55 protein-coding genes (2 of these 55 only partly in view) are annotated in these 55,932 nt (G+C 70.3%); 23 read left to right on the top strand and 32 right to left on the bottom strand.

The window, feature by feature from the left end:
* Positions 1-1,459 carry the end of an NACHT domain-containing protein gene (locus AB0O76_RS22060; protein WP_365493744.1) on the top strand. 1,613 nt of this gene lie to the left of the window's left edge, so only the last 1,459 of its 3,072 coding nucleotides appear in the window; its start codon lies beyond the left edge, outside the window; it ends in the stop codon at positions 1,457-1,459.
* On the opposite strand, the gene AB0O76_RS22055 is transcribed toward AB0O76_RS22060, so the two are convergent.
* On the bottom strand, positions 1,449-1,844 hold the full coding sequence (locus AB0O76_RS22055; protein ID WP_365493741.1) for an ATP-binding protein: 396 nt from the start codon (positions 1,842-1,844) through the stop codon (positions 1,449-1,451). The two genes, AB0O76_RS22060 and AB0O76_RS22055, sit on opposite strands and share 11 nt — an antisense overlap.
* Before the next feature lie 239 nt (positions 1,845-2,083).
* Here AB0O76_RS22055 and AB0O76_RS22050 point away from each other — a divergent pair, with 239 nt between their 5' ends.
* The 5 genes from AB0O76_RS22050 to AB0O76_RS22030 all read left to right on the top strand — a co-directional run bounded on the left by AB0O76_RS22050 (position 2,084) and on the right by AB0O76_RS22030 (position 7,975).
* On the top strand, positions 2,084-2,971 hold the full coding sequence (locus AB0O76_RS22050; protein WP_365493738.1) for a helix-turn-helix transcriptional regulator: 888 nt from the start codon (positions 2,084-2,086) through the stop codon (positions 2,969-2,971).
* 10 nt (positions 2,972-2,981) lie between these two features.
* A complete protein-coding gene (locus AB0O76_RS22045) occupies positions 2,982-3,191 on the top strand; it encodes a DUF397 domain-containing protein (protein ID WP_365493735.1) in 210 nt (69 codons plus the stop codon).
* Between the two features lie 953 nt (positions 3,192-4,144).
* Entirely contained in the window at positions 4,145-4,792 is a 648-nt protein-coding gene (locus tag AB0O76_RS22040; RefSeq protein ID WP_365493733.1) for a DUF1016 N-terminal domain-containing protein, read from the top strand.
* 159 nt (positions 4,793-4,951) lie between these two features.
* Positions 4,952-5,299 carry a DoxX family protein gene (locus tag AB0O76_RS22035; protein WP_365493730.1) on the top strand — a complete coding sequence of 116 codons (348 nt, stop codon included), beginning with the start codon at positions 4,952-4,954 and terminating at the stop codon, positions 5,297-5,299.
* A 111-nt stretch (positions 5,300-5,410) separates the two neighbouring features.
* On the top strand, positions 5,411-7,975 hold the full coding sequence (locus tag AB0O76_RS22030; RefSeq protein WP_365493727.1) for an NACHT domain-containing protein: 2,565 nt from the start codon (positions 5,411-5,413) through the stop codon (positions 7,973-7,975).
* A 127-nt stretch (positions 7,976-8,102) separates the two neighbouring features.
* Here the strand turns inward: AB0O76_RS22030 and AB0O76_RS22025 are convergent, their stop codons facing one another.
* Entirely contained in the window at positions 8,103-10,631 is a 2,529-nt protein-coding gene (locus AB0O76_RS22025) for an ATP-dependent Clp protease ATP-binding subunit (RefSeq protein WP_365493724.1), read from the bottom strand.
* 440 nt (positions 10,632-11,071) lie between these two features.
* Here AB0O76_RS22025 and AB0O76_RS22020 point away from each other — a divergent pair, with 440 nt between their 5' ends.
* Complete coding sequence (locus AB0O76_RS22020; RefSeq protein ID WP_365493721.1) at positions 11,072-11,665, top strand: SCO3374 family protein; 594 nt, start codon at positions 11,072-11,074, stop codon at positions 11,663-11,665.
* Here the strand turns inward: AB0O76_RS22020 and AB0O76_RS22015 are convergent.
* The 11 genes from AB0O76_RS22015 to AB0O76_RS21965 form a co-directional block, all read right to left on the bottom strand.
* Positions 11,644-11,982, bottom strand: a complete 339-nt coding sequence (locus tag AB0O76_RS22015; protein ID WP_365493717.1) for an Lsr2 family protein — start codon at positions 11,980-11,982, stop codon at positions 11,644-11,646. The two genes, AB0O76_RS22020 and AB0O76_RS22015, sit on opposite strands and share 22 nt — an antisense overlap.
* A 224-nt stretch (positions 11,983-12,206) precedes the next feature.
* Entirely contained in the window at positions 12,207-12,740 is a 534-nt protein-coding gene (locus tag AB0O76_RS22010) for an amino-acid N-acetyltransferase (protein WP_365493714.1), read from the bottom strand.
* Between the two features lie 9 nt (positions 12,741-12,749).
* The gene (locus tag AB0O76_RS22005; RefSeq protein WP_365493711.1) at positions 12,750-13,169 is read right to left on the bottom strand and encodes a BlaI/MecI/CopY family transcriptional regulator; all 420 of its coding nucleotides are present in this window, start codon (positions 13,167-13,169) and stop codon (positions 12,750-12,752) included.
* Between the two features lie 154 nt (positions 13,170-13,323).
* Positions 13,324-13,494 carry a hypothetical protein gene (locus AB0O76_RS22000; protein ID WP_365493708.1) on the bottom strand — a complete coding sequence of 57 codons (171 nt, stop codon included), beginning with the start codon at positions 13,492-13,494 and terminating at the stop codon, positions 13,324-13,326.
* Between the two features lie 13 nt (positions 13,495-13,507).
* Positions 13,508-14,173 (bottom strand): hypothetical protein, encoded by a 666-nt coding sequence (locus tag AB0O76_RS21995; RefSeq protein WP_365493857.1) that lies wholly within the window; start codon positions 14,171-14,173, stop codon positions 13,508-13,510.
* Positions 14,174-14,331: 158 nt separating this feature from the next.
* Positions 14,332-14,688: a hypothetical protein gene (locus tag AB0O76_RS21990; protein WP_365493706.1), complete on the bottom strand. Its 357-nt coding sequence runs from the start codon at positions 14,686-14,688 to the stop codon at positions 14,332-14,334.
* 102 nt (positions 14,689-14,790) lie between these two features.
* Positions 14,791-15,597 (bottom strand): type III pantothenate kinase, encoded by an 807-nt coding sequence (locus AB0O76_RS21985; RefSeq protein ID WP_365493703.1) that lies wholly within the window; start codon positions 15,595-15,597, stop codon positions 14,791-14,793.
* A 7-nt stretch (positions 15,598-15,604) separates the two neighbouring features.
* Positions 15,605-16,594: a carboxylating nicotinate-nucleotide diphosphorylase gene (nadC, locus tag AB0O76_RS21980; RefSeq protein WP_365493700.1), complete on the bottom strand. Its 990-nt coding sequence runs from the start codon at positions 16,592-16,594 to the stop codon at positions 15,605-15,607.
* Positions 16,591-18,303, bottom strand: coding sequence for an L-aspartate oxidase (locus AB0O76_RS21975; protein ID WP_365493697.1), 1,713 nt, complete (start codon positions 18,301-18,303; stop codon positions 16,591-16,593). Before AB0O76_RS21975 ends, nadC begins: the two co-directional genes overlap by 4 nt.
* Positions 18,300-19,301, bottom strand: coding sequence for a pantoate--beta-alanine ligase (panC, locus tag AB0O76_RS21970; RefSeq protein WP_365493694.1), 1,002 nt, complete (start codon positions 19,299-19,301; stop codon positions 18,300-18,302). Before panC ends, AB0O76_RS21975 begins: the two co-directional genes overlap by 4 nt.
* Positions 19,298-20,236 (bottom strand): DUF2520 domain-containing protein, encoded by a 939-nt coding sequence (locus tag AB0O76_RS21965; protein WP_365493691.1) that lies wholly within the window; start codon positions 20,234-20,236, stop codon positions 19,298-19,300. The genes panC and AB0O76_RS21965 overlap by 4 nt, the downstream gene beginning before the upstream one ends.
* Before the next feature lie 147 nt (positions 20,237-20,383).
* Between AB0O76_RS21965 and AB0O76_RS21960 the strand changes: the two genes are divergently transcribed.
* Positions 20,384-21,622: a beta-eliminating lyase-related protein gene (locus AB0O76_RS21960; RefSeq protein ID WP_365493689.1), complete on the top strand. Its 1,239-nt coding sequence runs from the start codon at positions 20,384-20,386 to the stop codon at positions 21,620-21,622.
* Here the strand turns inward: AB0O76_RS21960 and AB0O76_RS21955 are convergent.
* Positions 21,579-21,839 (bottom strand): hypothetical protein, encoded by a 261-nt coding sequence (locus tag AB0O76_RS21955; RefSeq protein ID WP_365493687.1) that lies wholly within the window; start codon positions 21,837-21,839, stop codon positions 21,579-21,581. The two genes, AB0O76_RS21960 and AB0O76_RS21955, sit on opposite strands and share 44 nt — an antisense overlap.
* 238 nt (positions 21,840-22,077) lie before the next feature.
* Between AB0O76_RS21955 and AB0O76_RS21950 the strand changes: the two genes are divergently transcribed.
* Positions 22,078-23,184, top strand: coding sequence for a DUF5937 family protein (locus AB0O76_RS21950; protein WP_365493684.1), 1,107 nt, complete (start codon positions 22,078-22,080; stop codon positions 23,182-23,184).
* Positions 23,185-23,213: 29 nt separating this feature from the next.
* Here the strand turns inward: AB0O76_RS21950 and AB0O76_RS21945 are convergent, their stop codons facing one another.
* Positions 23,214-23,888 carry a response regulator transcription factor gene (locus AB0O76_RS21945; RefSeq protein ID WP_365493681.1) on the bottom strand — a complete coding sequence of 225 codons (675 nt, stop codon included), beginning with the start codon at positions 23,886-23,888 and terminating at the stop codon, positions 23,214-23,216.
* Positions 23,889-23,969: 81 nt separating this feature from the next.
* Complete coding sequence (locus AB0O76_RS21940; protein WP_365493678.1) at positions 23,970-25,172, bottom strand: sensor histidine kinase; 1,203 nt, start codon at positions 25,170-25,172, stop codon at positions 23,970-23,972.
* Between the two features lie 105 nt (positions 25,173-25,277).
* Between AB0O76_RS21940 and AB0O76_RS21935 the strand changes: the two genes are divergently transcribed.
* Entirely contained in the window at positions 25,278-26,312 is a 1,035-nt protein-coding gene (locus AB0O76_RS21935) for an SAM-dependent methyltransferase (protein WP_365493675.1), read from the top strand.
* Here the strand turns inward: AB0O76_RS21935 and AB0O76_RS21930 are convergent.
* On the bottom strand, positions 26,277-27,428 hold the full coding sequence (locus tag AB0O76_RS21930; protein WP_365493672.1) for an NADH-quinone oxidoreductase subunit D: 1,152 nt from the start codon (positions 27,426-27,428) through the stop codon (positions 26,277-26,279). The genes AB0O76_RS21935 and AB0O76_RS21930 overlap by 36 nt on opposite strands.
* Positions 27,429-27,491: 63 nt before the next feature.
* Between AB0O76_RS21930 and AB0O76_RS21925 the strand changes: the two genes are divergently transcribed.
* Together AB0O76_RS21925 and AB0O76_RS21920 are read left to right on the top strand one after the other, a co-directional pair.
* Positions 27,492-28,001 carry a PH domain-containing protein gene (locus AB0O76_RS21925; protein ID WP_365493669.1) on the top strand — a complete coding sequence of 170 codons (510 nt, stop codon included), beginning with the start codon at positions 27,492-27,494 and terminating at the stop codon, positions 27,999-28,001.
* The gene (locus AB0O76_RS21920; RefSeq protein ID WP_365493666.1) at positions 27,998-29,341 is read left to right on the top strand and encodes a PH domain-containing protein; all 1,344 of its coding nucleotides are present in this window, start codon (positions 27,998-28,000) and stop codon (positions 29,339-29,341) included. The genes AB0O76_RS21925 and AB0O76_RS21920 overlap by 4 nt, the downstream gene beginning before the upstream one ends.
* Positions 29,342-29,457: 116 nt before the next feature.
* Here AB0O76_RS21920 and AB0O76_RS21915 read toward each other — a convergent pair whose 3' ends face one another.
* From AB0O76_RS21915 to AB0O76_RS21900, 4 genes are all read right to left on the bottom strand, one after another.
* A complete protein-coding gene (locus AB0O76_RS21915; RefSeq protein WP_365493663.1) occupies positions 29,458-30,447 on the bottom strand; it encodes a hypothetical protein in 990 nt (329 codons plus the stop codon).
* 144 nt (positions 30,448-30,591) lie between these two features.
* Positions 30,592-31,566: an ABC transporter substrate-binding protein gene (locus tag AB0O76_RS21910; protein ID WP_365493660.1), complete on the bottom strand. Its 975-nt coding sequence runs from the start codon at positions 31,564-31,566 to the stop codon at positions 30,592-30,594.
* 55 nt (positions 31,567-31,621) lie between these two features.
* Entirely contained in the window at positions 31,622-32,302 is a 681-nt protein-coding gene (locus tag AB0O76_RS21905; protein ID WP_365493657.1) for an ABC transporter permease, read from the bottom strand.
* Positions 32,299-33,027, bottom strand: coding sequence for an ABC transporter permease (locus AB0O76_RS21900; protein ID WP_360774359.1), 729 nt, complete (start codon positions 33,025-33,027; stop codon positions 32,299-32,301). Before AB0O76_RS21900 ends, AB0O76_RS21905 begins: the two co-directional genes overlap by 4 nt.
* 142 nt (positions 33,028-33,169) lie before the next feature.
* Here AB0O76_RS21900 and AB0O76_RS21895 point away from each other — a divergent pair, with 142 nt between their 5' ends.
* Positions 33,170-34,327 (top strand): betaine/proline/choline family ABC transporter ATP-binding protein, encoded by a 1,158-nt coding sequence (locus AB0O76_RS21895; protein ID WP_365493654.1) that lies wholly within the window; start codon positions 33,170-33,172, stop codon positions 34,325-34,327.
* An 18-nt stretch (positions 34,328-34,345) separates the two neighbouring features.
* Here AB0O76_RS21895 and AB0O76_RS21890 read toward each other — a convergent pair whose 3' ends face one another.
* Positions 34,346-35,467 carry an alpha/beta hydrolase-fold protein gene (locus AB0O76_RS21890; protein WP_365493651.1) on the bottom strand — a complete coding sequence of 374 codons (1,122 nt, stop codon included), beginning with the start codon at positions 35,465-35,467 and terminating at the stop codon, positions 34,346-34,348.
* 230 nt (positions 35,468-35,697) lie between these two features.
* On the opposite strand from AB0O76_RS21890, the gene AB0O76_RS21885 reads away from it, so the two are divergent.
* From AB0O76_RS21885 to AB0O76_RS21860, 6 genes are all read left to right on the top strand, one after another.
* Complete coding sequence (locus tag AB0O76_RS21885; RefSeq protein WP_365493854.1) at positions 35,698-37,503, top strand: phosphatidylglycerol lysyltransferase domain-containing protein; 1,806 nt, start codon at positions 35,698-35,700, stop codon at positions 37,501-37,503.
* A 30-nt stretch (positions 37,504-37,533) separates the two neighbouring features.
* Positions 37,534-38,406 (top strand): dihydropteroate synthase, encoded by an 873-nt coding sequence (gene folP / locus AB0O76_RS21880; protein WP_365493648.1) that lies wholly within the window; start codon positions 37,534-37,536, stop codon positions 38,404-38,406.
* On the top strand, positions 38,403-38,912 hold the full coding sequence (locus AB0O76_RS21875; RefSeq protein ID WP_365493645.1) for a nuclear transport factor 2 family protein: 510 nt from the start codon (positions 38,403-38,405) through the stop codon (positions 38,910-38,912). Before folP ends, AB0O76_RS21875 begins: the two co-directional genes overlap by 4 nt.
* Before the next feature lie 133 nt (positions 38,913-39,045).
* Positions 39,046-39,405, top strand: a complete 360-nt coding sequence (folB, locus tag AB0O76_RS21870; RefSeq protein WP_365493642.1) for a dihydroneopterin aldolase — start codon at positions 39,046-39,048, stop codon at positions 39,403-39,405.
* On the top strand, positions 39,402-40,013 hold the full coding sequence (gene folK, locus AB0O76_RS21865) for a 2-amino-4-hydroxy-6-hydroxymethyldihydropteridine diphosphokinase (protein ID WP_365493639.1): 612 nt from the start codon (positions 39,402-39,404) through the stop codon (positions 40,011-40,013). Before folB ends, folK begins: the two co-directional genes overlap by 4 nt.
* An 84-nt stretch (positions 40,014-40,097) precedes the next feature.
* The gene (locus AB0O76_RS21860; protein WP_365493636.1) at positions 40,098-40,592 is read left to right on the top strand and encodes a DUF3180 domain-containing protein; all 495 of its coding nucleotides are present in this window, start codon (positions 40,098-40,100) and stop codon (positions 40,590-40,592) included.
* Between the two features lie 31 nt (positions 40,593-40,623).
* Here AB0O76_RS21860 and folE read toward each other — a convergent pair whose 3' ends face one another.
* From folE to dacB, 6 genes are all read right to left on the bottom strand, one after another.
* The gene (gene folE / locus AB0O76_RS21855) at positions 40,624-41,229 is read right to left on the bottom strand and encodes a GTP cyclohydrolase I FolE (protein WP_365493633.1); all 606 of its coding nucleotides are present in this window, start codon (positions 41,227-41,229) and stop codon (positions 40,624-40,626) included.
* A 120-nt stretch (positions 41,230-41,349) separates the two neighbouring features.
* Positions 41,350-43,374, bottom strand: coding sequence for an ATP-dependent zinc metalloprotease FtsH (ftsH, locus tag AB0O76_RS21850; RefSeq protein ID WP_365493630.1), 2,025 nt, complete (start codon positions 43,372-43,374; stop codon positions 41,350-41,352).
* Positions 43,375-43,533: 159 nt separating this feature from the next.
* Entirely contained in the window at positions 43,534-44,094 is a 561-nt protein-coding gene (gene hpt, locus AB0O76_RS21845; RefSeq protein WP_135330538.1) for a hypoxanthine phosphoribosyltransferase, read from the bottom strand.
* 51 nt (positions 44,095-44,145) lie between these two features.
* Entirely contained in the window at positions 44,146-45,270 is a 1,125-nt protein-coding gene (gene tilS / locus AB0O76_RS21840; RefSeq protein WP_365493626.1) for a tRNA lysidine(34) synthetase TilS, read from the bottom strand.
* A 224-nt stretch (positions 45,271-45,494) separates the two neighbouring features.
* A complete protein-coding gene (locus AB0O76_RS21835; RefSeq protein WP_365493623.1) occupies positions 45,495-46,616 on the bottom strand; it encodes a zinc-dependent metalloprotease in 1,122 nt (373 codons plus the stop codon).
* Positions 46,617-46,726: 110 nt separating this feature from the next.
* Positions 46,727-48,277, bottom strand: a complete 1,551-nt coding sequence (gene dacB, locus AB0O76_RS21830; RefSeq protein ID WP_365493620.1) for a D-alanyl-D-alanine carboxypeptidase/D-alanyl-D-alanine-endopeptidase — start codon at positions 48,275-48,277, stop codon at positions 46,727-46,729.
* 85 nt (positions 48,278-48,362) lie between these two features.
* On the opposite strand from dacB, the gene AB0O76_RS21825 reads away from it, so the two are divergent.
* Together AB0O76_RS21825 and AB0O76_RS21820 are read left to right on the top strand one after the other, a co-directional pair.
* The gene (locus tag AB0O76_RS21825; RefSeq protein ID WP_135330561.1) at positions 48,363-48,851 is read left to right on the top strand and encodes an inorganic diphosphatase; all 489 of its coding nucleotides are present in this window, start codon (positions 48,363-48,365) and stop codon (positions 48,849-48,851) included.
* Between the two features lie 132 nt (positions 48,852-48,983).
* Positions 48,984-50,660, top strand: a complete 1,677-nt coding sequence (locus tag AB0O76_RS21820; RefSeq protein WP_365493618.1) for a threonine/serine exporter family protein — start codon at positions 48,984-48,986, stop codon at positions 50,658-50,660.
* Between the two features lie 32 nt (positions 50,661-50,692).
* On the opposite strand, the gene AB0O76_RS21815 is transcribed toward AB0O76_RS21820, so the two are convergent.
* Positions 50,693-51,388 carry a VTT domain-containing protein gene (locus tag AB0O76_RS21815; RefSeq protein WP_365493615.1) on the bottom strand — a complete coding sequence of 232 codons (696 nt, stop codon included), beginning with the start codon at positions 51,386-51,388 and terminating at the stop codon, positions 50,693-50,695.
* Positions 51,389-51,524: 136 nt separating this feature from the next.
* On the opposite strand from AB0O76_RS21815, the gene AB0O76_RS21810 reads away from it, so the two are divergent.
* The gene (locus AB0O76_RS21810; RefSeq protein ID WP_365493613.1) at positions 51,525-51,893 is read left to right on the top strand and encodes a YbjQ family protein; all 369 of its coding nucleotides are present in this window, start codon (positions 51,525-51,527) and stop codon (positions 51,891-51,893) included.
* Positions 51,894-51,921: 28 nt separating this feature from the next.
* On the opposite strand, the gene AB0O76_RS21805 is transcribed toward AB0O76_RS21810, so the two are convergent.
* Positions 51,922-52,677: a MerR family transcriptional regulator gene (locus AB0O76_RS21805; RefSeq protein WP_365493611.1), complete on the bottom strand. Its 756-nt coding sequence runs from the start codon at positions 52,675-52,677 to the stop codon at positions 51,922-51,924.
* Between the two features lie 153 nt (positions 52,678-52,830).
* On the opposite strand from AB0O76_RS21805, the gene AB0O76_RS21800 reads away from it, so the two are divergent.
* A complete protein-coding gene (locus AB0O76_RS21800) occupies positions 52,831-54,252 on the top strand; it encodes a glutamate decarboxylase (RefSeq protein WP_365493608.1) in 1,422 nt (473 codons plus the stop codon).
* 42 nt (positions 54,253-54,294) lie between these two features.
* On the opposite strand, the gene AB0O76_RS21795 is transcribed toward AB0O76_RS21800, so the two are convergent.
* Together AB0O76_RS21795 and AB0O76_RS21790 are read right to left on the bottom strand one after the other, a co-directional pair.
* Positions 54,295-55,122 carry an ABC transporter permease gene (locus tag AB0O76_RS21795; RefSeq protein ID WP_365493851.1) on the bottom strand — a complete coding sequence of 276 codons (828 nt, stop codon included), beginning with the start codon at positions 55,120-55,122 and terminating at the stop codon, positions 54,295-54,297.
* A gap of 8 nt (positions 55,123-55,130) precedes the next feature.
* Positions 55,131-55,932, bottom strand: partial view of an ATP-binding cassette domain-containing protein gene (locus AB0O76_RS21790; protein ID WP_365493605.1) — the 3' portion only. 152 nt of this gene lie beyond the right edge of the window; only the last 802 of its 954 coding nucleotides appear in the window; the start codon falls outside the window, past its right edge; it ends in the stop codon at positions 55,131-55,133.

Below are 55,932 nucleotides of genomic sequence, written 5' to 3'. Positions count from 1 at the left end.
GGACCGTTCACGAGCGGAGTCGATCATCGCCGACGCACTGCCGTCGGTCCCCGAGGTGGCCGCGCTGGGCGACGCGGAGACGGTGTACGCCCATTTCCTCCACCGCAGCGGCCTCCTCCGCGAGCCGGGCCCCGGCACGGTCGACTTCATCCACCGCACGTTCCAGGACTTCCTGGGTGCGCGGGCGGCGGTGGACGAGGGTGACTTCGGGGTTTTGGTGGGGCACGCGGCGGACGACCAGTGGGAAGACGTCATCCGCATGGCGGTCGCGCAGGCACGGCCGCGTGAACGGACGGAAATCTTCCGGGACTTGATCGGTCGTGGGGACGCGGACCCGGACGACCGGGCCCGGAAGCGGGTTCATCTCCTGGCGGCGGCCTGCCTGGAGCATGCCGCGGAGCTCGCTCCCGAGGTGCGCGGGGAGGTGGAAGGACGTATGACGGCGCTCATCCCGCCGCGCGGCAACCGGGAGGCCCGCGAGCTGGGCTCGGTCGGGGCCGTGGTGCTCGACCTGCTGCCGGGCCCGGAGGGCCTGAGCGACGAGGAGGCAAAGCGCGTGGCGATCACCGCGACGCACATCCGCTCGGACGCAGCGATCCCCTTCCTCGCCCGTTTCGCACGGCACCCCTCCATGGCCGTACGCAGCCAGCTCATGTGGGGGTGGAGCCGCTTCGAATGCCGCCCCTACGCGGAGCAGGTCATCAGCCAACTCAACGACGGTGCGACGCACTTCACGCTCCGCAGCGACGAGCAGGTCGCGGAGCTGGAACGGCTTGGGCTGCGCCCGAAGCACCTGGACATCCGCGGGGAGGTCTCGCCCGAGGCCACATCCCGCCTGCTCCTGGCCACTGCTCCTGCCTACCTGGTCCTGGGGGTCCCCCCTGCTCGCATCTCCGACGAGGCGCTCGGTGCGCTGGACGGCCTGGAGGAGCTGCGCCTCTGGGAGATCGCCGAGCCCTACACCCTCTCCGACCTCCCCTCCGAGATGCCTCTGCGCACCCTCGGGGTCCTTGATCGCGACCTACACCTCAGGGATGTGCACCTCATGGAGAGATGGGCAGAGCTGGAATGGGTGATGATCACCACCAAGCGTGACGCGAGCACCGCGGCGGACATCTGGGAACCCCTCCCCCACCTCCCACGCCTCACCAGACTGACCCTGCCGTCCGACAGCCTCCTCGACGCACCACCCGAGCTGACCCTCCCCAAGGTCACCGAGCTGATGCTGAATGTCCGGGGCGACTGGGATTCAGCGGCAGCCCGCCTCGCAAACCTCTTCCCAGGCATCACGCACCTACAGCTGCCAATACTCCCCGACCAGGAACCGATCGACGTCACCGCGCTGCCGAGGCTGCTCCCCGCCTTGACCCACCTGAGGGCATCTGTCCCGCTGGCAACGGGACTTGACGCCATCCCGGCACACATTGAGGTGGACGCATACACCCCCGTCACCGATTGAGCTGAAACCACACCCCTTTCCCGCCCCCGGTCGGCGTCACCCCGCACACGTCCGACAGCGCGGTCACGAGAAACAACCCCCGCCCACCGGTGTCTTCAGCGGGAGCCCGCCGAGGCGCGGGTAGCTGTTCGCTCCCGTCGTATACGGCGATGCGTACGTGGGTGGCGGCGACGGCAGCCCTCAGATGCACGTCACCTTTGGTGTGCTGATGGACATTGGTCACGAGCTCCGAGGTACAGAGCGCGGCAGATTCGGCCAGATCCCCGAGCCCGAGGGTCTCCAGCGCGTTGCGCACGAAGTCCCGGCAGATCTTGGGTGAGGTGGCACTGGCTGGGGTGAACAGGGTGTAGGTCTGCGGAAGTTGAGAACTCTCGGGTACGCCCATCAAACGCCTCCCAGGCGTCGGGTCCGCTGTGACGGTCACTCACGCGCAAGGGCCCGCCCGCAGTGGCGGTCAGGCATGGCTGCGCTGCGTCGACAGCGAGGCTTCCGACATCTCTGCGTGAGCGTCGCCGTACTCAAGGTAGCGATTTAGTGCTCAGATCAGCAACCTGATCGCGGAAGTTGCTGGACCCTACTCGACCGGTAGCGGCAAACTGTGGCCCAACCATCAGGAAGGCCCGCATGGCGCTGCGCACCCACATCACGGAACGACAGAGGCGACTGGGGTCCGAACTCCGCAAACTTCGTGAAGCCGCGGGGATGTCGGTCAATGCGGCCAGCGCCCGGATCGGCATGGGCGCCGCGCACCTCAGCCATGTCGAGGCGGCCCGAACGGCGATCTCACCCGACCGCCTTACCGCACTCCTGTACGCATACGACGTCAGATCTGAGCCCTACGCCGCAACGCTCGCCGCCATGTCGGAGAGCGACGGCAAGGGATGGTGGACCGAGTACCGCAAGGACCTCCCCCAACACAACCTGGACCTGGCCGAGTTGGAATCCAGGGCGACGGGCATTCAAAGCTACGAGACCCTGCTCATCCCTGGCCTTCTCCAGACCGAGGCCTATATGCGAGCCCTCTTCTACAGCTCACGACCAGGCGCCTCGCCTGCGGAGATCGAGACGCTCGTCGGCTACCGCCGCGCACGCCAGCAGGTCGTCGCCGACGACTCCCGCACGACCGTCCACGCCGTCATCCATGAGGCCGCCCTACGCATCACCGTAGGCAGCGCGGGCATCATGCGGGAGCAGCTCATCCACCTCGTCCGCGCAGCCCAGCGCACCGGGACCACCATCCAGATCCTGCCCTTCGACGCGGGCGCCCGCGCCTGGTTCGGCACGCCGCTGCTGATCCTCGGCTCAGTCGCACCGGGATTGGAGACGGTCATGCTGGAACACCCGGCCGAGCCTCTCCTGCTCGGTGACGACGAATCCATCGCGCGCTACAAGAGCACCTTCGACTCGCTCAGCAGAAACTCGCTTCCGGCAGTGACAGCCGACGGCCTGCCGGGCAGCCACGAACGACGCGACTCCTGGGGACTCATCCACCACATCCTCTATACGTACTAGGGAGCGCCGCATGAACAGTCACCCTGAACCCGCCGAACTCACCGAACTCACCTGGCAGAAGTCCACGTTCAGCGACGGGGCGGGCGCCAATTGCGTCTACGTCGCCACCACGCCCACGGGGACAATCCACCTCCGCGAAAGCGACACCCCGGAGACCACCCTCACCACGACCCCCAAGGCCCTGTCCGCCCTCATACGCACCCTCACGACAGCCACCTGAGGGCGGGGCTTTGCCGGGCCTGTGGCTTTGATTGGCGCCGGGGCCGCCCGCTGTTACGAGGTTGGCGGTTCCGGGCCGGGAGTCAAGGGCGCTCCCTTCGGTCGCGTCGGCTGCGCCGATTCCGCTCCGCTCCACCCTTGACACCCACCCCTCCACCGCAGGTGAACGCCGATCGGGCGGCCCAGGAAGCGGGCCTCTCGGGGACTCCCGGTGGGTCGTGCGGTTTTACGGCCGGGTACGGACTGGTTCGTTTCAGGCGCCGCCGGCTGGGAGGGGCGGGAGGGTGCGCGGCCGGTCCGGGGATGGGTGCCGGTCTCGTCAAGCGTCCGGCGACCGGATCTTCCGGGGTGACCGTCACGCATCACAGGCTGGGAGGGGGGGTGGGGGACCTACTTTGGAAAAGTAGTGTTCTGACACAAGGGGGGCGCGCGACCCTACGAAACGCAACTTTGCCGAAGTAGGTCCCCCACACCCCTCTCTCTCCATCTCCCCCTCTCTCCTGGCGGGGCTGGGAGATCCGGTCGGCAGACGCTTGACGAAGCCGGGACCCAATCCCGAGCCGATCGCGCACCCTCCCGCCCCTTCAGCCGGCGGCGCCTGAAACGAACCAGTCCGCACCCGGCAGTGAAGCGGGATGACCCATCCCCGCTGTCCCGAGAGCCCCCTTTCGTGGCCGCCCGGTCAATTCGCTTCTCGCGGTGGAGGGTTGGGTGTCAAGGGTGGAGCGAAGCGGAATCGGCGCAGCCGACGCGCAGCGCAGCGGAGCGCCCTTTACACCCGGCCCGGAACCGCCAACCTCGGGACAACCGGGCGGCCCCGGCGCCAATCAACCACCGGGACACCAAAACCCCGCCCGGGCCAGCGCCTGCGAACCCTCGTCGCCCCACCACACGTTCGGATGACGTGACACCAACTCCCCGCCTGTAAAGGCCCCGTACGCAAGTCTCGGCCCCATGACCAAGAACACCGAGGCTAAGAACACCGAGGCCAAGGCCACCATCCCCGCCCAGCAGAACGCCCTGCCGTCCTGGTACGGAGGCCTCCTGAGTGACATCAAGGAGACTGTCGCGGGCGCCCGCCTCCGCGCCCAGCGCGCCGTAAACACCGAACTCGTCCAGATGCACTGGCAGATCGGCAAGCTGATCCTCGCCCGCCAGGAACAGGAAGGCTGGGGGACCAAGGTCGTGTCCCGGCTCGCGGCGGATCTGAAGACGACTTTCCCGAACCGGCGCGGCTTCTCCCGAAGCAACCTGATGTACATGCACAAGATGGCTCGCACCTGGCCGGAGCCAATTGTCCAACAGCCTGTTGGACGATTGCCCTGGGGCCACATCACCGTCCTGATGAGCAAGCTCGACACCCGCCCCGAGCTGGACTTCTACACCACCGAAGCCGTCCGCAACGGCTGGTCCCGCGCCCTCCTGGACCGCTTCATCCACCAGCGGCTGCACCTCACGCAGCGCGCCGCCGCCAACAACTTCGCGGCCACCGTCCCCGACGGCTCCGACGGCTCCGACGCTCTGGAACGCGAACTGATCCCCACCGAACAGGACTTGTCCCGTGTCGTCCAGGAAGCCATCGACGGCATCGACGGCATGTGAGCCCAACCAGCGGTGGTTCTTTCTCTCCCCGCCGGTCACATTCCCCTCGCCCCCTCCGTCATAGCGGTGAAGCACCCGAGCACCACCTGAGCAGCACCACCTGAGCAGCACCACCCGCCGGCGCACCCCGCCCGGCCACCGCCCGACAAGGAGCCCCCAATGTCCACCGCCCACGTCATCGTCACGATCCTCGCCGCCCTCATGACCGGCTTCTCCGCCACCTCCGTCTTTCTCCGGTCCAAGTGGGTCGTGGAGCCCATGGCCGACTACGGCGTCCCCATGACGTGGCTGCCCTGGCTCGGTGCGGCCAAGGCCGCGGGGACCCTGGGACTGCTGGTCGGGCTCTTCGTGCCCGTCATCGGCTTCGCCGCCGGCATCGGACTGGTTCTGTACTTCGGCGGCGCCGTCATCACCGTCGTCCGCGCCCGCTGGTACACCCACATCCCCTTCCCCCTGGTGTACGTGGCACCAGTGATCGGCGCCCTCGCGCTGGGGCTCGCCGCCTGAGCGACAAGCCCACCCCCAAGCCCAGATCCCTCCCACCACCCCGACAACCACGCGGAGTTCACCTAACCTTGACGCTCCAAGACAACCCACCCGCAGGGACCCCCAATGTCCATGGAGCCCGTTGTCCGCATTCCCACGACGCTCGCCGCTCCGCTCGTTCAACGGCTCATCCGCACCACACCTCAACAGCAGCCCACCGCCCCCGAGTTGATCGCCGCCCTCGCCACCTGGCGAGGGCCCGACGCGCCGGCGACCCCGGACGACGTCCACCGCACGGCCGCCGAGTTCGTCCAGCTCGCCGCCGAGGCACACACCGCGCCCGGCGGTGAACTCACCGGCATCGCCGATGTGTTGGCCAGGACCCTGCTGGCCGTCGGCGAGCTCGACCTCACCGACGTCGACGCCGTGCGGCTCGGCCCGCAGGACTACGCCCGGCGGCTCCGGGGGGCCGTGCAGGGCGCGGACCGGGCCCTGACCCCCGACGCCGCCTGGTTTCACGACGAGCTGCTCGTCGCCGTCTGCCTGCATCTGCTCCATCACCTCGTACGCCGCTCCCCGCACATCCAGCAGCAGATGCCCGGCCGCTCCAGCCGCATACGCCAACTCGTCGACCTGAACGACGCGGAAGCCGCCGCCCGGCAGCCCGAACGCTCCCAGGAGGACCGGGACTTCGAGGCCCTGTACGCCGAGGAAGTCGTACGGCAACACGGCTGGCTCACCATCGTCGGCGTGGACCTCGCCAACGCGCCGGACCGCTGGCCCCTGGAGGACACCTACCTCAGCCTGGAGGCCGAGGAGAGCAGCGGCAGCGGAGTGCCGGGCGAGCCGCGGACCGTGCTGCTCGCCGACCGGGCCCTGGAGGGGCACGAGCGTGTGCTGCTGCGCGGTGACGCCGGGTCCGGCAAGACGACCCTCGTGCAGTGGCTCGCGGTGGCCGCGGCCCGCGAGGGCACCCGGGTGCCGTTCGTGCTTCCCGTACGCCGCTTCGCCCGCGAAGGCTTCCCCGCCCCGGACGACTTCCTGCACGCCATCCGCCACCCGCTGGCCGACCGCGCCCCGGAGGGCTGGGTCGTGCGTACGCTCCTCGCCGGTCGCGCCATGCTCCTGGTCGACGGCATCGACGAGGCCCCGGAGGAGACCCGCGGCGAACTGCGCGGCCAGCTCCGCCGTCTCCTGCGCATCTTCTCCGGCAACGGGTGCCTCGTCACCTCGCGTCCCTCCGCCGTCGAGGACGGATGGCTGGCCCAGGAGCGCCTCGCCGAGGAAGGCTTCCGGGAGCTGTCGCTCGCGCCCATGTCACGCGACCAGGTCACCCGGTTCATCCACGACTGGCACGCGGCCGCGCTGAGCGACGAGGCGTGCAAGGAGCAGCGGGACCGCGACGAGCTGAGGGAGTACGAGCAGCGGCTTCTGCACTCCGTACGCATTTACCGCGAACTGCGGCAGCTCGCCACCAACCCCCTGATGTGCGGCCTTATCTGCGCCCTCAACCGCGACCGCTCGGGCTCGCTCCCCAATGGCCGCAAGGAGCTGTACGACGCGGCCCTGGAGATGCTGCTCCAGCGCCGAGATCCCGAGCGGGATGTTCTGTACGCCGATGATGTGCGGCTCCAGCAGGGGCCACGTGAGCTGCTCCTGCGCAAGCTCGCCCACGCCATGGTGGAGGAAGGCGTCTCGGAGCTGCCGCGCCAACGTGTGGTCGGCATCCTGGACGCGGCCCTGCCCGCCATCCCCTCCGCCCGCGTGGCGGGCGACGGCGAAAAGATCTTCCGGCATCTGCTGCACCGCACGGGGCTGCTCCGCGAACAGGCGGGCCTCTCCGTGGACTTCATCCACCGCACCTTCCAGGACTATCTGGCCGCCAAGGAGATCGTGGCCCGCGGGCAGTTCCGTACGCTCGTGGAGCACGCGCACCGCTCCGAGTGGGAGGAGGTCATCCGTATGTCCGCCGCTCACGCACGGCCCGAGGAGTGCGCCGACTTCCTGGAGCGGCTCCTGGCCGCCGCCCCCAACCTCCGCCGCCCGCACGTGAATCACCGGCGTCTGATGGCCGCGGCCTGCCTCGAGCACGTCACCGAGCTCGACCCCGCGGTGCAGCAACTCGTCCACGACCGCACCAAGAACCTCGTACGCCCCACGAACGAACTGGCCGCCCGCAGCCTCGGCTGGGTCGGCCCCATCGTCCTGGAGCAGCTGCCGGACCCCGCGCAGGTGCCGAGCGACCAGCAGGCGCTGCTGCTCGCCATCACAGCGACCCGCGTCCAGGACGACGCCGCCATCGACTACCTCGCCCGCCTGCGCCACCGCTCGGCGCTCTCCATCCGCGCGGAGCTTGTCCGCCCCTGGCGGCACTTCGACACGGAGCGGTACGCGCGCGAGATCATCGCCCATCTGGATCCGGTCGGCCTGTACTTCCCCGTCTCCGACACCGCCGAGCTCGCGGCGCTGCGGCATCTTGGCGGGCGGCCCTGGATCCAGGTGGTCGGCGTCATGCGCACCGAGGAACTCCTGGACGGCCTCGAGCACGAACAGCTCACCCATCTGTGGATCACCGCGGAGCTGGCCGACCCGGACATGTCCTGGCTGTCCCGCTTCCCGAACCTGAGCGTGCTGCGGGTCAACCCCCGGCTGCCGCGGGTACGGAACGTACCGGAGGGCGTGACGATCACGTCGTAAGGGGCGCGGGGAACTGCGCGAGCAACCACAAAGCACCCGCAGCCGGATCAAACCCAGAAAGGGGCTGCCCCGGACCGTTTCTCACGATCCGGGGCAGCCCCTGCACTGCTCAAGGCGGGCCGGAGGCCTACGCCTCCTTGCTCAGGTTAGGCCCGGCGCCGCCACCCGCGGCGGACTCGATCGGCGGAACATCCGGCAGCGCCGTCTTCTCCTCGCCGCGGAAGGTGAACTTGGCGGTCTCGCCCTCGCCCTCCGTGTCGACGACCACGATGTGGCCGGGGCGCAGCTCGCCGAAGAGGATCTTCTCCGACAGGATGTCCTCGATCTCGCGCTGGATCGTCCGGCGCAGCGGCCGGGCGCCCAGGACCGGGTCGTAACCCTTCTTCGCGAGGAGCGACTTGGCGGTCGAGCTGAGCTCGATGCCCATGTCGCGGTCCTTCAGGCGCTCGTCCACCTTGGCGATCATGAGGTCGACGATCTGGATGATGTCTTCCTCGGTGAGCTGGTGGAAGACCACCGTGTCGTCGACACGGTTCAGGAACTCCGGGCGGAAGTGCTGCTTCAGCTCGTCGTTGACCTTGGTCTTCATGCGCTCGTAGTTCGTCTTGACGTCACCCGCCGCGGCGAATCCCAGGTTGAAGCCCTTGGAGATGTCACGCGTGCCGAGGTTGGTCGTCATGATGATGACCGTGTTCTTGAAGTCCACGACCCGGCCCTGGGAGTCGGTCAGGCGACCGTCTTCCAGGATCTGCAGGAGCGAGTTGAAGATATCCGGGTGGGCCTTCTCGACCTCGTCGAAGAGGACGACCGAGAACGGCTTGCGGCGGACCTTCTCCGTCAGCTGACCGCCCTCTTCGTAACCGACATATCCGGGCGGCGAACCGAAGAGACGCGAGACCGTGTGCTTCTCGCTGAACTCCGACATGTCGAGCGAGATCAGGGCGTCCTCGTCACCGAAGAGGAATTCGGCGAGCGTCTTGGAAAGCTCCGTCTTACCGACACCGGACGGGCCGGCGAAGATGAACGAACCACCGGGGCGCTTCGGGTCCTTCAGACCGGCGCGCGTGCGCCGAATCGCCTGCGAAAGCGCCTTGATGGCGTCCTTCTGACCGATGACCCGCTTGTGGAGCTCGTCCTCCATGCGGAGCAGCCGCGAGGACTCCTCCTCGGTGAGCTTGAAGACCGGAATGCCCGTCGCCGTGGCGAGGACCTCGGCGATGAGCTCGCCGTCGACCTCGGCGACGACGTCCATGTCGCCGGCCTTCCATTCCTTCTCGCGCTTGGCCTTCGCCGCGAGCAGCTGCTTCTCCTTGTCGCGGAGAGAGGCCGCCTTCTCGAAGTCCTGGGAGTCGATGGCCGACTCCTTGTCGCGGCGGACGCCCGCGATCTTCTCGTCGAACTCGCGGAGGTCCGGCGGCGCGGTCATCCGGCGGATGCGCATCCGGGAGCCGGCCTCGTCGATCAGGTCGATGGCCTTGTCCGGCAGGAAGCGGTCCGAGATGTACCGGTCGGCCAGGGTGGCGGCCTGGACCAGCGCCTCGTCCGTGATGGAGACCCTGTGGTGGGCCTCGTAACGGTCGCGCAGACCCTTGAGAATCTCGATGGTGTGCGGCAGGGACGGCTCCGCGACCTGGATGGGCTGGAAGCGGCGCTCGAGGGCCGCGTCCTTCTCCAGGTGCTTGCGGTACTCGTCCAGCGTCGTGGCACCGATGGTCTGCAGCTCGCCTCGGGCCAGCATGGGCTTGAGGATCGAGGCGGCGTCGATCGCGCCCTCGGCGGCGCCCGCACCCACCAGGGTGTGGAGCTCGTCGATGAACAGGATGATGTCGCCGCGGGTGCGGATCTCCTTGAGGACCTTCTTCAGGCGCTCCTCGAAGTCACCGCGGTAGCGCGAACCGGCGACCAGCGCGCCGAGGTCCAGGGTGTAGAGGTGCTTGTCCTTGAGGGTCTCGGGCACCTCGCCCTTGACGATGGCCTGCGCCAGGCCCTCGACGACGGCGGTCTTGCCGACGCCGGGCTCGCCGATGAGCACGGGGTTGTTCTTCGTACGGCGGGACAGCACCTGCATGACCCGCTCGATCTCCTTCTCGCGCCCGATGACCGGGTCGAGCTTGGACTCACGAGCGGCCTGGGTGAGATTCCGGCCGAACTGGTCGAGCACCAGGGACGTGGAGGGCGTGCCCTCGGCAGGACCGCCCGCGGTGGCGGTCTCCTTGCCCTGGTATCCGGAGAGCAGCTGGATGACCTGCTGCCGCACCCGGTTGAGATCGGCACCCAGCTTGACCAGGACCTGGGCGGCGACGCCCTCGCCCTCGCGGATCAGGCCGAGCAGGATGTGCTCCGTGCCGATGTAGTTGTGGCCCAGCTGAAGGGCCTCGCGGAGCGAAAGCTCCAGGACCTTCTTGGCACGAGGGGTGAAGGGGATGTGCCCGGACGGGGCCTGCTGGCCCTGACCGATGATCTCCTCCACCTGCTGGCGGACCGCCTCGAGCGAAATCCCGAGGCTCTCCAGGGCCTTAGCGGCGACACCCTCGCCCTCGTGGATCAAGCCCAGGAGGATGTGCTCGGTGCCGATGTAGTTGTGGTTGAGCATCCGGGCTTCTTCCTGAGCCAGGACGACAACCCGCCGCGCGCGGTCGGTGAACCTCTCGAACATCGTTAATCGCTCCTCAGAGCGGTCAGAAAGATTGGGGACGATCCCCTCCCTGTCCTTCCGCAGCTTAGTCCCGCAAGCGGGGACCGCTCATTCCAACTGCCGACACCCGGCCGAGAACAAGAGGTGCCTCCTGACCCCGAACGCCGACAACTGCTCCAACCCGATGGTGCGAGACGATGTTCCCGCAGGCCAGGCACTTACCCTCGCCACGGCTACGCCGATGGCGAACGTGAGACGGCCTTGCGCGCGTGTCGCCCCTCCCCACTAGGGATGTCTTACCCGTAACGACTGACACTCCATGCGGCGCACCCCGGTTCCCTCCGCTACGGGCGAACACCCTTGCGCCGCCGAACACGCTTTTACGCCCCCAATCCGGACACTCTGCGCGTTCGTCCGGGCACCCTGCGTAACCCGTCGGCCCTTCGGGCGGTTGCTCAGACATGGCCCTCACCGTTCCCCAGCCCCGCCTGCCGTACGAGCAGAGCGATCCGGTGCGTCAGTGGTACGAGAACGAGCTCGGCTGGGCGACCGAGGATCCGCGTCCCGGGCTGCCGGTACGGCTGCTCACGGGGCTGCGCTTCGATGTGCTCGAACTTCCCGCGGAGGCCGGCTTCGCCGCGCTGCGGCATCTCGGGCCGAAGGCTCCGGTGGCATTGCGCGGGGAATCGATGCGGCTCTTCGTGGCCGCGGGGAGCGCCGAGGAACTGCCGGGGCTCCTGGAGTGGCTGGAGTGGGGTGACATCCCGCTGGAGCTCACAGCCGTCGGGGCGGGTGGGCGGACCGATGCGCCCACGCCCCCGGGGTGGTCCGGCTCGCGGGGGGCGGCCGTCTGGCTGCGCCCCCCAGAGCCCGGGTGCGAGGTGGAGCCGACGCTGCCGGCACTGCCGTCCCTGTACTGCGTGGGGGGTGGCACCGTGCCCCACAGCGACCCCGCCGTGGGCTCCGGTCTCGTACGACTTGTGGACACGGCGGCAACGCAGTGCCACCGGGTCCGTCTGCGACGGGGCCGTCGTCAGCCGTTGGCCTTCTCGTAGGCCTCGCGGATGGACGCGGGGACACGGCCGCGGTCGTTGACCTCGAAACCGTTCTCCTTCGCCCAGGCGCGAATGGCCGCGGTGTCCTGACTGCCGCTCGCTGCTGCGGCACGGGCCTTGGAGCGCCCGGCCGAACCACGGCCACCGGTACGACGACCGCCCTTGAGGTAAGGCTCAAGAAGACCGCGGAGCTTGTCCGCGTTCGACGTGGTGAGGTCAATCTCGTACGACTTGCCGTCCAACGCGAACGTGACCGTCTCGTCCGCCTCGCCACCGTCGAGGTCATCGACAAGAAGGACCTGAACCTTCTGTGCCACCGGATTTCCTTTCATCGATAACTTCAGGGCCGGACCGTGCGGCGTGAGCCGCTGAATCGCCGCCCCCTGTTATATGCAGTACTGCAGTACATCGGAAAGCAAACCGCTTTTGCTGGAAAAACACAAACCCCCGGGAGAGACCGGGGACCCCGAGAACCCAGGAAACATGCGCGTTTCGGACATAGGGAACCGGGGCAGCAGGCGTTCGGAATACGCAGCGACGATCACAGATGCAGAAGCATCCGGCTGTTGCCCAAGGTGTTCGGTTTCACTCGTTCGAGGCCGAGGAACTCGGCGACGCCCTCGTCATTGGAACGCAGCAGCTCGCTGTAGACATCTCCGTCGACCGGCGTCTCACCGATCTCCACGAAGCCGTGCTTCGCGAAGAAGTCGACTTCGAAGGTGAGACAGAAAACCCGCCGGACACCGAGCCAGCGAGCGGTCTGCAGCAACTTACCCAACACCTGATGTCCCACTCCGGCGCCCTTGACATCGGGCTTCACCGCGAGTGTGCGCACTTCCGCGAGGTCTTCCCACATCACATGCAGGGCGCCGCAGCCGACGACCTCGGCGTTGTCGTCGCGTTCCGCCACCCAGAACTCCTGGATGGACTCGTAAAGCGCGACGGTCGCTTTGTCGAGCAGGATCCCCTGGCGGGTGTAGGAGTCGAGGAGGTCGCGCACGGCCGGGACATCGGCGGTGCGCGCCCTGCGTACGGAGACTGCTTTTGCGCTGAGTTCAGGGGGTTCTGCTGGCATGACCGGACGCTATCGTTCTGCTTCGCCCTCCGCCGCGCCGGGGTTCGGCGGGTTCGGTGGCTGAACGTTCGGCCCTTGAACCATGCGCACCGCGTCGTTGAGCGCTTCGCGCTGTTCCGGCGACATCATGCCGAAGAAGGCGACAAGAGCGGCCGCGGGGTTGTCACTCTGAGACCATGCTTCGTTCATCAGTGCGGCCGCGTAGGCGGCCCGAGTGGAGACCGCCTCATATCGATAGGCACGGCCTTCCGCTTCGCGGCGCACCCAGCCCTTCTGATGGAGATTGTCCAAAACGGTCATGACAGTGGTGTAGGCGATGGACCGTTCCTGCTGAAGGTCTTCAAGGACTTCCCGAACGGTCACGGGGCGGTTCCACTTCCACACCCGTGTCATGACTGAGTCTTCGAGTTCTCCCAAGGGGCGAGGCACACCAGAACAATAGTGGGAGATGTCACTAATGCCGTGACGGACGTGGCGGAGGTGTCATTTACCCAACAAAAAGGGCGTACGACTCGGAATGTGAGCGAGTCGTACGCCGTGCGTGCGTGAGGGGTGACCCGGGGTCACCGGGAGTCCGCCGTGGTCAGGGCTGCGGAGACTGCCGGACGCCCTCGGCGCGGGTGACCGCCGCGTCGACCGCCGCGTCCTCCTTGGCCTTGTTGGCGCCGCCCTGGGTCTTCACGATCGTCACGATGAGACCGCCGAAGAACACGGCCATCACTACGGGGGGCAGGAGCGCGGAGACGTAGTCCATGCCCCCAGAGTAGCTAGCCCGCCACGAGATGATGCGCCGGGTCCGCCGGATTTGCCGGAGCCGCCGGGTCGGCAGGCTCCGCCGGGTCCGCCGGGCGGCGCTTGGGCGGGAAGACCTCGGCCGGGGTCGGCACGGGGCGGCCCGGCTCGGGTGCGGCCGGCCGGCGGGCCGGGGCTGCCGGGGTCTTGGGCTTGGGCTTGGGTGCCGCGGGGGCCTCCGCCTCGCTGCGGCCGCCGGGGAGGGCGAGCAGGCGCGTGCGCGACGCGCGGACGCGGGACCGCGGGGCGGCCATGGTCTCCACGGCCGTACGCCCCGACAGGCGGGCGCGTACGTCGCGTTCGGCGAGGGCGCGGCAGCGTTCCAGGAGGGCGGTGGCGACCGGGTTGCCGCGCAGCGCCCGCAGCGCGGCGAGGTCGTCGGGGCCCGGCTGGTAGCCGGAGCCGATGACGTCCTCCAGGAGCGCGAGGTAGCTGGTCGCGGTGCCGGGCAGGGCCGCCCGGTAGCGGGCGAGGTCGGCCAGCAGGAAGGCGCGGAGCCTGGAGCCCTCGCGCGCCGCCTCGTCGACGGAGTCGGCGAGGCGGAGGCAGTCCTTGACGTCCTCGTCGGAGACGGGGCTGGGATGCAGGGCGAGGGCCAGAGCGCGGCGGAGCACACGCAGCTCCTCCGCACTGAAGGCCATGCCGCCGCGGGAACCGTATGGCGTGGGCATGGGCCGACGATACGCTCTAAACGGACAAAATCGGTTTAACGCCAATCTTTGGCGTGGCTTGGCTGCGGGGGGGCCTGGCGGTCCTGGGGGGCCTGGCGGTCCTGGGGGTCCGGGTCCAGGTCCCCGGCTCAGTCCGCGCGGCGGCGGACCATCGCGAAGGCGACCGCGCCGACCCCGAGCGCCGCGGCCCCGGCGAGGGCGATCCACGGGAGGACGCCTGCGCCGGTGTCCGCCATGGTGCCGTCGGGGGCCGGTGATTCGGCGACTCCGGGCGCGCTCGTCGTGCCGGGCGTGCCCGAAGCGCTCGACGGCGACGTGGTGGCCGCCGCGGGCGCGGTGGTCGCGCCGGGGCCGTCGGCGTGGATCGTGGTCACGATCGGGGGCGTGGGCACGGCGTGCACCGCGGTGGCCGTCCCTGCCGGTCCCGCGAACCCGATCAGCACCGCGGCCGCCACCGCCGCGGCCGCTCTTCCGCTACGCCCCATTTGCCCCACGCCCACTAGACACCCGCCCAACTCCCGTCCCTGCGCAGACTCTTGTATGGGGCGGAGGGTTGTGTGCGCAACCCCGCTCAGGTGCGGAAACGGTCAACTGCGGGAAACATTGCGCTCGTAGACCAGCCGCAGGCCGATCAGGGTCAGCCACGGCTCGTGCTCGTCGATGACCGAGGCCTCGCCGAGCACCATCGGCGCGAGGCCGCCGGTCGCGATGACCGTGACGTCGTCGGGATCGCCGCCGGGGCCCGCCAGTTCGCGCGCCATGCGCTGTACGACACCGTCGACCTGGCCCGCGAAGCCGTACAGGATGCCCGACTGCATGGCCTCCACGGTGTTCTTGCCGATGACGCTGCGCGGCCGGGCCAGCTCGATCTTGCGGAGCTGCGCACCGCGTACACCGAGCGCCTCTACGGAGATCTCGATGCCGGGGGCGATGACGCCGCCGGCGTACTCGCCGCGCGCGGAGACCGCGTCGAACGTCGTCGCCGTACCGAAGTCGACGACGATGGCGGGGCCTCCGTAGAGCTCGACCGCCGCGACCGCGTTGATGATGCGGTCGGCGCCGACCTCCTTCGGGTTGTCCATGAGGATCGGTACGCCGGTCTTGATGCCGGGCTCCACGAGGACGGCGGGCACGTCTCCGTAGTAGCGCCTTGTGACCTCGCGCAGTTCGTGCAGGACGGACGGGACCGTCGAGCAGATGGCGATGCCGTCGATGCCGTCGCCCAGTTCGTCGCCGAGCAGCGGGTGCATGCCCATCAGGCCGTTGAGCAGCACGGCGAGCTCGTCGGCGGTGCGGCGGGCGTCGGTGGAGATGCGCCAGTGCTCGACGATCTCCTCGCCGTCGAAGAGGCCAAGGACGGTGTGGGTGTTTCCGACGTCGATGGTCAGCAGCATGTCGTCATCACTCCGCCGCGCGCAGGTCGAGGCCGATGTCCAGGATCGGGGAGGAGTGGGTGAGGCCGCCCACCGCGAGGAAGTCGACGCCCGTGTCCGCGTACGCGCGGGCGTTCTCCAGGGTGAGGCGGCCGGAGGACTCCAGGATCGCGCGGCCGTGCACGATGGCGATGGCCTCCTCGGTCTCGCCCGGCGTGAAGTTGTCCAGGAGGATCAGGTCGGCGCCCGCGTCCACGACCTCGCGCAGCTGGTGCAGGGTGTCGACCTCGACCTCCACGGCCAGGTCGGGGAAGGCGTCGCGTACGGCCTTGAAGGCCTGCTCCACGCCGCCGGCGGCCACTACGTGGTTGTCCTTCACCAGGGCCGCGTCCGAGAGCGACATGCGGTGGTTGACGCCGCCGCCCATGCGGACCGCGTACTTCTCCAGGGCGCGCAGGCCGGCCGTCGTCTTGCGGGTGTCGCGGACCTTGGTCTTCGTGCCTTCGAGTGCGTCGGCCCACGCGCGCGTGGCGGTCGCGATACCGGAGAGGCGGCACAGGAGGTTGAGCGCGCTGCGCTCGGCGGTGAGCAGGTCGCGGGTGCGGGTGGTGACGCTGAGCAGCCTGTCGCCCGCCTCGACCCGCTCGCCGTCCTCGACGTGCCGCTCGACCTCGAAGGTGTCCGTGCAGACGAGGGAGATGACGGCCTCGGCGACGCGCAGGCCCGCGACCGTGCCGGCCTCACGCGCGGTGAAGTCGCCGGTGGCGACGGCCTCTTCGGGGATCGTGGCGACCGAGGTGACGTCCACGCCGCCGTCCAGGTCCTCCGAGACCGCCATGTGCGCGATGTCCTCGACCTGGACGGGGTCGAGCCCGGCGTCGGCCAGGAGCTGCGCGAGGGCGGGGTCGAGTCCGCACTCCATCGGGTCGTAGGCGTCGTCTCCGCCGCAGCCGCAGGCGTCGCCGCAGCCGCCGCCGACGGGGGCGATGGGGAGGTCGGGGGTGCTGCTCACGGTCACTTCTCCTGAAGTCTTGTCGTCGGGGGGAAGTCGGGGGTCTCGGTCGTCCACACGGCCAGCGTCCGGTCCGCGTTGAGACGTACGACGATGTGGCGGCGCCAGGCCGTGTCGTCGCGGTCGGCGTGATCCTCGCGCCAGTGGCAGCCGCGGGTCTCCTCGCGGCGCTGCGCGGCGGCCACCAGGACGCGGGCGACGCACAGGAGGTTCGTCGTCTCCCACGTGTCGACGCCGGGCTCGGCGGTCTTGCCGTCCTCGGCGAGCGCGCCCGCGGCTTCGGCGTGGATGCGGGCGAGCCGGGCCGCGGCCCCGGATAGGGAGTCGGCGGACCTGAGCACTCCGGCGCCGTCGGTCATGACGCGCTGGATGGTGAAGCGGGCCTCGGACGGCAGCAGGGGGTGCTCGGGGGCGTCGGGGTGGTCCCTCGGCGCGGGCACGCGCGCGTGGAGGGCATTCTCCGCGTGGCGCGCGGCGATGTCCGCGGCGATGCGCTCGGCGTAGACCAGGCCTTCCAGAAGGGAGTTGGAGGCGAGGCGGTTGGCGCCGTGCACGCCCGTGCAGGCGACCTCGCCGCAGGCGTAGAGGCCCGGCACTGTGGTGCGTCCGTGCGGGTCCGTGCGGACGCCGCCGGAGGCGTAGTGCGCGGCCGGGGCGACGGGGATGGGCTCGGTGACGGGGTCGATGCCGTGCGCGCGGCAGGCAGCGAGGATCGTCGGGAAGCGGCTCTCCCACATCTCGGCGCCGAAGTGCCGGGCGTCCAAGTACATGTGGTCGGTGCCCCGCTCCTGCATGCGGCGCGTGATGCCCTTGGCGACGATGTCGCGGGGCGCCAGCTCGGCGAGCTCGTGCTGCCCGACCATGAAGCGCACCCCGTCGGCGTCCACGAGGTGCGCGCCCTCGCCACGCACGGCTTCGGAGACGAGCGGCTGCTGGCCCTCCGCGTCCGCACCGAGGAAGAGCACGGTGGGGTGGAACTGCACGAATTCGAGGTCGCTCACCTCGGCGCCCGCGCGCAGGGCGAGTGCGACGCCGTCGCCCGTGGACACGGACGGGTTGGTGGTCGCGGAGAAGACCTGGCCCATGCCACCGGTGGCGAGGACCACCGCGGGGGCGTGCACGGCGCCCACTCCGTCGTGCTGGCCCTCGCCCATGACGTGCAGGGAGACTCCGGCGGTGCGGCCGTCGGCGTCCGTCAGGAGGTCGAGGGCCAGGGCGTTCTCGACGGTCGGTATGCCACGCGCGCGTACCGCCTCGACCAGGGCGCGGGAGATCTCCGCGCCGGTCGCGTCACCGCCCGCGTGCGCGATGCGGCGGCGGTGGTGGCCGCCCTCGCGGGTCAGCTCGATGGCGCCTTCGGGGCCCGTGTCGAAGTGGGCGCCGGTCTCGATGAGGCGGCGTACGGCGTCGGGTCCCTCGGTGACGAGGGTGCGCACCGCCTCTTCGTCGCACAGGCCCACGCCCGCGACGAGCGTGTCGTCCAGGTGCTGTTCGGGGGTGTCGCCATCGCCGAGTGCCGCGGCGATGCCGCCCTGGGCCCAGCGCGTGGAGCCGTCGTCCAGGCGGGCCTTGGTGACCACGACCGGCTTCAGGCCGGCCGCCGAGCAGCGCAGGGCGGCGGTCAGGCCAGCCACTCCGGAGCCGACGACCACGATGTCGGCGTCCAGGGACCATCCAGGGGCGGGGGCGTGCAGCCGTATTCCGGTGGCACTCATGCGGTGGCTCCGAACGTGAGCGGGATGTTGTCGATCAACCGGGTCGCGCCGACCTTGGCCGCCACGGCGAGGACCGCGTCGCCCGTGTGGTCAGGACGCACGTCCGTGAAGTCGGCCGGGTCGACAAGCGCCAAGTAGTCGAGCTCTAGCGGCGGTTGGCGGCGGGCCGCCTCGTCGATGACCTGGCGGGCCGCGGCGCGGACGGCCGCGGGGCCGCCGGGCACGGTCGGCGTGACGGACTGGGCGACGGCGTGCGCGTCGGCGGCGGCGCGGGACTCCCCCAGCGCGTTCAGGGCGGCGGCACGCGCGTGCGTGGCGGGGGCGCTCGCCGCCCGTGCGCGCAGGGCCTCCTGCGCGGCGTGCCGGTCGCGGCCCGCGAAGAGGGCCTGGGAGAGCGCGAGGGCGGTGCGCCGCTCGGCCGCGGACAGGTAGCGGTTGCGGCTGGAGAGCGCCAGGCCGTCGTCCTCGCGCACCGTGGGTACGCCGACGATCTCGATGCCGAAGTTCAGGTCCCGCACCATGCGGCGGATGAGGGCGAGCTGCTGGGCGTCCTTCTGTCCGTACAGCGCCACATCGGGGCGGGTGAGGTGGAGGAGTTTGGCGACGACCGTGAGCATGCCGTCGAAGTGACCGGGGCGGGTGGCCCCTTCGAGGCGGGTGCCCATGGGTCCCGCGCTGACGCGGACCTGGGGTTCGCCGCCCGGGTAGACCTCGTCGACGGACGGGGCGAACACGAAGTCCGCGCCCTCCTGTTCGGCGATCTTGATGTCGGCGTCCAGGGTGCGCGGGTAGCGGTCGAGGTCCTCGCCCGCGCCGAACTGGAGAGGGTTCACGAAGACCGTGACGACGACCTCGCCCTCGTCGCCCGCGATGCGGCGCGCGGTGCGGATGAGCGTGGCGTGGCCCTCGTGCAGGGCGCCCATCGTCATGACGACGGCGCGGTGTCCCTCACGCGTGCGCGTGCGCAGGGCGTCGGCGGTGTGCAGGAGGGCGGTCATCGGCTCTCTCCCTCGGTGTCGCCGGCCCCGCCCGCGCCGTTGGCCAGGACCCCCAGGAGGTCCTCGGCGAGCTCCGGCTTGAGCAGTCCGTGGGCGAGCGCTCGGTCGGCGGTGGCACGGGCCATCGCCAGGTATCCGGCGACGGTCTGCGGGGCGTGCTTGCGCAGCTCGGCGACGTGGGCGGCGACGGTGCCCGCGTCCCCGCGGGCGACGGGTCCGGTGAGGGCGGCGTCGCCGGACCGCAGCGCGTTGTCGAGCGCGGCGCCGAGCAGCGGGCCGAGCATCCGGTCGGGGGCCTCGACGCCTGCGTCCCGGAGCAGCTCCATGGACTCGGCGACCAGCGTGACCAGGTGGTTCGCGCCGAGCGCGAGGGCCGCGTGGTAGAGCGGCCGCGACTCCTCGGCGATCCATTCGGGCTCGCCGCCCATCTCGATGACGAGCGCCTCGGCCGCGAGCCGCAGCTCGTCGGGGGCGGTCACGCCGAAGGAGCAGCCGGCCAGGCGCTGTACGTCCACGGGGGTGCCGGTGAAGGTCATGGCCGGGTGCAGCGCGAGCGGCAGGGCGCCGGCCCGCAGCGCCGGTTCGAGCACCTTCGTGCCGTACCGCCCCGATGTGTGCACGAGGAGCTGGCCGGGGCGGACGGCACCGGTCTCGACGAGGCCGTCGACCAGGCCCGGAAGGGCGTCGTCCGGCACGGTCAGGAGGACGAGGTCGGCACGCTCGAGGACCTGGGCGGGCGGGACGAGGGGGACGTCGGGCAGCAGGATCGCAGCCCGGCGCACGGAGGCGTCGGAGACGCCGGACGCGGCGACCGGGCGGTGCCCGGCGAGCTGGAGCGCCGCGGCGAGCGCGGGGCCGACCCGGCCCGCTCCCACGACGCCCACCGTGAGCCTCGCGGGGCGGTCCCGCGGGTCTGGCTGATGAGGTGCGTTCACGCGATGACGCCTTCCCGTTCCAGTCCGCTCGGGGTACCGGACGATTTCTCGTCATGCTAACGCGATCGGTCCGTGGCGCGTCTTCGGCTGTCCACAGCCTGTGGGTATTCGTATGACTGGTGGCCTCGGGCAGGCCATGCTCGGGGGATGACTGCGCAAGAGGCGGAAGAAGAGCGCCCCCAGGAACAGCCCACGCATCAGCCCGAAGCGTTCGGGGACGGACCTGCGGAGGACTCTGCGGAGGGCTCTGCGGAGGATCCGGACGGGCGCGCCCGGCGCTCGGCGGCGGCCCAGCGAGGCGCCGCCCGGGCCCTGCACCGCTCACCCCTGGTCGTGCCGCTCGCCGAGCGCCTCTCGTCCCTGGCGGCCGCGGCCCACGAGGTCGTCGGCCCGGACGACCCCACCGACGTCTATGGCGACGCCGTCGTCGCCACCCTGGAGGACGAGGTCGCGCGGCTGCTCGGCAAGGAGGCGGCCGCCTTCTTCCCGACGGGCACGATGGCCCAGCAGGTCGCCCTGCGCTGCTGGGCGGGCCGCACCGGCAATGCGACGGTCGCCCTGCACCCGGTCGCGCACCCCGAGGTCCACGAAGGGGGCGCCCTCTCCGTGGTGAGCGGTCTGCGCACGGTCCACCCGACGAGGGAGCCGCGGCTGCCCACGGCCGACGAAGTGCGGGACTTCGAGGAGCCCTTCGGGACGCTGATGCTCGAACTGCCGCTCCGGGACGCCGGTTTCGTCCTGCCGTCCTGGGAGGAGCTCGAAGAGGTCGTGGAGGCGGCCCGCGAACGCGACGCGGTCGTGCACTTCGACGGCGCACGCCTGTGGGAGTGCACGCCGCACTTCGGCCGCCCCCTTACGGAGATCGCGGCACTCGCGGACACCGTGTACGTGTCGTTCTACAAGTCGCTCGAAGGCCTCAGCGGCGCCGTGCTCGCCGGGCCGCGCACGCTCGTCGAGGAGGCGAGGGTGTGGCGCCACCGCTACGGAGGCCAGCTGTTCCAGCAGTTCCCGACCGCCGTGTCCGCGCTGCTCGGCCTGAAGCACACGCTGCCCCGGCTGCCGGAATACGTGGCCCACGCGCGCGTGGTGGCCGATGCGTTGCGCGAAGGGTTCGCGGCAGCCGGGGTGCCGTGGTCGCGTGTGCACCCCGAGCAGCCGCACACCCATCAGTTCCAGGTCTGGCTGCCGTACGACTCCGAAGTCCTGACCGAGGCGTCGCTCGCCCAGGCCGAGGAGACCAAGACCCTGCTGTTCGGCCGCTGGTTCTCCGACGGGCCGCCCGGCCTCTCGGTCACCGAGGTCACCGTGGCCGGAGCGGGCCTGGAGTGGACGGCCGACGACGTCAAGGAAGCGGTCGCGGAGTTCGTGCGGCGGATCCCCGGCTGACGGATCCCCGGCCGAGGTGGACGGAGTGGGCCAGCCGGGCCAGGGCGGCCCGGATCCATCCATGGGCGGGGCGTTCCTCGACGACGGCCTGGAAGCGCCCGTAGCCGCGCACCTCACGGATGACCTGCCAGTCGTGCTGACCGGGGGCGGGCGGGGTGCGCTCGTCGTGCTGGGCGGCGCGGTAGCTGTCGAGGAGGTACTGCTGCGTGATGCTCATGATGACCTCGCCTTTCGGGGTAAATGGTACTTATCGGGCACTCGTGGGTCGACGGGAAGCAGAGTCGACGCATGAAGGGCATGGAGGGTGCGGGAAGGGCAGGTCCCCGGGTGCTGTGCCCCGCTTGCTGCGGCCCGCTCACCACAGACTGCGCCCGCCGACCCCGCGCCGTCGCGTCGATTGACGCCGACCGTCAATCGACGGCGGGGATGTCGGTGGCGGGGTGCACCATGGGGCCATGAGCGTGAGCATCGACATCACCGGGCTGCTCCCGGAGCGGATTCACGTCGTGCCCTCGCCCCTGGCCGAGCTCGGCATGGCGCTGCACGCGCTGGCGGAGCCGGGCCACCACCCGGGGCTCCAGGGCTGGGCGACGGCGGTGTCCGCGCGCCTCGATCCGTGCCTCGCGGACCGCATGTGCGACGCGGACTTCCTGTGGCGCACGACGTTCTCGGACGTCTTCGCGCCGTTCGCCGGCATCCCCGGCAGGCAGGCGCTCCCGGGCGCCACGCTCGCCGAGGAGCTCGACCTCCTCGACAAGCTGACGGACGAGCAATTCGTGGACGCCGCCCTGGAGTTCACCTGCCAGTCGTCGTACGCGGAGCCGAACCGCTCCATCCTGGGCACCCCGGAGGTGCAGCAGCGCGCCCTGGAGCTCGCCGCCGCCCGAGGCCCCCACCAGGTGCGCTTCACCCGGCGGCTGCTCGACGACCCGTCCGCGGTCCGCGCCTGGTTCCGGCAGCTGGTGGAGGACTGCGACGAGGCGTTCTTCGCGGACACCTGGGAGCGCCTGCAGCACCAGCTCGCCGCCGACGCCCGGCACAAGACCGACCTGCTGCGCCGCAAGGGCCTCGCCGAGGCCCTGAAGGCGGTGTCCGGTGCGGCCTCCCTGGACGAGGACGCCCGGCTCATCACCTTCGACAAGATCACCGAGGGGCGCACGGTCACGGGCGACGGCAGCCTCGTGCTCGTCCCGACCAGCCTCGGCTGGCCCCACCTGATGGTGCTTCACCGCTATGGCTGGCAGCCCGCGATCACGTATCCGATCAGCGGCCCCGGGCTCACCGCCCCGCCCTCCGTGGAGCAGTTGACCCGCCGCATGTCCGCGCTCGCCCACCCGGCCCGGATGCGCCTGTGCCGCCACCTCGCGCGCGGGGCGTACACCACGGGCGAGCTTGCGGACGCGCACGGCCTGACGGCGCCCGAGGTGTCACGTCACCTCAGCGTCCTGAAGAAGGCCGGGCTCGTCACGACGCGGCGCCGCGGGCGCTATGTGCAGCATCAGCTGGACATCGGCGTGGTGTCCCGCCTGGGCAGCGACTTCATCGAGGGCGTGCTGCGCTAGGGCCGTTCTCGCAACGGGCCTCAGGGGCCTCAGCCCCCGCCGCCACCCGCCCGCACCAGACCCGTCTCGTACGCGAGGACCACCACCTGCACCCGGTCCCGCAGCCCGAGCTTGGTCAGGATGCGTCCCACGTGCGTCTTCACGGTGGCCTCCGACAGGACGAGCCGCGCCGCGATCTCGCCGTTCGAAAGCCCCTGGGCGACCAGGACCATGACCTCGCGCTCGCGGTCCGTGAGCCGCTCGAGCTCCTTGTGCTGCGGCTGTCCGCCCGCGTTCGGCAGCATCGGCGCGAAGCGGTCCAGGAGGCGCCGCGTCGTGGACGGCGCGACCACGGCGTCGCCGCTGTGCACGGACCGGATCGCGGCGAGCAGCTCCCCCGGGGGCACGTCCTTCAGCATGAAGCCGGAGGCGCCCGCCTTCAGCCCCGAGAAGGCGTACTCGTCGAGATCGAAGGTCGTCAGGATCAGCACCTTGGGCGGATTCTCGTCCTGGCAGATGCGCCGGGTCGTCTCCACGCCGTCCAGTTTCGGCATGCGTACGTCCATCAGGACCACGTCGACCTTGGTCGACCGCAGCGCTTCGAGCGCCTCGACGCCGTCGCCCGCCTCCGCGACGACGTCCATGTCCGGCTGGGCCGCGAGCACCATCCGGAACCCCGTGCGCAGCAGCGCCTGGTCGTCGACGAGCATGACGCGGATCGACATCAAAGGCCCCTTCGTGGATGAGCTCATAAGCGTATGGCGTTGATGCATCGGTGACAGGTGTCAGTTCGCAGGCGTCGAGTGTCAGTTCGCGGGCTTCAGCGGGAGCAGCGCACTGATGCGGAAGCCGCCGCCGGGACGTGGCCCCGCGTCCAGCGTGCCGCCGACCATGCCGACGCGCTCGCGCATGCCGATCAGACCGTGCCCGCTGCCGTCGGCGCCGCCGTCCTCGTACAGCTCGTGCGGGGCGCCCTTGCCGTCGTCCTCGACGAGCAGCCCGAGGCCGTCGTCGAAGTAGACGAGGCGCACGCTCGCCCCGGTGTTCTCGCCGCCGTGCTTGCGGGTGTTGGTGAGCGCCTCCTGCACGATGCGGTACGCGGTCAGCTCCACGCCGCTGGGCAGCGGGCGCGGGGTGCCCTCGACCTTGAAGTCGACGGGCAGTCCCGCCGTGCGCACCTGCTCGATCAGCTCGTCGAGCTGCTCGACATCGGGCTGCGGGACGTACTCGCCGCTCTCCTGGTGCTCGCCGGTGCGCAGCACGCCGAGCAGCCTGCGCATCTCCGCGAGCGCCTGCCTGCCGGTGCCCGAGATGGTCTCCAGGGCCTGCTTCGCCTGCTCGGGCGCGCTGTCCAGGACGTACGCGGCGCCGTCGGCCTGGACGACCATCACCGAGACGTTGTGCGCGACGACGTCGTGCAGCTCGCGGGCGATCCGGGCCCGCTCGGCGGCCACGGCGACCTTGGACTGGGCCGCACGCTCCTTCTCCAGGCGGTCGGCGCGCTCCTCCAGCTGGGCCAGATAGGCGCGGCGGGTGCGGATGGAGTCGCCGAGCACCCACGCGAGCGCGAAGGGAACCATCTGGAAGACCGTGAAGAGGATGTTGCCGAAGGAACTTATGCTCTCCTCCGGCCAGCGGATCGACGAGAGCGGCGCGGCACACAGACCACCCATGAGGGCGAACCGCGAGGCCCACTTCGGGCCGTCGGCCGACGCGGTGTAGATGATCACCAGCATCGCGAAGTCGGCGGGCATCGTCTTCGCGTCGAAGGCCAGCTGGGCGACGCCGAGCACGGCGGCGAGGATCAGCATCTTCTCGGTCGCCTTGCGGCGCAGCGCGACGACGACGGACAGGCCGACGACGATGACGGCGGACGCGACGCTCGGGTCGCTGCCCTCCCCCTCGGCCATGGAGACCAGACTCAGGCCGGAGATCCCGAGCAGGAAGAGGGCCCAGAAGCCATCGACCCCGGTCGGGTGTCTGCGGAGGAAGTCATAGACGCGCTGCACGTAACCCAGCGTAGGCAGCCGCACGGCCCTCCGGGGTCAACCGGAGGGCCGATCCGCGGCCGGTACTTGTACTCCCCAAGGTGGAGGCGCGCTTAGCCTTCTCGCGTGGCGAACGAGGTCCGGGGTGAGCGGCGGGACGTGTGGCGTGGCTGGCGGGACGCCACCGAGGAGGCGCTCTACGGCCCTGCGGGCTTCTATCTGCGCCCCGGCGGACCCGCGGCGCATTTCCGCACGTCGGTGCATGCGTCGCCGCTCTTCGCCGCGGCCGTGGCCCGCCTCCTTTGCCACGTGGACGAGGCGCTCGGCCACCCCGCCGAGCTGGCCTTCGTGGACCTGGGCGCGGGCCGCGGCGAGCTGACCGCGGGCGTCCTCGCGGCGCTGCCCGCCGATGTGGCGGCACGCACGCGTGCGTACGCCGTGGAGCGCGCCGCACGTCCCGAAGGACTCGACCCGCGCGTCGAGTGGCGGGACCGGGCGCCCGTCGGCGTCACGGGTCTGCTCTTCGCCAACGAGTGTCTTGACAACGTCCCCCTGGACGTCGCCGAAGTCGCACCGGACGGGGTCGTCCGCCGGGTCCTCGTACGCGACGACGGCACCGAATCGCTCGGAGCCGCCGTCGACGGAGCGGACGCCTCCTGGCTCGCGCGCTGGTGGCCGCTGCCCCCGGAGCCGGGCCTGCGCGCGGAGATCGGCGCTCCCCGTGACGAGGCGTGGGCGGCGGCCGTGGCGACGCTGACGCGCGGTCTGGCCGTCGCGGTCGACTACGCGCACGACCGGGCGGCACGACCGCCGTTCGGGACGCTGACCGGCTTCCGCGCGGGCCGCGAGACGGCGCCCGTGCCGGACGGCGGCTGCGACATCACCGCCCATGTGGCCCTCGACGCCTGCGCGCTGGAGGGGGCCGCGCTGCTCACCCAGCGGGCGGCGCTCGGCACCCTTGGCGTGAGCGGCGGCCGCCCGCCGCTGTCCCTCGCCTCCAGCGACCCGGCCGCGTACGTACGCGCCCTCACGCGCGCGGGAGAGGCGGCGGAGCTCACCGCGCCCGGCGGGCTCGGGGACTTCGGGTGGCTGGCCCAGCCGGTCGGCGTACCGCTTGAGGGACTGCTACTTGTCGATGTCGCCGACCACGAAGAACAGTGACCCCAGGATCGCCACCATGTCGGCGACCAGCTGGCCCGGAAGCAGCTCGACCAGCGCCTGGATGTTGTTGTACGAGGCCGAGCGGAGCTTGAGGCGGTAGGGCGTCTTCTCGCCCTTGGAGACCAGGTAGTAGCCGTTGATGCCGAGCGGGTTCTCGGTCCACGCGTACGTGTGCCCCTCGGGGGCCTTGAGGACCTTCGGCAGGCGCTGGTTGATCGGCCCCTGGGGCAGGTCGGCGAGCCGGTCGAGGCAGGCGTCCGCGAGGTCGAGCGCGTTGTGGGTCTGCTCCAGGAGCACCTCGAAGCGGGCCAGGCAGTCGCCCTCCTGGCGGGTGACGACCTTCAGGGTGTCCCGCAGTTCCCCGTACGCGAGATACGGCTCGTCGCGGCGCAGGTCGAAGTCGACTCCGGAGGCACGCGCGATGGGACCGCTCACTCCGTAGGAGTGCACCGCCTCCGGGGACAGCACGCCGACGCCGCGCGTGCGGCCCCGGAAGATCTCGTTGCCGAGCACCAGCTTGTCGTACACGTCCATGCGGGAGCGGACCGATGCGACGGCGGCACGCGCGCGTACCGGCCAGCCGGCGGGCAGGTCCTCCTTGAGGCCGCCGACGCGGTTGAACATGTAGTGCATCCGCCCGCCGGAGATCTCCTCCATCACGGTCTGGAGCTCCTCGCGCTCCCGGAAGGCGTGGAACACCGGGGTGATACCGCCCAGTTCGAGCGGATACGAGCCCAGGAACATCAGGTGGTTGAGTACGCGGTTCAGCTCGGCGAGCAGCGTGCGCAGCCAGACGGCGCGCTCGGGCACCTCCATGCCGAGCATCCGCTCCACGGCAAGCACGACGCCCAGCTCGTTGGAGAACGCGGACAGCCAGTCGTGCCGGTTGGCCAGCATCACGATCTGCCGGTAGTCACGCGCCTCGAAGAGCTTCTCCGCGCCGCGGTGCATATAGCCGATGACCGGCTCCGCGTGCTGGATCCGCTCGCCGTCGAGGACGAGACGCAGCCGCAGCACGCCGTGCGTGGACGGGTGCTGCGGGCCGATGTTGAGCACCATGTCGGTGCTCTCCGCGGCGCCGCCGATGCCGAGCGTGGTCTCCGTCGTGGGGCTCATGCGCGCATTCTCTCGTACGCGATGGCATACGCGACCGTGACCCGGCGTACGTACGCTTGCGGCATGGATACGGGGACGGCACAACCCGCGCGACCGGCGGGGACAGGGGCACAGCCGGTGTGGACCGGACTGCCCAGGGGGCTGCTGAGAATGCGACGGCTGCTCCTGGTGGCGTGGCTTGTGCCGATCGCGGCAGCCGTGGGGGTGCTCCTGGGGATCTTCACCGGACCCGCGTGGGCGGCCTTCGCGGCGCTGCCCCTCGCCCTCGTGGCGTGGGGCTGGCCGATGCTGGAGCGCAACTGGCGGTCCTGGAAGTACGCCGAGCGCTCCGACGACCTCCTGATCAGCAGGGGCGTGCTCTGGCACGAGGAGACGATCGTCCCCTACGGCCGGATGCAGCTCGTCGAGGTCACATCGGGACCGGTGGAGCGGTACTTCGGGCTCGCGGGCGTGCAGCTGCACACGGCGGCCGCCGCGACGGACGCGCGGATCCCCGGGCTGCTCCCCGAGGAGGCCGAGCGGCTCCGCGACCGGCTCACCGAGCTGGGCGAGGCCCGCTCGGCGGGGCTGTGAGCGGCGTACGCGAGGCGGCGGGGGAAGAACACACCCGCGGCCCCGACGACGTACGAGAGAGGCGTCTGCACCCCGTCACGCCCCTGCGCAGGGCCTGGGCGCCGGTCGCGGTGCTCGTGGGCTTCGCGGTGCACGACCCGAGCGGCACGCAGCGGCGGGTCTCCGAGCTCGCCGTGTCCCAGCTGCTCGCCGGGATCGCCGTCGTCCTCCTGGGCGGCGCCCTCTACGGCTTTCTCAGCTGGTGGTTCACGCACTTCGCGGTCACCGACACCGAACTGCGCATCCGCACCGGACTGATCTTCCGGCGCACCGCGCACATCCGGCTCGACCGGCTCCAGGCCGTGGATGTGACGCGGCCGCTCGCGGCCCGGATAGCGGGCGTCGCCAAGCTCAAGCTGGACGTCGTCGGCGCGGAGAGCAAGGACGAACTCGCCTATCTGGGCGAGGAGGAGGCCTCCGTCCTGCGGGCCGAACTCCTCGCGCGGGCGGCCGGTTTCGCCCCCGAGGAGGCCCGCGAGGTCGGTGAGGCGCCGGTCAGGAATCTGGTGCACGTACAGCCGCGGATGCTCGCGATCTCGCTCCTCCTGACCGGCACGACCTGGGGGATGCTCGTCGCCACGCTGATCGTGCCGCCGTTCCTGTGGTTCGTCACCCACAACCTGTGGACGGTCCTCGCGACCGGCCTTCCCATGCTGGGCGGCGCCTTCGCGAGCAGCGTGGGGCGCTTCATAGGCGAGTACGACTGGAAGGTGGGCGAGTCCCCCGACGGCCTGCGCATCGACCACGGGCTGCTCGACAAGGCGCACGAGACGGTGCCGCCGGGGCGGGTGCAGACCGTGCGGGTCGTGGAGCCGTGGCTGTGGCGGCGGCGCGGCTGGGTGCGGATCGAGCTGGACGTGGCGGGCTCCGCCAACGGCGTCCTGATCCCGGTCGCGCCCCGGGACGTCGCGGAGGCGGTGATCGGGCGGATCCTGCCGGGCGTCCGGGTGCCGGCCGCCGCCGAGCTGATCCGGCCGCCCTCGCGCGCGGCGTGGTGCCTTCCGGTGTGGTGGAAGGGGTACGGCCTCACGGTGACGGACACGGTGTTCGCCGCCCGGCACGGTCTTCTGCGCCGACGCCTGTCGTTGGTGCCGCACGCGAAGGTGCAGAGCGTACGGCTCACGCAGGGGCCGTGGGAGCGGCACAAGGGGGTGGCGGATGTGGTGGTGGACACCGGCGCGAACAAGACGGTGACCGCGCGGCTGCGTCCCGCCGGGGAGGCGGCGGCTCTCCTGGAGGCGCAGGCGGAACGGTCGCGTACGGGGCGGAGGGCTGCGCTGCCGGATCGGTGGATGGCGTGACGTGAGGGGTTCGGCTGCCGGGCAATCGGGTGGGTGGGCGGGAAAGATCCGCCGCGAAGCGGCGGTCTTGAACGGGGTCCGGGGCGGAGCCCCGGTACCGAGCCCTGCGGGCCCAGCTACGCCCGCAGGGCGGTCCGCAGCTCCGCTACGTCAATCTGCTCCGTCTCGTCATGCGCCGTCAGGTCGATGACCTGACCCACCGCACCGCCCGAGCCCTCCGCAGGAGCCTGCTTGAAGTCCGCCTCGGCCTCCGCCTTGTGCACGGCGAGTGCCTCCTCGCCCACCACGTCCGCGAGGTCCGCGTTCTGCACGGCCTCCAGCGCGGCGGGCGCCGCGCCCTTCGTACCGAAGAAGTCGAAGCCGCCCTGGACCACCGGGCGCCGCGTCTGCACGGGCGGCGCGACGGCGACCGCGCGCTCGTGCCCGCCGTACCCGTCGGCCGCCCCGGACTTCCCCCGCGGCTCGTCCCCGTCCGCGACGGAGGCGGACGGCTCCGGCGTCAGACGGTCGAGCGCCGCGTTCGCCCGCGCGTACAGGGACACGGTCGGCTTCGCCTCGCCGCGAGCGGCGGGCACGGTGGCCGGCACGTTGGCGGCGGGCACAGCGGCAGGCGCAGGCGCAGGCGCAGGCGGCAGTGCCCGCGCCGGAGTCGACGCCTCGATGGCAAGCAGCCGCCGCCCCTCCAGCGCACTGGCCCGCTCGGTCTCCGCAGTGGCGTACCGCCGAAGCAGCGCCGCGTGCTCATTGCGCAGCGCGGCCAGCTCGGCCCGCTTGGCGCGCAGCTTCGTCTCCAGGCGGCCCCGCAGCTCGCGGGACTCGTCGAGGTCGGACTCGCACTCGGCTATCCGTTCCTCGTAGCGCCACTCGTCGCTCTTGCGGGCGCGGCCCAGCTCGGCGACGCGCTTGCCCGCGGCGAGGTCCCAGCGGCGCATGACGACGGAGCCCACGACGGCGGCAGCGGCGGCCGCCGCGGTGAGGCCGCGGAGCACGATCGGTTCCGCGAAGAGCCAGGCGCCGCCGGCGCAGACGAGAGAGAGGCCTGCGACCGTCGAGGGGGGAAGCAGCCGGTGCAAGGGTGGGGAATGGCGGTGGCGTCCACGTGGCATGGCCAGAAACTTACCGCGCGTAGGCGAACTCTGGTGCCCCGGGCGCCAAAATGACAGTGCCACAGCGCTGATTCCCCACCCTTGTCGATCCTCTTCGGCCACTCAACTCCGGTTTCGGCCGCGCCAACTCCGGTTTCGGCCGCGCTACTTCTTGATCAATCCCTTCGACTCCAGATACTCCCTGGCGACATCGGCTTCCTTCTGCCGCTCGACATCGACCTTCCGGTCGAGTTCGGCGAGATCTTCCGTCGTGAGCGTCTCGGTCAGCTTCCCGAGCGCCGCGGCTATCTCCTTGTCGCCCGCTTCCTTCGCGTTCACCACCGGAAGGATGTTGTCCGCGTTCTGCAGCTTCTTGTCGTCCTCGAGGGCCACCAGGCCGAAGCTGTCCAGCGTCGCGTCGGTGGTCGTGGTCAGCACCACCTGGTCCGTGCCGTTCTTCACGGCCTGCTTGGACTGTGTGGTGCCTACGCCCTTGGGGTCGATTCCGGCGATGTCGATGCCGTACTTCTTCTTCAGGCCGGGCGCGCAGAACGGCCGGGTCTCGCATTCGTCACTCGCGGCGATCTTGACCTTCTCGCCCGACTCACCAAGATCCGAAAGCGTCTTGAGCTTGTGCTTCTTCGCGTATTCCTTGCTCACCGCGAACGCGTTCTGGTCGACCGCCTCGCCGACCGGAAGCACCTTCAGGCCGCGCGGCTCGGCGAGCTTCTTCAGCTCGGCCACCGTGGCGTCCACATCATTAGAAGCGACCGGCTTCGCCTTGGGCCCGTTCTTGCCGAGGTTGAGGAACTCCGCGAGTGTCGCCGCGTATTCGGGAGCGACATCGATCGAGCCCTTCTTCAGCTCGGGCTCGTACACCTCGCGGTTCTGGACGGTCTTGACCTCCGCGTCGTATCCGGCCTCCTCAAGGACACCGACGTACAGCTCGGCGAGAACCTTCTGCTCGGTGAAGCGGGCCGAGCCCACGACGAGCTTGCCCTTGCCGCCCGCCTTGTCGCCCGAGCCCTCGCCGTCCTTCTCCAGGCTGTCCCCGCCGCACGCGGTGAGCCCCGCGGTCAGCGCCACGACGGCCACGGCCGCCCCTGCCATCCGTCGCGCGCGACGCGTTGTGCTGTTCATCGGTGAACCACCATTTCGAAAGCCCTTGGAAACACTGGAAACTGCCGCCCGGAGATCAGTGCGCGACTCCCGAGCGGCCCCGCATGGGGTTGAAGACCCACCCCACCACGATCAGCACCGCCTCCACGAAGAGCGCGAGCAGCGCCACGAGCAGCGCGCCCGCCACCACCTGGGGCGTGTTCTGCAGGTTGAACCCGGCCGTGATGATCCGGCCGAGACCCCCTTCGCCCGCCATCGCGGCCAGCGTCGCCGTGGCGACGACCTGCACCCCGGCGGACCGGACACCCGTCATGATCAGCGGGTACGCGAGGGGCAGTTCGACCCGCGCGAACAGCTGGCCGCCGCTCATGCCCATCCCCCGCGCGGCCTCCACCACCGACCGGTCGACCTCGCGCATCCCGATGTACGCGTTGGTCAGCAGCGGCGGCACCGCGAAGAGCACCAGGGCGATCAGCGTCGGTACGTCCCCGTGCTCGCCCAGCGGGGTGAGCGTGAGGAGCACGAGCACCGCGAGCGTCGGCACCGCGCGGCCGACGTTCGAGATGTTGACCGCGAGGGCGCCGCCCTTGCCGATGTGGCCGAGGAACAGCGCGATCGGCAGCGCGATCAGACACGCGACGGCGAGACACACCCCACTGAAGTAGAGATGCTCCGCGAGCCGGTGCCACACCCCCTTGTCGCCCTGCCAGTTGGCGGACGTGGTCAGCCAGTCGTACGCACCGGTGATCGCGTTCATGCAGGTTCAGCCACCTTGGCCGTGCGCTGCGCGCGAGCCGCACGGTTCGTCCGTATTCGATGGACCCGCGTCCAGGGCGTCAGCCACCGCTGGAGCGCCAGGAGCAGCAGGTCGGCCACGACGGCGAGGAGCACGCACAGCACGGACGCCGTGAGCACCTGTGCTTTGAAGGTCGTGTCGAGGCCGTCCAGGATCAGCGTGCCGAGCCCGCCGTAGTCGACGATCGCGCCGACCGTGGTCAGGGCCACCGTCGACACCGTCGTGATGCGCACGCCGGCGAGCAACGCGGGCAGCGCGAGGGGCAGTTCGACCTCCCACAGCAGCCGCAGCGGTCCGTACCCCATCCCCTTGGCCGCGTCCCGCGCCTCGTCGGGCACGGCCTGGAGCCCCGCCAGGATGTTCCGCACCAGGATCGTCAGCGAGTACAGCACCAGACCCGTCACGACCAGCGAGGCGGAGAGCCCGAAGAAGGGCAGCAGGAGCGAGAACATCGCGAGCGAAGGGACCGTGTAGAGCACGGTCGTCAGGCCGAGGATCGGCCCCGCGAGGAAGCGCCAGCGCCGGGCGAGCAGCGCGAGCGGCAGGGAGACGGCGACGCCGATCGCCACCGATGCCACGGTGATGCCCACGTGCTGCACGGTGGCATCGATCAACTCCTGGCTGCGGGAACGGACGTACTCCCCGCAGATCCAGTCGTTCGCCACCAGACAGTTCTGCTCGCTCATCGCGCCCCGCCCCCTCCTCACTCCCCCGAAAACCGATTCCTGCGGCTGTCTGGCGACCCTAACGCGCACCACTGACAATCGCCGAGACTCGTCGTACTGGCGCAACATGGGCTTTACACAACGCCCGCAACAATGGGGAATCATGATCCGGTTCGAGCACGTCACCAAGCGGTACGCGGACGGCACCACCGCCGTCGACGACCTGTCCTTCGAGGTCGCCGAGGGTGAACTGGTCACGCTCGTCGGCCCGTCGGGCTGCGGCAAGACGACGACGATGAAGATGGTGAACCGTCTCATCGAGCCGACCGAGGGCCGGATATTCGTGGACGGCGACGACATATCCGCCATCGACCCGGTCCAACTCCGGCGCCGTATCGGCTATGTCATCCAGCAGGTCGGCCTCTTCCCGCACAAGACGGTCCTGGAGAACACGGCGACCGTCCCGCATCTCCTCGGCGTCAAGCGCTCCAAGGCCCGCGAGCGCGCCGCCGAACTCCTCGATCTGGTCGGCCTCGACCCGGCCACCTTCGGCGACCGCTACCCCGAGCAGCTCTCCGGGGGCCAGCGCCAGCGCGTCGGCGTGGCCCGCGCCCTTGCCGCCGATCCGCCCGTGCTCCTGATGGACGAGCCGTTCGGCGCCGTCGACCCCGTGGTGCGCGAGCACCTGCAGAACGAGTTCCTCCGCCTCCAGCAGGCCGTGCGCAAGACGGTGCTCTTCGTCACGCACGACATCGAGGAAGCGGTCCGCCTCGGCGACCGCATCGCCGTCTACGGCCAGGGCAGCATCGAGCAGTTCGACACCCCCTCGACGGTGCTCGGCGCGCCGGCCACCGGTTACGTGGCCGACTTCGTCGGCGCGGACCGCGGCCTCAAGCGGCTCTCCGTGACACCCATCGAGGAGGGCGACCTGGAGCAGCCGCCCATCCTGCACCTGGACGACCCACTGCCCGCGAAGCTGGACGCCCGCTGGGCCGTCGTCCTGGACGGCGAGAACAACCTGCACGGCTGGATCTCCGCCGAGCACGCGCACGGCGGTTCGGGCACGGTGCGGGACCACGCACGCCGCATGGAGGCGTGGCTTCCGGTGGGCGCGACCCTGAAGCAGGCGTTCGCGACGATGCTGCAGCACGACGCGGGCTGGATCGCGGTCATCGACAAGGACAGCGAGGGCCGCTTCCTGGGTGTGCTGACGCCCGCCCGCCTGCACGAGGCCCTTCGCAGGTCGACGGCGGCCGACGCCCGTGACATCGCGCGCGGGGACGTCGAGTTGGAGACCATCGCGGCCATCGGGGGCAGCTGAACCGCCCCCTACGGAGGGCTATTTGACGCTCAGCCGCCCGCTGATCCACTCCAGCGCCGCGGGGATCTCGCGGCGCCACGTGTTGAAGTTGTGCCCGCCGCTGGGCAGCGTGATCGACGAGACCCTGGTGGGCGGCTTCACCTTGTCGATGAACTTCTCGGTGTCCCCGTAGTTGTCCTCGCCCTGCTTGCTCGTGGTGACGAGGAGGGACGTCCTGGGCGGCGGCAGGTGGTCCAGGGACCACATCAGGTCGGCGCGCCGCTCCAACTCCTTGTCGCCGTGGAAGAGATCGCCGGTCGTGACGTCGATGGGCGCCTTGTAGTACGCGGAAAGGCCCGCCCCGGCGGCGTACACGTCGGGGTGGTGCATGGCCAGCTTCAGGGCGCAGTAGCCGCCCGTCGAGTCGCCGATCACGCCCCAGCTCCCCGGCTTCTGGCCCACCCTGTAGTGCTCGGAAATGGCATCGGGCAGGTCCTTGGCGAAGTACGTCTCGGCCTGCGGGCCGCCGGGGATGTCCACGCACTCGGTGTCCCGCGGCGGCGCGACGGTCGGCCGCAGCATGACAAGGATCATCGGCTGCATGGTGCCCCGCTTGGCCTGCGCATGGGCGGTCTGCGGGTAGCGCAGGCCCTTGATGAGCGCCTCCGCGGTGCCGGGGTAGCCGGTCAGCACCACGGCCGCGGGGAACCTGCGGTCCTTGTAGCGGGGCTGGAAGTACTCGGGCGGCAGATAGACGTACGCCTCGCTCGCGATGTCCGACTCCTTCCCGCTGACGGTGACCTTCTGAATCTGGCCGCCGGTCGAGGGCCTGCCGCCTCCAGGGACGTTCACCGGGCGGGTGCCACGGACGTCCACCGGGCCGCCCTCGCCCTTGGCGGGGTCGTGGTCGACGACCACTCCGGGGCTCGTCTCCTGGCCGAAGAGGTCCGCCCAGGTCGCGTAGAAGCCGAACGCCTGGTTGGCGGCGATGCCTACCGACGCGAAGATCGCGAGCTGGGTGGCGATCAGCAGGCCGACACGTCCGGTGACAGTCCGCCAGTTCTGCCGGGCCAGGCGCGGCCAGAACCAGACGGTTCCGATGAACAGCACGACGGCCAGAGCCACCGCCAACGCGAGGACCTTGTTGCTCGTAAGACCCATGGGGTGTTCCTGCCTGCGCTTTCTGCCAGTCCCGTACCGCTGGGCCGCGCCCGCCGCCGTTGACCGGGCATCGCCACACCTTTTCCGGGGGTTTTCCGATCCGGAGTGAACCCGAGTCCCGGAACGACCGTCCTAGAGGACGCAATTGTCGCCGGATGCCGCATTTGGCACCGGGTCCAAGGTCTCTCGCGGAACTACGGGATGCGATGTCTGTCAGGATAGATGCGGAAATATCGGGTGAGGTTCCGGGTGGTGACGGCAAGCTCCGCCGGATGCTCCGCGGCCCCCGCCCCGAGGCCGTACCGGCCTTCGTGGCCCGCGCCTGCACCCTCGTAGGGCTGCTGAACATCGCGGCGGGCGTCTTCCCGCGCTTCCGGCACAGCCGCATGCACGCGGTCGCCGAGGTACTCCCCGGAGCGCTCGGCCCCTTCGCCGCCGCCCTCGCGCTCAGCTCGGGCGTCCTCCTGCTGCTGCTCGCGCACGGCCTGCGCCGCCACAAGCGGCGCGCCTGGCGGGCCGCCGTGGTGCTGCTCCCGGCCGGAGCGGTGGCCCAGTTCATGTACCGCCACTCCGTCATCGGCGTACTGATCTCGCTCGCCCTCCTGACCCTGCTGCTGCGCCATCGCGGCGAATTCAGGGCGCTCCCCGACCCGCGCAGCCGCTGGCGCGCCGTGGCCAACTTCGTGGTCCTCGGGGCCGGTTCCATCGCGCTCGGCCTGGTGATCGTCAGCGCCCACCCCGGCAAGGTCATCGGGGACCCGGGCATCACGGACCGCCTGGCCCACGTCCTGTACGGCCTGTTCGGCTTCGAAGGGCCTGTCGACTACTACGGGACCACGTCCTGGACGGTCGCCTACTCGCTCGGCGCGCTCGGCATGCTGACCGCCCTCACCACCATCTACCTGGCCTTCCGCCCCGAACACCCCGCCGCGCGGCTCACCGAGGACGACGAGACGAAGCTGCGCGCCCTGCTCGCCAAGCACGGCGCCCGCGACTCGCTCGGCCACTTCGCGCTCCGCCGCGACAAGGGCGCCGTCTTCTCGCCCAGCGGCAAGGCCGCCGTCACCTACCGCGTCGTCTCCGGAGTGATGCTCGCCAGCGGTGACCCCATCGGCGACGTGGAGGCCTGGCCCGGCGCCATCGAGCGCTTCATGGACGAGGCGAAGGCCCACTCCTGGACGCCCGCCGTCATGGGCTGCTCCGAGACCGGCGGCGAGGTCTGGACCCGCGAGACCGGCCTGGACGCCCTTGAACTGGGCGACGAGGCGGTGGTGGACGTCGCGGATTTCTCCCTGACCGGGCGCGCGATGCGCAACGTGCGCCAGATGGTCAAGAGGATCGAGCGCAATGGCTACGAGACGCGCGTACGGCGCGTGTGTGACCTCGGCGAGCAGGAGCTCGCCAGGATCCAGCGCGCCGCCGACGACTGGCGCGGCACCGACACCGAACGCGGCTTCTCCATGGCGCTCGGCCGCATCGGTGACCCGAACGACGGCGACTGTCTGATCGCGACTGCCCACAAGGCCGACGAGGAGCCGGGTCCCTACGGAGACCTCAAAGCCGTCCTGCACTTCGTCCCCTGGGGCGAGGACGGCGTCTCCCTGGACCTCATGCGCCGCGACCGCGCCGCCGACCCCGGCATGAACGAGCTGCTCATCGTCGCCGCCCTGCAGGCCGCACCGAAGCTCGGCATCGCGCGCGTGTCCCTCAACTTCGCCATGTTCCGCGCGGCCCTCGCACGCGGCGAGAAGATCGGCGCGGGCCCGGTGCTGCGCGCCTGGAGGGGCCTGCTCGTCTTCCTCTCCCGCTGGTTCCAGATCGAGTCCCTGTACAAGTTCAACGCGAAGTTCCGCCCCCGCTGGGAGCCCCGCTTCGTCGTCTACCGCTCCTCCAAGGACCTGCCCCGCATCGGCTTCGCGGCCATGCAGGCCGAGGGCTTCGTCACGCTCGCGCTGCCCCGTTTCCTGCGCGGGAGCACTCAGGGGCGCCGTCCCTGCCCGCACCGGGCGGCGGAGCGCGAGGTCCAGGCGGCGTAAGGGCGCCTCGTACGGGCCTACGCTGGAGGCATGAGTACGTTGCGCGGGCGGGGATCGGTCGAAGGACTGCCGGAGTGGGGCCGCTGTGCGGTCATGGGGGTCGTCAACGTGACGCCCGATTCCTTCTCCGACGGGGGCCGCTGGTTCGACACCACGGCCGCCGTCAAACACGGTATCGACCTGGTCGCCCAGGGCGCCGACCTGGTCGACGTGGGCGGCGAGTCCACCCGGCCCGGCGCCACGCGCGTGGACGAGGACGAGGAGCTGCGCCGCGTGATCCCCGTCGTGCGGGGTCTCGCCGCCGAGGGCGTCACGGTCTCCGTGGACACGATGCGGGCCACCGTCGCCGAGCAGGCGCTGGCCGCCGGCGCTGCCCTGGTCAACGACGTCAGCGGCGGCCTCGCCGACGCCCGCATGGTCCCCGCGGTGGCCGCCGCCGGCGCGCCCTTCGTGGTCATGCACTGGCGCGGTTTCCTCGCCGACATCCACGCCAAGCCCGTCTACGAGGACGTGGTCTCCGAAGTCGTCGACGAGCTCCACGCGCGCGTGCGGGCCGCCATCGAGGGCGGCATCGCCCCCGAGCGCATCGTCATCGACCCGGGCCTCGGCTTCTCCAAGGACGCCGAGCACGACCTGGCGCTCCTCGCCCGTCTCGACCGGCTGCGTGAGCTCGGCCACCCGATCCTGGTCGCCGCGTCCCGCAAGCGCTTCCTCGGCCGTGTCCTCGCGGGCCCCGAGGGCGCGCCGCCGCCCGCCCGCGAGCGCGACGCCGCCACCGCCGCGGTCTCCGCCATCGCCGCCCACCAGGGCGCCTGGGCGGTCCGCGTGCACGAGGTGCGGGCCACCGCCGACGCCGTCCGGGTCGCACATGCCGTGACCAGCGCGGCCGGCGGCGACCGGTGACCGGGGCCCGCACCGACGTCGAACAGGTCGAGCGCGCCAACACGGCCTTCTACGAAGCCCTGGAGCGCGGCGACTTCGACGAGGTGTCCGACCTGTGGCTGGACACCGGCACCAGGGACGCCCTCGACGACGAAGAGGTCGGCTCGGACGACGAAGAGACCGCGATCTCCTGCGTCCACCCCGGCTGGCCGGTCCTCACCGGCCGTGGCGAGGTGCTCAGGTCGTACGCGCTGATCATGGCGAACACGGAGTACATCCAGTTCTTCCTCACCGACGTCCACGTCGGCGTGGCGGGCGACACCGCCCTGGTGACCTGCACCGAGAACATCCTCAGCGGCGGCCCGCCGCCCGAGGGCGGCGGCGAGCTCGGGCCGCTCGTCGGGCAGCTCGTGGTCGCCACGAATGTGTTCCGGCGCACATCGGACGGATGGAAGCTCTGGTCGCACCACGCATCACCCGTACTCGCCGAATCCGACGACGAAGAGGGCGAGGAGTCACCCTCCTGAGTGGGTAGGGGCGGGTCGAGGAGCCCCCACGGGCGAGGACTGTCAGTGCTCGCAGGTAGATTCGATCGAGGCTGGTGTGCCGACCGCACTCGGCACAGGCCCGCCGATACCGACGATTGCAGGAGTGATTCGCGTGGATCGTGTCGCGCTGCGCGGCCTCAAGGCCCGTGGGCACCACGGTGTCTTTCCGCGGGAACGCGAAGAGGGCCAGACCTTCATCGTGGACCTGGTCCTTGGCCTGGACACCCGTGCGGCCGCCGCCGACGACGACCTGTCGAAGACCGTGCACTACGGCGTCGTGGCGGAGGAGGTCGTGGCCGTCGTCGAGGGCGAGCCCGTGGACCTCATCGAGACGCTCGCCGAGCGCATCGCCCAGACGTGTCTGAAGCACGACGGAGTCCTGGAGGTCGAGGTGTGCGTCCACAAACCGGACGCCCCGATCACCGTCCCCTTCGACGATGTGACCGTCACCATCACCCGGAGCCGAGTATGACCGCGTTTTCCACGCAAGGGCAGAGCGATCCGACCGTCCAGCCGGTGCCCACGGCCGTTGTGGAGCAGGTGGACGCCGCCGACACGACCCTCTCCAACCCCAAGCGCGCCGTGATCTCCCTCGGCAGCAATCTCGGCAACCGCCTGGAGAACCTGCAGGGCGCCGTCGACGCCCTGGAGGACACCCCCGGCCTGCGCGTCAAAGCGGTCTCTCCGGTGTACGAGACCGAGCCCTGGGGCGTCGAGCCGGGCAGCCAGCCGTCGTACTTCAACGCGGTCGTGGTGGTGAAGACGACCCTGCCGCCCTCCTCGCTCCTGGAGCGGGCGCAGGCGGTCGAGGAGGCCTTCCACCGGGTCCGGGACGAGCGCTGGGGTCCCCGCACCATCGACGTCGACATCGTGGCGTACGCGGACGTGGTGTCGGACGACCCGGTCCTCACGCTGCCCCACCCCCGGGCGCACGAGCGGGCCTTCGTCCTGGCGCCCTGGTACGACGTGGAGCCGGACGCACAGCTGGTCGGCCGCGGCCCGGTCGCCGAGCTGCTCGCCGCGGTCACCCGCGAGGGCGTCAAGCCCCGTGTCGACCTGGAACTCCGGCTGCCCGAGTAGTCGTTAGGGTCATCGGGTCCGCACAACGAAGATCCGTACGACGGTCCGTACGACGCGGATCCGCACAACGACGAAGGGTCATCCGTGAAGCAGCTGCGCATCAGGACACTGGCCGGCCTCTTCGTGGTGGCCGGAGTGCTGTCCTGGGCCGGCGCCCGGCTCTGGGACTCGCTCGGCACGCTGCCGAGGGTCCCGCTCGCCGCGCCCATCGTGCTCGCGGCGATCGCCGCGGTGCTGCTCGCGACGGCACTCTCGCTGCGCTCCCGGCTGCGCGCCCAGCGCGAGCGACGCCCCGGCGCGAAGGGCGTCGAACCGCTGATGGCCGCCCGCGCGGTCGTATTCGGCCAGGCGAGCGCCCTGGTGGCGGCCCTCGTCGCCGGCATGTACGGCGGCACGGGTGCCTTCCTCCTGGAGTACCTGGACGTCCCGGCCCGCCGGGACCAGGCGATCTACGCCGGCTTCTCGGTCGTGGCAGGCATCGCCGTGATAGCGGCCGCCTTCTTCATGGAGCGCGTCTGCAAGCTCCCCGAGGACACCGACGAGGACGGCCAGAACGGCGGGGCGGCCCCCGCGGCCTGAAGGCCTCTACGGCCCATCGCCCGCCGCAGCGCTATCGCGCCATGATCAGGCTCATCGCCTCGTTGCGCGTCGCGGGGTCACGCAGCTGACCGCGCACGGCCGACGTGATGGTCTTGGCGCCCGGCTTCCGCACGCCGCGCATCGTCATGCACATGTGCTCGCACTCGACGACCACGATGACGCCGCGCGGCTCCAGGATCTGCATCAGGGAGTCCGCGATCTGCGTGGTCAGCCGCTCCTGCACCTGCGGACGGCGGGCGTACACGTCCACGAGGCGGGCGAGCTTCGACAGGCCGGTGATCTTGCCGTCGGTCGACGGGATGTAGCCGACGTGGGCGACACCGACGAACGGCACCAGATGGTGCTCACAGCTGCTCATGACCTCGATGTCCTTCACCAGGACCATCTCGTCATGACCGAGGTCGAACGTCGTCGTCAGGACGTCCTCGGGCTTCTGCCACAGGCCGGCGAATATCTCCCTGTACGCGCGTGCCACGCGACCGGGAGTCGCCCGCAGGCCCTCGCGGTCCGGGTCCTCCCCGACCGCGATCAGCAGCTCGCGCACGGCGTTCTCAGCTCGCTTCTCGTCGAACTCGCTGATCGTGCCCTCGCCGTCCAGCGTCACGGGGTCGGTCATCTGTGCCTCGTTCCTTGCGTTCTGCGTTCCTGCGCGCGAGTGCGTACGAAAAAACTGCGCCCCCCAGGCTAAAACCAGGGGGGCGCAGCATCCATTCCGGGCCTGCTGAGGCGCTCGGGGTCAGCTCTCGGGTCGGTCCTCAGGGGCCTTCTCGAGGGACTGGGCCTCCGTCGCGCCGGCAGTGACCGCCGGCGTGCCGTTCGCACCGTTCGTCAGCGACAGCTCCCTGGGGGAGAGCACCGGCGGGCGGGTCGAGGGCGTACGCCGCGAGGAACCGGTCCACGCCGGGCGGGCCGGGCGCTTCACGATGCCGGCGAAGACCTCGGCGATCTGCTCCTTGTTGAGGGTCTCCTTCTCAAGGAGCTGGAGGACCAGGTTGTCGAGAACGTCGCGGTTCTCGACGAGGATCTCCCAGGCCTCGTTGTGCGCGGTCTCGATGAGCTTCTTGACCTCTTCGTCGACCAGCGCCGCGACCTCTTCCGAGTAGTCCCTCGGGTGCGACATCTCGCGCCCCAGGAACGGCTCGGTGTTGTCGCCGCCGAACTTGATCGCGCCGAGCCGCTCGGTCATGCCGTACTGCGTGACCATGGCACGCGCGGTGGCGGTCGCCTTCTCGATGTCGTTCGCCGCGCCCGTCGTCGGGTCGTGGAAGACGAGCTCCTCGGCCGCGCGCCCGCCCAGCATGTACGCGAGCTGGTCGAGCATTTCGTTGCGCGTGGTCGAGTACTTGTCCTCTTCGGGCAGGACCATGGTGTAACCCAGGGCCCGGCCGCGGGACAGGATCGTGATCTTGTGCACCGGGTCCGAGTTCGGGGAAGCCGCCGCGACCAGGGCGTGTCCGCCCTCGTGGTACGCGGTGATCTTCTTCTCCTTGTCGGACATGATCCGGGTCCGCTTCTGCGGGCCCGCCACGACACGGTCGATCGCCTCGTCGAGCGACAGGTTGTCGATCAGCTTCTTGTCGCTGCGCGCCGTCAGGAGCGCCGCTTCGTTCAGCACGTTCGACAGGTCGGCGCCCGTGAAACCGGGCGTACGCCGGGCGACCGCGCCCAGGTCGACGTCCGGGGCGACCGGCTTGCCCTTCTGGTGAACCTTGAGGATCTCCAGACGGCCCTGCATGTCCGGGCGGTCGACCGCGATCTGCCGGTCGAAACGGCCGGGGCGAAGGAGTGCCGGGTCGAGGATGTCGGGCCGGTTCGTGGCGGCGATCAGGATGACGCCGCCCTTCACGTCGAAGCCGTCCATCTCGACGAGCAGCTGGTTGAGCGTCTGCTCGCGCTCGTCGTGGCCGCCGCCGAGACCGGCGCCACGGTGGCGACCCACCGCGTCGATCTCGTCGACGAAGACGATCGCCGGGGCGTTCGCCTTGGCCTGCTCGAAGAGGTCACGCACTCGGGATGCACCGACACCGACGAACATCTCGACGAAGTCGGAACCGGAGATCGAGTAGAAGGGGACGCCCGCCTCGCCCGCGACGGCGCGCGCGAGCAGCGTCTTGCCCGTACCGGGCGGGCCGTAGAGCAGCACACCCTTGGGAATCTTGGCGCCGACGGCCTGGAACTTGGCCGGCTCCTGGAGGAACTCCTTGATCTCGTGGAGTTCTTCGACGGCCTCGTCGGACCCCGCCACATCGGAGAAGGTCGTCTTCGGGGTGTCCTTGGTGATGAGCTTGGCCTTGGACTTCCCGAACTGCATGACCCGGGAGCCGCCGCCCTGCATCTGATTCATCAGGAACAGGAAGACGACGACGATGAGGACGAAGGGGAGCAGGGAAAGAAGAATGCCGACGAACGGGTTCTGCTTCGACTCCGAGACGGTGTAACCGTCCGGGATCTTCTTGTCCTCGAACTTCTCCTGCAAGGTGTTGGCGATGGCGACGCCCTGGTCGCCGATGTAGCTCGCCTGGATCTTGCTGCTGTCCTTGACCTTCTGGCCATCCTTGAGCTCGACCTTGATGGTCCGCTCGTCACCGGTGGTGAGCTTGGCCGACTCGACCTTGTCGTCGTTGATCGCCTGCACCACTTGGCCGGTGTCAACCGTCTTGTAGCCGCCGGACGAACCGACGACCTGCATCAACACGACCACGGCAAGGACGGCCAGCACGATCCACATGACTGGCCCACGGAAGTATCGCTTCACGTCCATCCATACGGAGCGATGACGCCCCGTCCCTCCTGCCATAGTGAGTTTGATAAAGACTGTTCTTCGGACGGTACCCCAGCATTGTCACCCGAAGCCGCACGGGACGGCTGACAAACCCGTCTTCGCATGCTTCAACGCGGGGAACCGGGTGAGGGTTCCCGCTCAGCCGCCGTAGACGTGCGGGGCGAGCGTGCCGACGAACGGCAGGTTGCGGTACTTCTCCGCGTAGTCCAGGCCGTACCCGATGACGAACTCGTTCGGGATGTCGAAGCCGACCCACTCCACGTCGATCGCGACCTTGGCCGCCTCCGGCTTGCGAAGGAGCGTGCACACCTTCAAGGAGGCAGGCTCGCGCGAGCCGAGGTTGGAGAGCAGCCAGGACAGCGTCAGACCGGAGTCGATGATGTCCTCGACGATCAGGACGTGCTTGCCCTTGATGTCGGTGTCCAGGTCCTTGAGGATCCGCACCACACCGGAGGACTGGGTGCCCGCGCCGTACGACGACACAGCCATCCAGTCCATGGTGAGCGGGGTGGACAGCGCACGCGCCAGGTCCGCCATGACCATCACGGCGCCCTTGAGGACTCCGACGATCAGCAGGTCCTTGCCCGCGTACTCCGCGTCGATCTTCGCGGCCAGCTCAGCCAGCTTCGCGTCGATCTCTTCCTTGGTGATGAGCACCGACTGAAGGTCGGTGCCCATGTCTTTCGCGTCCACCCGCATCACTTTCGGTCGTCCGTCCCACCGGCTGCGCGGGGACCAGAGGCCCCTCGGTCAACAGCCTTGCCGGATAACCAGTCTGCCACCCTGGCGCTGAGCCACGACTTTGCCCGGCAGATTGATGGCTCCCTGACCGCGCCAGCCGGTGATCAGCCGGTCGATCTCCTCGATGTGCCGGGCGAACAGCGCACCGGCCGGGGAGCCCGCATCGATGGCCGCGCGGCGCACGATCCTGCGGCGTACGGCGGGCGGCAGGGCGTAGAGCTTGGCGCACTCCAGGAGTCCCGTGGCGTCGCGCACGGAGGCTTCGGCCTGCGCGGCCCAGTGGTCCAGGGCGTCGGCGTCGTCCCGGGACAACTGGGCCGTACGGGCGAGAGCCTCCACCACGCCCTTGCCGAGCGCCTTCTCCAAGGCGGGCAGTCCTTCGTGCCGGAGCCGGGAGCGGGTGTAGGCGGGGTCGGTGTTGTGCGGGTCGTCCCAGACGGGCAGCGACTGGACCATGCAGGCCTTGCGGGCGGTCTGCCGGTCGATGTGCAGGAACGGGCGGCGGTAGCGGCGATCGGCGCCGGGCCCGCCGGAGACGGCCGCCATCCCGGACAGGGAGCGGATGCCGGAGCCGCGGGCGAGGCCCAGCAGAACCGTCTCCGCCTGGTCGTCGCGGGTGTGGCCGAGCAGGATCGCGGCGGCGCCGTGCCGCTCGGCGGCGGCGTCGAGGGCGGCGTACCGCGCGTCGCGGGCCGCGGCTTCGGGGCCGCCGTCCCGGCCTACGTCCACGGCCACGGACTCGATGGGGTCGAGGCCGAGCGCGGTGAGGCGGCTGACGACCTCGGCGGCGCGGAGGTCGGAGCCGTCCTGCAGCCGGTGGTCGACGGTGACGCCGCCGGCGCGGATGCCCAGCTTGGGGGCCTCGAAGGCGAGGGCGGAGGCGAGCGCCATGGAGTCGGCGCCACCGGAGCATGCGACGAGCACGAGTGGCGGGGCGGCCTGCTCGCGTGGAGGGTGGAGGCGGGAGGTCGGTGGGGGGACGCGCTCGGGGTTGCGCCGTGCGTCGGGACGCGACCCGTGGGGGCGCTGTGCGTCGGGACGCTGGAGGTCGGTGCGCTGTACGTCGGTCAGTACGTCGTGGAGTACGCGGCGGACCGCCAGGCGTATCGCCGCGACCGCAGGATGGGGACCCATGTCCGGTTCCCTTCATGAAGTTCGGGGGTGAGCCTCGGACCTGTCACTCAGGACCGCTCAGGAGATCGGGCCTCAGTCAGACCTCATGAGGTTAGTCACTCAGAGTGTGTCGATGGTGACAGAGCCGAGCCGTTCCCCGAGCATTGCACGCCTACCCATGGCTCACGGTCCCTCGGACGGGTGATTGCGGGGGCGTTCTCCTGCCATCGGCCGCATCCAGTCCCTCACTCTCCCTTACGGTGCACCCTCGCGACCCAGTCCGCCGGTTTGGCGATCTCCGCCTTGGTGGGCAGGGTGTTCGGCGAAGTCCACACCCGGTTGAAGCCGTCCATTCCGACCTCGCCGACGACGGCTCGGACGAAACGCTCGCCGTCCCGGTATTGGCGCAATTTCGCGTCGAGTCCGAGCAGCTTGCGCAGGGCCTGGTCGAGGCGGCTCGCCCCGCGTGCGCGGCGCTGCTGGAACTTCTCACGGATCTCGCCGACCGACGGCACCACATCGGGGCCGACGCCGTCCATCACGAAGTCCGCGTGGCCCTCGAGGAGCGACATGACGGCCGTGAGGCGGGCGAGGATCTCCCGCTGGGCGGGGGTCTGGACGAGCTCGACGATGGAGCGGCCACCGTCGTCCTCCTCGCCCTCGGGGCGGCCGCCGGCGAGCGACTGGGCGGCTTCCCTGATGCGCTCGAGGAACGTCATCGGGTCGACGTCGGTCTCGGAGAGGAATGACTGGATCTCCCCCTCCAGGTGGTCGCGCAGCCAGGGCACCGCGGAGAACTGGGTGCGGTGCGTCTCCTCGTGCAGACAGACCCAGAGCCTGAAGTCGTGGGGATCGACGTCCAGTTCGCGCTCGACGTGCACGATGTTCGGCGCCACGAGGAGGAGCCTGCCGCCGCCGTTCTCCCCCGCCGGGAGGTCGCGGGTGGCCGGGGCGAAGGTCTCGTACTGCCCGAGGACGCGCGAGGCGAGGAAGGAGAGCAGCATGCCCAGCTCGACGCCCGTCACCTTGCCGCCGACCGCGCCGAGCATGGCGCCGCCGGGGCCGCCGCCGCGGCGGTCCTGCATCTTGTCGAGCAGCGGCTTGAGGATCTCCCGGAACCCCGCCACGTTCGCCCGGATCCATCCGGCCCGGTCGACGACGAGCACCGGGGTGTCATGGATGTCGCCCGTCCCCATCCGGGTGAAGGAACGGACGTGCTCCTCCGAGGACTTGGCATGCTTGCGGAGCTCGGCGACGATGGCTCGCGCCTCGTCCCGGCTCACTTCTGGACCCGGCCGTACCAGCCGGGTCGCGGTCGCCACCGCGAGATTCCAGTCGACCATCTCCGCACCACCGATGCTCGTCATGCGTCAACGGTACGTGGTCGTGTCCGGCTGCGGAGGAGGTTGGGGCCCTGACCTTTCCCCTAGGGACTGGGACGCCGCCCCGCCTCTATGGGCGCCCCTTCGGGGCGCGCTTACCTGCACCCGCATCCCGCCACCGCCGAAGCCATCCCGTCCAAGGCCGCCTGGGCTTTCTTCGGGTCTGTCGTGCCCGTTGTCATGAAAGCGAAGACCAGGAGGCGGCCGTCCGCGTTCACGACCGTGCCCGCCAGGGTGTTCACGCCCGTGAGCGTGCCGGTCTTGGCGCGTACGACGCCGGTGCCAGGGGAGTCCTTGGGGTAGCGGTCGACCAGCGTGCCCGTGAAGCCCGCCACGGGGAGGCCCGTGACCACCGAGCGCAGTTCGGGGTGGGCCGGGTCGGCGGCGCGGTCGAGGAGCGCGGCGAGCAGCTCGGCGGAGATCCGGTCGGCCCGGTCGAGGCCGCTGCCGTCGGCAAACTTCGCCCCGGCCAGCGGCAGCCGGACCTTGCTCAGCTCGGCGGAGATCGCCTTGGACGCGCCGTCGAAGCTCGCAGGCTCCTTCGCGGCGAGCGCCGTCTGGCGGGCCAGGGCCTCCGCGATGTCGTTGTCGCTGTGCGTCAGCATCCGCTCGACCAGGGACGAGAGCGGCGGCGACTCGACCTTGGCGAGGGATTCCGCCCGGCCGGACGCCTTCGCCGGGCCGGGGTCCTTCTTCGTCTCGATGCCGTGGTCCTTCAGGAGGTCCGCGAACTTCTTCGCCGCGTCCTTCGCCGGGTCGCCCGAGCGCGGGGCCGGCCCGCTCGCGGAGTCGTCGAGGCGGCCCTCGTCGGCCATCAGCGCGGTGACCTGGGAGAGGTTCTCGTTCGGCCCGATGGGGTGCTGCGAAGGCCCGGCGTACAGCGAGGTGTCGTACGACACAGTCACCTTGTCGACGCCCTTGTCCTTCAGGGCGCGCGCGGTGTCCTCGGCCAACTCGCGCAGGCTCGCCGAGCTCCCGGCGTACGGACCGTCCTTGCGGGCGGTGAGCGTTGGATCGCCGCCGCCGACCAGGACGACGTCCTTCGAGTCCGGCTCGATCACCGTCTTCGTGGTGATGCGGTGGTCCGCGCCCGCGGCCGCCAGCGCCGCCACCGCCGTGGCGATCTTCGTGGTGGAGGCGGGCGTCAGGGTCTCGCCCACCCCCTTGCCGTAGACCCGCTCCCCGGTGTCCGCGTCGACGACGACGGCCGAGCGCTCCGGGCCGAGGGCCTTGTCCTTCATCAGCGGGTCGAGGACCCCCGCGAGCGCCTTCCCGTTCGGCACGGGCGCCGCGCCGCCCTTCGCGGAACCGGCGGGAGCGCCGAGCCCGCTGAGCACGGAAGGGGCGCTCGGGGCGCTTTCGGGCGCTCGTCCAGCGGCGCCCGCTCCGTGATCTGTGCCACCCCCGGCCTCCTGAGAAGCGGCCCAGTCCCGCTCGGCCGTACGCTGACCGGAGGAGTCCCAAGGGCCGGCCGCGGCCACCGCCCCGGCCGCGACAGCGAGTCCGACGGTGGCGGCACCCGCCGTGAGCTGCCAGGTCTTGAGTTTCGCAGGAGATTTGAGAGCACCCGGGAGCTTGGGAGCCGAAGGCTTCGGAAGCTGCCTCAATAGCTGCCGGGTCTGCTGCCAAGGCTTGAGCTCAGGCACGACGACCAGCCCCTTTCGCGATCACACTTCTGCGTGAGGGACACTTAACCACCCGAAGTATGTGCTGATCATGGAGGAGCCACCCGTGGAGTTCGACGTCACCATCGAGATTCCGAAGGGTTCGCGGAACAAGTACGAGGTGGACCACGAGACCGGCCGGATCCGCCTGGACCGTCGCCTCTTCACGTCGACCAGCTACCCCGCGGACTACGGCTTCGTCGAGAACACCCTCGGCGAGGACGGTGACCCGCTGGACGCCCTCGTCATCCTGGACGAGCCGACCTTCCCGGGCTGCCTCATCAAGTGCCGCGCGATCGGCATGTTCCGGATGACCGACGAGGCGGGCGGCGACGACAAGCTGCTCTGCGTGCCGGCCTCCGACCCCCGCGTGGAGCACCTGCGCGACATCCACCACGTCTCCGAGTTCGACCGCCTGGAGATCCAGCACTTCTTCGAGGTCTACAAGGACCTGGAGCCCGGCAAGTCCGTCGAGGGCGCCGACTGGGTCGGCCGCGCGGACGCCGAGGCCGAGATCGAGAAGTCGTACAAGCGCGCCGAGGCCCAGGGTCACTGACCCGGCCCTCCCCCGCCTCTGACGGGCCGCGCGGTCTTCACCAGGACCGCGCGGCCCGTTCGCGTATCCCCGCGCATACTGTTCGTACTGGAGGTGCACAAGGGTTCGTATGTGGGAATGAGGCTGAAGTAGGTGGCTGATCAGCAGGATGCGGAGGACCGCAAGCCACAGTCGGACGAGGCACACAGCGCGTTCACCCAGCCCACCGGTGTAGTGCCGCAGCCCCCGGTGCCCGAGGACGAATCGCAGACGACGTCCGAGTTCGCCGTCCCGACGGGTCTGGCAAGCCCCTCGTCGACGACCCAGGAGACCGAGAAGTCGGCGTTCACCCCGCCGCACACCTACAGCGCCCGCAACGCGCCGACGGCCTTCACGCCCCCGCACGGCCTCCCCCTGGTGAAGCTCACCAAGGAAGTGCCCTGGCAGGACCAGATGCGCACGATGCTGCGCATGCCGATCACCGAGCGGCCCACTCCGGAGGCGTCGCAGAGGCACGAGGACGAGACCGGGCCCGCCGTGCCGCGCGTGCTCGACCTGACGCTGCGTATCGGCGAGCTGCTGCTCGCGGGCGGTGAGGGCGCCGAGGACGTGGAGGCGGCGATGTTCGCCGTCTGCCGCAGCTACGGCCTCGACCGCTGCGAGCCGACCGTGACGTTCACGCTGCTCTCGATCTCGCACCAGCCGTCCCTGGTGGAGGACCCGGTCACGGCCTCCAGGACGGTACGCCGCCGGGGCACCGACTACACGCGGCTCGCGGCGGTCTTCCAGCTGGTGGACGACATCAGCGACACGGACATCGAGGTCTCCCTGGAGGAGGCCTACCGGCGCCTGGCCGCGATCCGCCGTAACCGCCACCCCTACCCCGGCTGGGCGCTGACGGCGGCGAGCGGGCTGCTCGCGGGGTCGGCTTCCGTGCTCGTCGGCGGTGGCGTCCTCGTCTTCGTGATCGCGGCGTTCGGCGCGATGCTCGGCGACCGTCTCGCCTGGCTGTGCGCGGGGCGCGGTCTTCCGGAGTTCTACCAGTTCGTGGTGGCCGCGATGCCGCCCGCCGCGATGGGCGTGACGCTCAGCCTCCTGCACTCCCAGGAGGTCAGGGCCTCCGCGGTGATCACCGGTGGGCTGTTCGCGCTGATCCCGGGGCGGGCCCTGGTGGCCGGCGTACAGGACGGTCTGACCGGCTACTACATCACGGCGGCGGCACGCCTCCTGGAGGTCTGCTACCTCGTCGTGGGCATCGTCTGCGGCGTGCTGCTGGTGCTGTCCCTCGGCGTGATGCTCGACGCGACCAGCCTGCGGCCGGAGACGGCGTTCCTGGAGACCACATCGCGCCCGGTGATCCAGATCCTGGCATCGATGGCGCTGAGCCTCGCCTTCGCGATCCTGCTCCAGCAGGAACGTCACACCGTGCTGATCGTGACCCTCAACGGCGGAATCGCCTGGGTGATGTTCGGCGCCCTCGCGCAGACCCCGCTGGAGCTCTCGCCCGTGGCGGCGACGGCGATCGCCGCCGGGCTCGTGGGCCTGTTCGGGCAGCTCTTCTCCCGCTACCGGTTCGTCTCGTCGCTGCCGTACGTCACGGCGGCGATCGGCCCGCTGCTGCCCGGCAGCGCGATCTACTTCGGCCTGCTGGCGCTGGCCCAGAACGACATGACCACGGGCCTCAACTCGCTCACCAAGGCCGCCGCGACAGCCCTGGCCATCGCGATCGGCGTGAACTTGGGAAGCGAGATCTCCCGGATGATCCTCAAGGTGCCGGGCGCCACGTCCGCGGCGAACCGCCGCGCGGCCAAGCGGACGCGCGGCTTCTAGGGGTATTACCGCTTGGCATGCTTCTAGGGGTATTACCGCTTGGCGTGACGGCCGCGCGGGGCCTGCGGGACCGCTCCGGGGACCTCGCCCTCGGCCGCGGAGGCCTTCTTGGACTTGCCGCGTGCCCGCAGGAACTCGATCAGGATCGGGACCACCGAGATCAGGACGATCAGGATGAGGATCGCCTCGATGTTCTTGTGCACGAACTCGACGTTGCCCAGCCACGCGCCGAGCATCGTGACGCCGGCGCCCCACAGGACGCCGCCGATGATGTTGAACGTGATGAACGAGCGGTACCGCATGCCGCTGACGCCCGCGATGATCGGCGTGAACGTGCGCACGATGGGCACGAAGCGGGCCAGGACCAGGGACTTCGGGCCGTACTTCTCGAAGAACTCGTGCGCCTTGACCACGTTCTCCTGCTTGAACAGCTTGGAGTCCGGGCGGTTGAAGAGCGCCGGGCCGACCTTCTTGCCGAAGAGGTAGCCCGCCTGGTCGCCGAGGATCGCGGCGATGCAGATGAGGACGACACAGAGCCAGAGCGGGAAGTCCAGCTGCTTCGTCGTGATCAGCAGGCCCGTCGTGAACAGCAGCGAGTCACCCGGCAGGAAGAAGCCGATGAGCAGGCCGGACTCGGCGAAGACGATCGCGAGCAGGCCCCAGACCCCGAACGTGTTCAGGAGGTAATCCGGATCCAGCCAGCTTGGTCCGAGCGCAAGCGTCGTCACGGTTCCGGGCTCCTGAGGGTGAGAGGTCGATGCGGCGGGGACGGCCGCCCAAAGCTATCAACGCGAGGTGACGTGCCCAGGTTCCACTGCACTTCCCAGGGTGCACTGTGCGCCACCTGGGACAAAGCTGTGTGCCATGGGTATCGAAGATTTCGGCGGCGGCCTCAGTCCGCAGTCCGACGTACTGGTCGTGACGACGAACGACGTACCGGGCTACCGCGTACAACAGGTTATCGGTGAGGTCTTCGGCCTCACCGTCCGCTCCCGGCACATCGGCAGCCAGATCGGAGCCGGCCTCAAGTCCATGATCGGCGGAGAGCTGAAGGGCCTCACGAAGACGCTGGTGGAGACCCGGAACCAGGCCATGGAGCGGCTCATCGAGCAGGCACGCGCGCGTGGGGCGAACGCCGTCCTCATGATGCGGTTCGACGTCACCGAGGCGGCCGACGTGGGCACGGAAGTGTGCGCCTACGGGACCGCCGCGGTGATCGTCCAGGAACCGTGACTCAGGAACAGTGGCTCAGGAACAGTGACTACTGCCGCGCCGCGTTCGCCAGGATCGCGTCCCGCGTGTAGACCGCGAGCCCCGGATGGATCGCCTCGTAGGTGGCCGTGAACCGCTCGTCCGCCACGTACATCTCGCCGAGACAGGTGTGGATCTCGTACGAGCAGTCATAGTGGAAGCGCGAGATGAAGCGGCGGTGTTCCTCCGCGACGTCCATCGCCTCCACGGAGTCCGCGGGCAGGCCCCGGTCGAGCAGGTCGCTCATGCGGGCGTTGATCGCCGCGGCCTCGTCGTTGAGCCGCTTCCAGTCGTCCTTGGTGTACGAGGCGGCCCTGCGCTGCGACTCGCGATAGGCCTCTGTGTCGCCCCAGCGCTGCTCGACCTCCTCCGCGTACTGGTCGGGATCGTGGTCCCCGAAGACCTCGAACTTCTCCTCGGGCGTGAGGTTGATGCCCATCTTCTTCGCCTCCATGGCGGTCTCGACGGCGGCGGCCATCTCCTGGAGCTTGGTGATCCGGGCGGTCAGCAACCCGTGCTGGCGGCGCAGATGCTCGCGCGGGTCCGTGTCCGGGTCGTCCAGGAGGGCCGCCACCTCGTCGAGGGGGAAGCCGAGCTCCCGGTAGAACAGGACCTGCTGCAGCCGGTCCATGTCGGCGTCGCTGTAGCGCCGGTGGCCCGCGTGGCTGCGCTCGCTGGGTACGAGCAGGCCGATCTCGTCGTAGTGGTGCAGCGTGCGCACCGTCACTCCGGCGAATCCGGCGACCTGTCCCACGGAGTAGCTCATGGCTCCCGCCTCTCTCTCGGTACGCACCTCAGCCTGTGTCCTCACGCCACGTGAGGTGCAAGTGCAGGCCCCGGCAGCGGGCCATATCCTCGCCAGCAAAGGCATAAAAGCCCCGTACCGGGGCAGAAAACCTCAGCCTTGAGGAGACCGCCCATGCCGTTCCACCGCAGCGAGGACCCCGACGGCGACTCCAAGGAGCGCCCTCTCGCGGTGAACCCCTTCTACGGAGAGGCCGATCCGGTCGGCGGCATGACCCAGGCGCCGCCCAAGCACCGTCTCGCCGAAGGACCGCTGCCGCCCATGACGGCGTACCAGCTGGTGCACGACGAGCTGATGCTGGACGGTAACGCGCGGCTCAACCTCGCCACCTTCGTCACCACCTGGATGGAGCCGCAGGCCGATGTCCTGATGGCGGAGTGCCGGGACAAGAACATGATCGACAAGGACGAGTACCCGCACACCGCCGCGCTGGAGCGGCGGTGCGTGGCGATGCTCGCCGACCTGTGGCACGCGCCGGTCCCGACGGCGGCCGTCGGCTGCTCGACGACCGGGTCGAGCGAGGCGTGCATGCTCGCCGGGATGGCGCTCAAGCGCCGCTGGATCAAGAAGAACGGCGACCGCTACCCCTCCACCGGCGCCCGCCCGAACCTCGTCATGGGCGTCAACGTCCAGGTCTGCTGGGACAAGTTCTGCAACTTCTGGGAGGTCGAGGCGCGCCAGGTCCCCATGGAGGGCGACCGTTTCCATCTGGGCCCCGAGGCCGCCGCCGAGCTCTGCGACGAGAACACGATCGGCGTGGTGGCCGTGCTCGGCTCGACCTTCGACGGTTCGTACGAGCCGGTCGCCGAGCTCTGCGCGGCGCTCGACGCCCTCCGGGAGCGCACCGGCCTCGACATCCCCGTGCACGTCGACGCCGCGTCCGGCGGGATGATCGCGCCCTTCATCGACGAGGACCTGGAGTGGGACTTCCGGCTGCCGAGGGTGGCGTCGATCAACACGTCGGGCCACAAGTACGGCCTGGTCTATCCGGGCGTCGGCTGGGCTCTGTGGCGGGACGCGGACGCGCTGCCGGAGGAGCTGGTGTTCCGGGTGAACTACCTCGGCGGTGACATGCCGACGTTCGCGCTGAACTTCTCCCGGCCCGGCGCACAGGTCGTCGCGCAGTACTACACGTTCCTGCGCCTGGGCAGGGACGGCTACCGGGCCGTGCAGCAGGCGAGCCGGAACGTCGCCCGCGGGCTCGCCGAACGCGTCGAGGCCCTCGGCGACTTCCGGCTGATCACGCGCGGCGACCAGCTGCCGGTGTTCGCCTTCACGACGCTCGACGGCGTGCAGGCGTACGACGTCTTCGACGTGTCCCGGCGGCTGCGCGAGCACGGCTGGCTGGTGCCCGCGTACACCTTCCCCGCCCACCGTGAGGATCTGGCGGTGCTCCGCGTGGTCTGCCGCAACGGCTTCTCGGCCGACCTCGCGGAGCTGTTCCTCGCGGACCTGCGGCGCCTGCTGCCCGAACTGCGCCGCCAGCCGCACCCGTTCACCCGGGACCGGGATGCGGCCACGGGATTCCACCACTAGGGCCTGACCCATCGGACAGGCCCTAGGGCAGCTGATGGCCCACTACTTGCTGAGCGCGCCGAACTTCCGTACCGCCAGTGGCAGGAACACCCCCACGAGCACCACGGGCCACACCACGGCAAGGAGACCCGCGTGCCCCGCCGCCCATGAAGTGCCCACCACTCCGGGGTCGTTGCCGAAGAGGTCGCGCACCGCCGTGGCCGTCGCCGACATCGGGTTCCACTCGACCACCGCGCCCAGCCAGTCCGGCATGTTCTGCGGGACCGTGAAGGCGTTGGAGAGGAAACCGACCGGCCAGACCAGGATCTGCACGGCCGCCACCAGCTCCGGTTTGCCCGCGACCATCGCCAGGTGGATGCCGATCCACAGCATCGCGAACCGCAGCAGGAGCAGCAGCCCCACCGCGCCGAGCGCCGCCCCGAAGGAGCCGTGCCAGCGCCAGCCGATCGCGAGGCCGACGCCGATCATGACCAGGAGCGAGGCGAGTGACTGCAGCATGTCGGCGACCGAACGGCCCACGAGGACCGCCCCGTTGGTCATCGGCATGGAGCGGAAGCGGTCGATCACGCCCTTGTTGAGGTCCTGGGTGACCGCGACCATCGTGGCGTCCAGGCCGAAGGTCATGGTCAGCGCGAACATGCCGGGCACCAGGAACTCGGCGTAGTCGCCCGCGATGCCCTTTCCGCCGCCGATCAGGTAGTTGAACATCAGCAGCAGCATCACGGGGAAGACCAGGCCGACGAGGACCTGCACGGGCTGCCGCGCCCAGTGCGCGAGTTCGCGCCGGGTCATGGTCCAGGAGTCGGTCGCGGCCCAGCCGATCGCCGTGCCCCGCCCCGTCGGCGTACTCGTCATCGGCGCACTCGTCATGGACGTACTCACACGGCCTCCTTCATACGTTCCTGATCTTCGGTACGTCCCGTCAGGCGCAGGAACACCTCGTCGAGCGTCGGCCTGCGCACCGCGATGTCCTCGGCCTCGATGCCGGCCGTCCGCAGCGCCTGTACGACCCCGGTGAGCGCCTCCATCCGGTCCGCCACCGGTGCGCTCGCCAGCCTGCGGTCGGCGTCCACGACCGCTTCGCCGGGCAACAGGCGTGCCACGTCGTCCAGTTGAGCCGCGTCCCGCACCACCACGTCGATCCGGTCGCCGCCGATCTTCGACTTCAGCTCGTCCGCCGTGCCGTCCGCGATGACGCGGCCGTGGTCGACCACCGAGATGCGGTGCGCGAGTTGGTCGGCCTCTTCGAGGTACTGGGTGGTCAGCAGGACCGTCGTGCCGCCGTCCACCAGCGAGCGGACGGCGTCCCACACCTCCGTGCGGCCGCGCGGGTCGAGGCCGGTGGTCGGCTCGTCCAGGAACAGCACCTCGGGGTCGGTGATGAGCGAGGCCGCGAGGTCCAGGCGGCGGCGCATGCCGCCGCTGTACTGCTTGACCGCCTTGCGGCCCGTCTCCCCGAGACCGAACCGGACCAGGAGCTCGTCGGCCCGCACGCGCGCGTGGCGGGCACCCAGGTGGTAGAGCCGCCCGAACATCTCCAGGTTCTGCCGACCGCTCAGCTCCTCGTCGAGCGCCGCGTGCTGACCGAGCAGGCCGATCCGCCTGCGCACCTCGTCCGGGTGCCGCCGCACGTCGTACCCCGCGACCTCCACGCGGCCCTCGTCCGCCCGCAGCAGCGTG

This window comes from Streptomyces sp. NPDC086554 (genome assembly GCF_040686095.1).
In the GTDB taxonomy this organism is placed as follows: Bacteria; Actinomycetota; Actinomycetes; order Streptomycetales; family Streptomycetaceae; genus Streptomyces.
This window is presented reverse-complemented; position numbering and strand designations above follow the sequence as displayed.

Bases quoted from the DNA above. Each gene is read 5' to 3' on its own strand.
- AB0O76_RS22055 (WP_365493741.1), bottom strand. From the start codon at position 1,844: ATGGGCGTACCCGAGAGTTCTCAACTTCCGCAGACCTACACCCTGTTC.
- AB0O76_RS22050 (WP_365493738.1), top strand. From the start codon at position 2,084: ATGGCGCTGCGCACCCACATCACGGAACGACAGAGGCGACTGGGGTCC.
- AB0O76_RS22045 (WP_365493735.1), top strand. From the start codon at position 2,982: ATGAACAGTCACCCTGAACCCGCCGAACTCACCGAACTCACCTGGCAG.
- AB0O76_RS22040 (WP_365493733.1), top strand. From the start codon at position 4,145: ATGACCAAGAACACCGAGGCTAAGAACACCGAGGCCAAGGCCACCATC.
- AB0O76_RS22035 (WP_365493730.1), top strand. From the start codon at position 4,952: ATGTCCACCGCCCACGTCATCGTCACGATCCTCGCCGCCCTCATGACC.
- AB0O76_RS22030 (WP_365493727.1), top strand. From the start codon at position 5,411: ATGGAGCCCGTTGTCCGCATTCCCACGACGCTCGCCGCTCCGCTCGTT.
- AB0O76_RS22025 (WP_365493724.1), bottom strand. From the start codon at position 10,631: ATGTTCGAGAGGTTCACCGACCGCGCGCGGCGGGTTGTCGTCCTGGCT.
- AB0O76_RS22020 (WP_365493721.1), top strand. From the start codon at position 11,072: ATGGCCCTCACCGTTCCCCAGCCCCGCCTGCCGTACGAGCAGAGCGAT.
- AB0O76_RS22010 (WP_365493714.1), bottom strand. From the start codon at position 12,740: ATGCCAGCAGAACCCCCTGAACTCAGCGCAAAAGCAGTCTCCGTACGC.
- AB0O76_RS22000 (WP_365493708.1), bottom strand. From the start codon at position 13,494: ATGGACTACGTCTCCGCGCTCCTGCCCCCCGTAGTGATGGCCGTGTTC.
- AB0O76_RS21995 (WP_365493857.1), bottom strand. From the start codon at position 14,173: ATGGCCTTCAGTGCGGAGGAGCTGCGTGTGCTCCGCCGCGCTCTGGCC.
- AB0O76_RS21990 (WP_365493706.1), bottom strand. From the start codon at position 14,688: ATGGGGCGTAGCGGAAGAGCGGCCGCGGCGGTGGCGGCCGCGGTGCTG.
- AB0O76_RS21985 (WP_365493703.1), bottom strand. From the start codon at position 15,597: ATGCTGCTGACCATCGACGTCGGAAACACCCACACCGTCCTTGGCCTC.
- AB0O76_RS21975 (WP_365493697.1), bottom strand. From the start codon at position 18,303: ATGAGTGCCACCGGAATACGGCTGCACGCCCCCGCCCCTGGATGGTCC.
- panC (WP_365493694.1), bottom strand. From the start codon at position 19,301: ATGACCGCCCTCCTGCACACCGCCGACGCCCTGCGCACGCGCACGCGT.
- AB0O76_RS21960 (WP_365493689.1), top strand. From the start codon at position 20,384: ATGACTGCGCAAGAGGCGGAAGAAGAGCGCCCCCAGGAACAGCCCACG.
- AB0O76_RS21955 (WP_365493687.1), bottom strand. From the start codon at position 21,839: ATGAGCATCACGCAGCAGTACCTCCTCGACAGCTACCGCGCCGCCCAG.
- AB0O76_RS21950 (WP_365493684.1), top strand. From the start codon at position 22,078: ATGAGCGTGAGCATCGACATCACCGGGCTGCTCCCGGAGCGGATTCAC.
- AB0O76_RS21945 (WP_365493681.1), bottom strand. From the start codon at position 23,888: ATGTCGATCCGCGTCATGCTCGTCGACGACCAGGCGCTGCTGCGCACG.
- AB0O76_RS21930 (WP_365493672.1), bottom strand. From the start codon at position 27,428: ATGAGCCCCACGACGGAGACCACGCTCGGCATCGGCGGCGCCGCGGAG.
- AB0O76_RS21925 (WP_365493669.1), top strand. From the start codon at position 27,492: ATGGATACGGGGACGGCACAACCCGCGCGACCGGCGGGGACAGGGGCA.
- AB0O76_RS21915 (WP_365493663.1), bottom strand. From the start codon at position 30,447: ATGCCACGTGGACGCCACCGCCATTCCCCACCCTTGCACCGGCTGCTT.
- AB0O76_RS21910 (WP_365493660.1), bottom strand. From the start codon at position 31,566: ATGAACAGCACAACGCGTCGCGCGCGACGGATGGCAGGGGCGGCCGTG.
- AB0O76_RS21905 (WP_365493657.1), bottom strand. From the start codon at position 32,302: ATGAACGCGATCACCGGTGCGTACGACTGGCTGACCACGTCCGCCAAC.
- AB0O76_RS21900 (WP_360774359.1), bottom strand. From the start codon at position 33,027: ATGAGCGAGCAGAACTGTCTGGTGGCGAACGACTGGATCTGCGGGGAG.
- AB0O76_RS21895 (WP_365493654.1), top strand. From the start codon at position 33,170: ATGATCCGGTTCGAGCACGTCACCAAGCGGTACGCGGACGGCACCACC.
- AB0O76_RS21890 (WP_365493651.1), bottom strand. From the start codon at position 35,467: ATGGGTCTTACGAGCAACAAGGTCCTCGCGTTGGCGGTGGCTCTGGCC.
- folP (WP_365493648.1), top strand. From the start codon at position 37,534: ATGAGTACGTTGCGCGGGCGGGGATCGGTCGAAGGACTGCCGGAGTGG.
- folK (WP_365493639.1), top strand. From the start codon at position 39,402: ATGACCGCGTTTTCCACGCAAGGGCAGAGCGATCCGACCGTCCAGCCG.
- folE (WP_365493633.1), bottom strand. From the start codon at position 41,229: ATGACCGACCCCGTGACGCTGGACGGCGAGGGCACGATCAGCGAGTTC.
- ftsH (WP_365493630.1), bottom strand. From the start codon at position 43,374: ATGGACGTGAAGCGATACTTCCGTGGGCCAGTCATGTGGATCGTGCTG.
- hpt (WP_135330538.1), bottom strand. From the start codon at position 44,094: ATGCGGGTGGACGCGAAAGACATGGGCACCGACCTTCAGTCGGTGCTC.
- tilS (WP_365493626.1), bottom strand. From the start codon at position 45,270: ATGGGTCCCCATCCTGCGGTCGCGGCGATACGCCTGGCGGTCCGCCGC.
- AB0O76_RS21835 (WP_365493623.1), bottom strand. From the start codon at position 46,616: ATGACGAGCATCGGTGGTGCGGAGATGGTCGACTGGAATCTCGCGGTG.
- AB0O76_RS21810 (WP_365493613.1), top strand. From the start codon at position 51,525: ATGGGTATCGAAGATTTCGGCGGCGGCCTCAGTCCGCAGTCCGACGTA.
- AB0O76_RS21805 (WP_365493611.1), bottom strand. From the start codon at position 52,677: ATGAGCTACTCCGTGGGACAGGTCGCCGGATTCGCCGGAGTGACGGTG.
- AB0O76_RS21800 (WP_365493608.1), top strand. From the start codon at position 52,831: ATGCCGTTCCACCGCAGCGAGGACCCCGACGGCGACTCCAAGGAGCGC.
- AB0O76_RS21795 (WP_365493851.1), bottom strand. From the start codon at position 55,122: ATGACGAGTGCGCCGATGACGAGTACGCCGACGGGGCGGGGCACGGCG.